The sequence below is a fragment of the Saccharopolyspora hordei genome, from assembly GCF_013410345.1.
Classification (GTDB): domain Bacteria; phylum Actinomycetota; class Actinomycetes; order Mycobacteriales; family Pseudonocardiaceae; genus Saccharopolyspora; species Saccharopolyspora hordei.
Genome location: NZ_JACCFJ010000001.1, coordinates 4945001 through 5002671 on the forward strand (window position 1 = coordinate 4945001; position 57671 = coordinate 5002671).

At 74.0% G+C, this 57671-nt stretch carries 49 protein-coding genes and 1 other RNA gene (2 of these 50 running past the window's edge); 19 read left to right on the plus strand and 31 right to left on the minus strand.

Annotated elements, in window-relative coordinates; all coding sequences use genetic code 11:
- From HNR68_RS22655 to HNR68_RS22670, 4 genes are all read right to left on the minus strand, one after another.
- Positions 1 to 3485 carry the 5' portion of an FkbM family methyltransferase gene (locus tag HNR68_RS22655; RefSeq protein ID WP_179723762.1) on the minus strand. It extends 181 nt beyond the left edge of the window, so only the first 3485 of its 3666 coding nucleotides appear in the window; its start codon is at positions 3483 to 3485; its stop codon lies off the left edge, out of view.
- Positions 3486 to 3618: 133 nt separating this feature from the next.
- The gene (gene glnA / locus HNR68_RS22660; protein ID WP_179723763.1) at positions 3619 to 4962 is read right to left on the minus strand and encodes a type I glutamate--ammonia ligase; all 1344 of its coding nucleotides are present in this window, start codon (positions 4960 to 4962) and stop codon (positions 3619 to 3621) included.
- 56 nt (positions 4963 to 5018) lie between these two features.
- Positions 5019 to 6629 (minus strand): SLC13 family permease, encoded by a 1611-nt coding sequence (locus tag HNR68_RS22665; protein ID WP_179723764.1) that lies wholly within the window; start codon positions 6627 to 6629, stop codon positions 5019 to 5021.
- Positions 6630 to 6758: 129 nt separating this feature from the next.
- Positions 6759 to 8342 (minus strand): alpha/beta fold hydrolase, encoded by a 1584-nt coding sequence (locus HNR68_RS22670; protein ID WP_179723765.1) that lies wholly within the window; start codon positions 8340 to 8342, stop codon positions 6759 to 6761.
- 83 nt (positions 8343 to 8425) lie between these two features.
- Between HNR68_RS22670 and HNR68_RS22675 the strand changes: the two genes are divergently transcribed.
- From HNR68_RS22675 to panB, 5 genes are all read left to right on the plus strand, one after another.
- Positions 8426 to 10177 (plus strand): NAD+ synthase, encoded by a 1752-nt coding sequence (locus HNR68_RS22675; RefSeq protein WP_179723766.1) that lies wholly within the window; start codon positions 8426 to 8428, stop codon positions 10175 to 10177.
- A gap of 218 nt (positions 10178 to 10395) precedes the next feature.
- A complete protein-coding gene (locus HNR68_RS22680) occupies positions 10396 to 13386 on the plus strand; it encodes an SNF2-related protein (RefSeq protein WP_179723767.1) in 2991 nt (996 codons plus the stop codon).
- Positions 13379 to 14203, plus strand: a complete 825-nt coding sequence (locus HNR68_RS22685; RefSeq protein WP_179723768.1) for an SWIM zinc finger family protein — start codon at positions 13379 to 13381, stop codon at positions 14201 to 14203. The genes HNR68_RS22680 and HNR68_RS22685 overlap by 8 nt, the downstream gene beginning before the upstream one ends.
- A 338-nt stretch (positions 14204 to 14541) precedes the next feature.
- Positions 14542 to 15345, plus strand: coding sequence for a transporter substrate-binding domain-containing protein (locus HNR68_RS22690; protein ID WP_179723769.1), 804 nt, complete (start codon positions 14542 to 14544; stop codon positions 15343 to 15345).
- A 157-nt stretch (positions 15346 to 15502) separates the two neighbouring features.
- Positions 15503 to 16357, plus strand: coding sequence for a 3-methyl-2-oxobutanoate hydroxymethyltransferase (gene panB, locus HNR68_RS22695; protein ID WP_179723770.1), 855 nt, complete (start codon positions 15503 to 15505; stop codon positions 16355 to 16357).
- 176 nt (positions 16358 to 16533) lie between these two features.
- Here panB and HNR68_RS22700 read toward each other — a convergent pair whose 3' ends face one another.
- Entirely contained in the window at positions 16534 to 17097 is a 564-nt protein-coding gene (locus HNR68_RS22700) for a trypsin-like peptidase domain-containing protein (RefSeq protein WP_179723771.1), read from the minus strand.
- Positions 17098 to 17151: 54 nt separating this feature from the next.
- Positions 17152 to 18129: a glutathione S-transferase family protein gene (locus HNR68_RS22705; RefSeq protein ID WP_179723772.1), complete on the minus strand. Its 978-nt coding sequence runs from the start codon at positions 18127 to 18129 to the stop codon at positions 17152 to 17154.
- Positions 18130 to 18248: 119 nt separating this feature from the next.
- Here HNR68_RS22705 and HNR68_RS22710 point away from each other — a divergent pair, with 119 nt between their 5' ends.
- On the plus strand, positions 18249 to 18995 hold the full coding sequence (locus HNR68_RS22710; RefSeq protein WP_179723773.1) for an SDR family NAD(P)-dependent oxidoreductase: 747 nt from the start codon (positions 18249 to 18251) through the stop codon (positions 18993 to 18995).
- A 102-nt stretch (positions 18996 to 19097) separates the two neighbouring features.
- On the opposite strand, the gene HNR68_RS22715 is transcribed toward HNR68_RS22710, so the two are convergent.
- From HNR68_RS22715 to cobC, 16 genes are all read right to left on the minus strand, one after another.
- Positions 19098 to 19484, minus strand: coding sequence for a DUF4326 domain-containing protein (locus tag HNR68_RS22715; RefSeq protein WP_179723774.1), 387 nt, complete (start codon positions 19482 to 19484; stop codon positions 19098 to 19100).
- 75 nt (positions 19485 to 19559) lie between these two features.
- A complete protein-coding gene (gene npdG, locus HNR68_RS22720) occupies positions 19560 to 20225 on the minus strand; it encodes an NADPH-dependent F420 reductase (RefSeq protein WP_179723775.1) in 666 nt (221 codons plus the stop codon).
- 78 nt (positions 20226 to 20303) lie between these two features.
- On the minus strand, positions 20304 to 21737 hold the full coding sequence (locus HNR68_RS22725; RefSeq protein WP_179723776.1) for an RNB domain-containing ribonuclease: 1434 nt from the start codon (positions 21735 to 21737) through the stop codon (positions 20304 to 20306).
- A 5-nt stretch (positions 21738 to 21742) separates the two neighbouring features.
- A complete protein-coding gene (locus HNR68_RS22730; RefSeq protein WP_179723777.1) occupies positions 21743 to 21931 on the minus strand; it encodes a hypothetical protein in 189 nt (62 codons plus the stop codon).
- A 91-nt stretch (positions 21932 to 22022) separates the two neighbouring features.
- A complete protein-coding gene (locus HNR68_RS22735) occupies positions 22023 to 22481 on the minus strand; it encodes a hypothetical protein (RefSeq protein ID WP_179723778.1) in 459 nt (152 codons plus the stop codon).
- Positions 22482 to 22595: 114 nt separating this feature from the next.
- On the minus strand, positions 22596 to 23609 hold the full coding sequence (locus HNR68_RS22740; protein WP_179723779.1) for a C40 family peptidase: 1014 nt from the start codon (positions 23607 to 23609) through the stop codon (positions 22596 to 22598).
- 1 nt (position 23610) lies between these two features.
- Entirely contained in the window at positions 23611 to 24189 is a 579-nt protein-coding gene (locus HNR68_RS22745) for a hypothetical protein (RefSeq protein ID WP_179723780.1), read from the minus strand.
- A 72-nt stretch (positions 24190 to 24261) separates the two neighbouring features.
- Positions 24262 to 26166 (minus strand): hypothetical protein, encoded by a 1905-nt coding sequence (locus HNR68_RS22750; protein ID WP_343050337.1) that lies wholly within the window; start codon positions 26164 to 26166, stop codon positions 24262 to 24264.
- Complete coding sequence (locus tag HNR68_RS22755) at positions 26163 to 29042, minus strand: ATP-binding protein (RefSeq protein WP_179723781.1); 2880 nt, start codon at positions 29040 to 29042, stop codon at positions 26163 to 26165. Before HNR68_RS22755 ends, HNR68_RS22750 begins: the two co-directional genes overlap by 4 nt.
- Positions 29017 to 29565, minus strand: coding sequence for a hypothetical protein (locus HNR68_RS22760; protein WP_179723782.1), 549 nt, complete (start codon positions 29563 to 29565; stop codon positions 29017 to 29019). The genes HNR68_RS22755 and HNR68_RS22760 overlap by 26 nt, the downstream gene beginning before the upstream one ends.
- A gap of 4 nt (positions 29566 to 29569) precedes the next feature.
- Entirely contained in the window at positions 29570 to 29860 is a 291-nt protein-coding gene (locus HNR68_RS22765) for a hypothetical protein (RefSeq protein WP_179723783.1), read from the minus strand.
- Between the two features lie 701 nt (positions 29861 to 30561).
- Positions 30562 to 30956, minus strand: an RNA gene (rnpB, locus tag HNR68_RS22770) — RNase P RNA component class A.
- A gap of 279 nt (positions 30957 to 31235) precedes the next feature.
- Entirely contained in the window at positions 31236 to 32396 is a 1161-nt protein-coding gene (locus tag HNR68_RS22775) for a bifunctional RNase H/acid phosphatase (protein ID WP_179723784.1), read from the minus strand.
- Entirely contained in the window at positions 32393 to 33124 is a 732-nt protein-coding gene (locus HNR68_RS22780; RefSeq protein ID WP_179723785.1) for a CT398-like coiled coil hairpin domain-containing protein, read from the minus strand. The genes HNR68_RS22775 and HNR68_RS22780 overlap by 4 nt, the downstream gene beginning before the upstream one ends.
- On the minus strand, positions 33121 to 33978 hold the full coding sequence (locus tag HNR68_RS22785) for a Nif3-like dinuclear metal center hexameric protein (RefSeq protein ID WP_179723786.1): 858 nt from the start codon (positions 33976 to 33978) through the stop codon (positions 33121 to 33123). The genes HNR68_RS22780 and HNR68_RS22785 overlap by 4 nt, the downstream gene beginning before the upstream one ends.
- Before the next feature lie 4 nt (positions 33979 to 33982).
- Positions 33983 to 35032 carry an Rv2231c family histidinol phosphate aminotransferase CobC gene (cobC, locus tag HNR68_RS22790; RefSeq protein WP_179723787.1) on the minus strand — a complete coding sequence of 350 codons (1050 nt, stop codon included), beginning with the start codon at positions 35030 to 35032 and terminating at the stop codon, positions 33983 to 33985.
- A 125-nt stretch (positions 35033 to 35157) separates the two neighbouring features.
- On the opposite strand from cobC, the gene HNR68_RS22795 reads away from it, so the two are divergent.
- The 6 genes from HNR68_RS22795 to HNR68_RS22820 all read left to right on the plus strand — a co-directional run bounded on the left by HNR68_RS22795 (position 35158) and on the right by HNR68_RS22820 (position 38807).
- Positions 35158 to 35616, plus strand: coding sequence for an arsenate reductase/protein-tyrosine-phosphatase family protein (locus tag HNR68_RS22795; RefSeq protein WP_179723788.1), 459 nt, complete (start codon positions 35158 to 35160; stop codon positions 35614 to 35616).
- Positions 35613 to 36497, plus strand: a complete 885-nt coding sequence (locus tag HNR68_RS22800) for a fructosamine kinase family protein (protein ID WP_179723789.1) — start codon at positions 35613 to 35615, stop codon at positions 36495 to 36497. The genes HNR68_RS22795 and HNR68_RS22800 overlap by 4 nt, the downstream gene beginning before the upstream one ends.
- 307 nt (positions 36498 to 36804) lie before the next feature.
- On the plus strand, positions 36805 to 37008 hold the full coding sequence (locus HNR68_RS22805) for a cold-shock protein (RefSeq protein ID WP_179723790.1): 204 nt from the start codon (positions 36805 to 36807) through the stop codon (positions 37006 to 37008).
- 254 nt (positions 37009 to 37262) lie between these two features.
- Positions 37263 to 37439, plus strand: coding sequence for a hypothetical protein (locus HNR68_RS22810; protein WP_179723791.1), 177 nt, complete (start codon positions 37263 to 37265; stop codon positions 37437 to 37439).
- A 40-nt stretch (positions 37440 to 37479) separates the two neighbouring features.
- A complete protein-coding gene (locus HNR68_RS22815) occupies positions 37480 to 37731 on the plus strand; it encodes a hypothetical protein (protein WP_179723792.1) in 252 nt (83 codons plus the stop codon).
- 113 nt (positions 37732 to 37844) lie between these two features.
- The gene (locus tag HNR68_RS22820) at positions 37845 to 38807 is read left to right on the plus strand and encodes an SURF1 family cytochrome oxidase biogenesis protein (RefSeq protein ID WP_179723793.1); all 963 of its coding nucleotides are present in this window, start codon (positions 37845 to 37847) and stop codon (positions 38805 to 38807) included.
- A 74-nt stretch (positions 38808 to 38881) separates the two neighbouring features.
- Here the strand turns inward: HNR68_RS22820 and HNR68_RS22825 are convergent, their stop codons facing one another.
- Entirely contained in the window at positions 38882 to 39823 is a 942-nt protein-coding gene (locus HNR68_RS22825; RefSeq protein WP_179723794.1) for a cobalamin biosynthesis protein, read from the minus strand.
- Positions 39824 to 40031: 208 nt separating this feature from the next.
- Here HNR68_RS22825 and HNR68_RS22830 point away from each other — a divergent pair, with 208 nt between their 5' ends.
- The 4 genes from HNR68_RS22830 to HNR68_RS22845 all read left to right on the plus strand — a co-directional run bounded on the left by HNR68_RS22830 (position 40032) and on the right by HNR68_RS22845 (position 48315).
- Positions 40032 to 41603 (plus strand): TIGR02677 family protein, encoded by a 1572-nt coding sequence (locus HNR68_RS22830; RefSeq protein ID WP_425502924.1) that lies wholly within the window; start codon positions 40032 to 40034, stop codon positions 41601 to 41603.
- A complete protein-coding gene (locus HNR68_RS22835) occupies positions 41600 to 42814 on the plus strand; it encodes a TIGR02678 family protein (protein ID WP_179723796.1) in 1215 nt (404 codons plus the stop codon). Before HNR68_RS22830 ends, HNR68_RS22835 begins: the two co-directional genes overlap by 4 nt.
- Positions 42811 to 46908, plus strand: a complete 4098-nt coding sequence (locus HNR68_RS22840) for a TIGR02680 family protein (protein WP_179723797.1) — start codon at positions 42811 to 42813, stop codon at positions 46906 to 46908. The genes HNR68_RS22835 and HNR68_RS22840 overlap by 4 nt, the downstream gene beginning before the upstream one ends.
- A gap of 153 nt (positions 46909 to 47061) precedes the next feature.
- Entirely contained in the window at positions 47062 to 48315 is a 1254-nt protein-coding gene (locus HNR68_RS22845; RefSeq protein ID WP_179723798.1) for a TIGR02679 family protein, read from the plus strand.
- Here HNR68_RS22845 and HNR68_RS22850 read toward each other — a convergent pair.
- Complete coding sequence (locus HNR68_RS22850) at positions 48312 to 48797, minus strand: GNAT family N-acetyltransferase (protein ID WP_343050339.1); 486 nt, start codon at positions 48795 to 48797, stop codon at positions 48312 to 48314. The two genes, HNR68_RS22845 and HNR68_RS22850, sit on opposite strands and share 4 nt — an antisense overlap.
- An 85-nt stretch (positions 48798 to 48882) precedes the next feature.
- Here HNR68_RS22850 and HNR68_RS22855 point away from each other — a divergent pair, with 85 nt between their 5' ends.
- Positions 48883 to 49443, plus strand: coding sequence for a VOC family protein (locus HNR68_RS22855; RefSeq protein ID WP_179723800.1), 561 nt, complete (start codon positions 48883 to 48885; stop codon positions 49441 to 49443).
- Positions 49444 to 49450: 7 nt separating this feature from the next.
- Here the strand turns inward: HNR68_RS22855 and HNR68_RS22860 are convergent, their stop codons facing one another.
- Positions 49451 to 50506 carry a saccharopine dehydrogenase family protein gene (locus HNR68_RS22860; RefSeq protein ID WP_179723801.1) on the minus strand — a complete coding sequence of 352 codons (1056 nt, stop codon included), beginning with the start codon at positions 50504 to 50506 and terminating at the stop codon, positions 49451 to 49453.
- A gap of 320 nt (positions 50507 to 50826) precedes the next feature.
- On the opposite strand from HNR68_RS22860, the gene HNR68_RS22865 reads away from it, so the two are divergent.
- The gene (locus HNR68_RS22865; protein ID WP_179723802.1) at positions 50827 to 51279 is read left to right on the plus strand and encodes a hypothetical protein; all 453 of its coding nucleotides are present in this window, start codon (positions 50827 to 50829) and stop codon (positions 51277 to 51279) included.
- A 54-nt stretch (positions 51280 to 51333) separates the two neighbouring features.
- Here the strand turns inward: HNR68_RS22865 and HNR68_RS22870 are convergent, their stop codons facing one another.
- The 6 genes from HNR68_RS22870 to HNR68_RS22895 form a co-directional block, all read right to left on the minus strand.
- Complete coding sequence (locus tag HNR68_RS22870) at positions 51334 to 51912, minus strand: TMEM165/GDT1 family protein (protein WP_179723803.1); 579 nt, start codon at positions 51910 to 51912, stop codon at positions 51334 to 51336.
- Between the two features lie 816 nt (positions 51913 to 52728).
- Complete coding sequence (locus tag HNR68_RS22875) at positions 52729 to 53493, minus strand: putative hydro-lyase (RefSeq protein ID WP_179725392.1); 765 nt, start codon at positions 53491 to 53493, stop codon at positions 52729 to 52731.
- 62 nt (positions 53494 to 53555) lie between these two features.
- On the minus strand, positions 53556 to 54410 hold the full coding sequence (locus HNR68_RS22880) for a 5-oxoprolinase subunit C family protein (RefSeq protein WP_179723804.1): 855 nt from the start codon (positions 54408 to 54410) through the stop codon (positions 53556 to 53558).
- Positions 54407 to 55018 (minus strand): 5-oxoprolinase subunit PxpB, encoded by a 612-nt coding sequence (gene pxpB / locus HNR68_RS22885; protein ID WP_179723805.1) that lies wholly within the window; start codon positions 55016 to 55018, stop codon positions 54407 to 54409. Before pxpB ends, HNR68_RS22880 begins: the two co-directional genes overlap by 4 nt.
- Complete coding sequence (locus HNR68_RS22890; protein ID WP_179723806.1) at positions 55018 to 55779, minus strand: LamB/YcsF family protein; 762 nt, start codon at positions 55777 to 55779, stop codon at positions 55018 to 55020. Before HNR68_RS22890 ends, pxpB begins: the two co-directional genes overlap by 1 nt.
- A gap of 7 nt (positions 55780 to 55786) precedes the next feature.
- Positions 55787 to 57007: an NRAMP family divalent metal transporter gene (locus HNR68_RS22895; RefSeq protein WP_179723807.1), complete on the minus strand. Its 1221-nt coding sequence runs from the start codon at positions 57005 to 57007 to the stop codon at positions 55787 to 55789.
- A gap of 170 nt (positions 57008 to 57177) precedes the next feature.
- Here HNR68_RS22895 and HNR68_RS22900 point away from each other — a divergent pair, with 170 nt between their 5' ends.
- Positions 57178 to 57671 carry the 5' portion of an FCD domain-containing protein gene (locus tag HNR68_RS22900; protein WP_179723808.1) on the plus strand. It continues 205 nt past the right edge of the window, so 494 of the gene's 699 nt are visible here — the first part of the coding sequence; the start codon lies at positions 57178 to 57180; its stop codon lies off the right edge, out of view.

The window sequence follows — 57671 nt, forward strand, 5'->3', positions numbered from 1 at the left end:
GCCGGTGTGAAAGAGCACACGATCGAAGGACGGTCGCGACGGAGCAGCCGGACGAGACCCCCGAGGACCCGGTGCACCTGCGCGCCGACGTCGACGTGCACCACGGACAGCTTCAGGTCCTGCAGGGCCGCGTGGCCCTCCAGCTCCTTGTCCAGGCGGATGCCGCGCACGGACGCTTCCTCGCCGTCGGCCGCCGGCGCCACCGACACACCGCCCGTCGGGGAGGCCTCCGAGGTCATGTCGCACGGGCTGTCCCACGCCGCGCCGCGCAGCAGGACCAGGCGGTGCGCCCAGGCGGCGGGGACGTTCACCCCGACGTTGTGCTCCAGCAGCTCGGCGCTGCGCGGGCACGGCTCCACCGCGACGACCGCCCCGCTGTTGCCGAGACGGCTGAGCACCCGCACCGCCTGGTAGCCGACGTAGGCCCCGATGTCGAGGAAGATCCCGTCCGGCTCCAGCAGGGAGTCGATCAGTGCGGAGGTGTCGGCGTCCCAGGTGGGGTTCGACGACAGCCACGGGAGCATGAAGCTGTCGTCGGCCGGCAGGCGGAGCAGGCCCGCGTCGCAGAGCACCGGTGTCGTGGTGCCGTCCCCGGCCCCGGTGTTGCGCTCGTGCTCGCGCAGCAAGATCCGCTGCAGCACGTCGGTCCGCTGCAGGGCGTTCACCGCGTCGGTGGAGGCCGCGCGCACGGCGGCCTCGACGTCCGGGTCGGTGGCACGGCGCTGCTCCAGCGCGTCCATCCGGTCGAGCATGCGCTCGACCGCGCTGGTCAGGCTGTCCAGGCGCTCCGCGAGGGCGTCCACCCGGCGGTCGACGTCGCGACCCTCCAGCTCGCGGAGGCGGCGGTGCTGCTCCGCCAGGTCGGCGCGGGCCCGGACCACGCCGTCCTCGGTGCCCACGAGCTGGGCGCTGAGCTGCTCCTGGCGCTGGGCGAGCTGGACGAGCTCGGCGCGCACCTGCTCGGCGTCGCCGTCGCCGTCCGCCTCGTACTGGCGGCGCAGCAGCTCGGACGCGGTCTGCTCGACACCGTCGACCAGCGAGCGCAGGACGTCGCGGATGTGCTCGTCGTAGTGGCTGAGCGCCTTGAGCACCGCCTTGCGCAGGGCCGGGGCCATCGCGTTGCGGCCGCCCACCCCGGTGTCCGGGGCGCGGTGCAGCGCGTGGCGGGCCACCAGGAGGGGACGCAGCGGGTCGTCGTACTGGCCGTGGCCACCGGTCGACCACTTCGTCCGCCAGGTGCGGTAGGCGTGCTCGACCCGCTCGCGCAGCCGCGCACCGGCGCGGGTCGCGGTGTGCGTGGCGAGCAGGTGCTCCCGCGCCGCGGCGCCGAACGCGGCTGTCGCCGAGACGTCGTCTGCCGCCTGGCGCAGCAGCTCCGCCGCGGCGTCGACGTCGGGTTCCCCCGGGCCCTGGCAGAGCACGAGGCGGGCTCCGTCGGCGCCGAAGACCTCGGCCACGGCGCCGTGGTCGGCGGCGATCACCGGGACACCGCGCGCGGCGACCTCGAGCAGCCGCACGACGTGGGCGTCGGTCGCGCCGCCGCGGTGCAGCGAGACGAAGCAGTCGGACGCCGACACCAGGGCGTCGAGGTCGGGCTCGTGCTCGATGAGCTGGACGCGCGGGTCGGCCGCGGTGGCCAGGCGGAGCCGCTCGGCCGCTTCCGGGAACTCCTCCGCGCCGGTCACGTCGACCAGCAGGCGGACGTCGTCGCGCTCCGGGAACGCGACGCGGAAGGCGCTGACCACGCCCAGCGCGTTGTCCGCGCGCTCCGCGGAGTGGTCGGCGCAGGTCGCGACGACGAACTCGTCGGAGAGCCCGAGCCGGGCGCGGGCGCCCTTGCGCGTCGGCAGGTCCACCGGTTCCCGCTCGGGGGCGGGCAGCGTGATCACCCGCGTCGTCGCTCCGGCGCGCCGGGCCGCCGCCCGGCTGCTCTCGGAGAGCACCCAGGTCTCGGCGGCGTCGTCGGAGCCGGCCGAGCCCGCGCGCACGTCGATCACGTACCGGCCGGCCGGCACCGCCAGGCCGGGGGCGCAGCGCAGGACGACCGGGTAGTAGGCGGTGTCCGCGGACGGCAGGCCCGACGCGCGGACCGCCTCCCGCACCAGGTCGGCGAGCGGGCCGTCCCCCAGCACCGCGACCCCGAGCTGGTCCACCAGGGCCGCCTGGTGGTCGACCCGGCGGTGCACCGCCTCGGCCGGGACGCGGCCGCTGGCCACCCCGACGCCGACGCACCACTCGTGGAACGCCTCGGCGTCGGCGCCGAACGGGTCCGGGTAGTCGCGGCGCAGCACCGGGTCGTCCGCCCACACCGCCGCGGTCCAGCGGGAACCGCCCGCGGCGCGCTGCTGGTCGTCGGCCGGGGCGCAGGCCCACTCCTGGAACTCCGGCAGCGCGTCCGGCTCGAACGGGCTCGGCGGAGCGGTGCCGTCCAGCCACGCGGCGAGGTACTCGCGGCGCAGGGCCTCCGGGATCACCGCGCCGTCGGGCAGCGCGGCGAACGGGTACGGCTCCTCGCGGGTGTACCCGGCCTCCACCAGCGCGTTCCGGTAGTTCGCGCACAGCCCGGCGAGCGTCTGGTGCTCGGACAGCAGGACGCGCGGCCGGTCGGCGTAGGTCGTGGACAGCAGCCACGGCCGCTGCGGCTGGAAGCCGTCGAAGTGCACGCTGCGCAGCGCGACACCGTCGACCGTGTACCGACCGTCGCTGGTGACGGCGAGCTCGCGCTGGGCCGCGTTCCACACCGACAGCCCCACGCCGGGGTCGCGGATGACCTCGTGGTCGACCAGCGCGGGCGCGTCGTCGAGCACCGGGGTGGTCATCGTCGGGTCGCTGCGCAGCTGCTCCGCCCAGGTCTCGAGCAGCTGCTCGGCGCCGGGGCGGACCGCGAAGACGCTCGGGTCGAAGGTGCCCGACTCGGCCAGGTCCGCCGGGCTCGGGCGCAGGCCGTCCACGGCCAGCGGGCGCAGCACGCGCGGCACCAGCGCGACCGGGCGTTCCGGGCCCAGGCCGGCGAGCAGGTCGTCGAAGCGGCCGAAGACCTGCACCGTCGGTTCGAAGTACACCGTGGTGTGCTCGGTCTTCAGCAGGTGCTGCAGGAAGAGCGGGCGCAGCACGTTGCGCAGCTGCTCGGCGGTGCACCCGGCGGCCAGCCGGGCGAACTCCTGCAGGTCGATGCCGATGTCGGCGACCGAGAGCGCGTCCGGCTCCACCGCCCGCCCCGGCTGGTCCACCACCAGCAGCGCGAACCGCGCGTCCGGGTGGTGGCGGCGGAAGGTGTCCCGCAGGACCCGGGCGGCCGGGAGCTGGTCCGGGCAGGCCACGGTGCACCCGAGCAGCGTGCCCACCACCGGTTCGTCCGGCGACTCCGTCGGCCACTCCGGCTCGAACAGCTCCGCCGACTGCTCCAGGACACCGGACTGCAGGGAGGACTCCGCCTCGGGGGTCTCGGCGCTGACCGACTCGTGCTTCGCCTGCGATTCAGTCACGGCCGCAACCTATCGCTACCGGAGCACCACGACGAAGCCCAACCCCACCCGCCAACGACGCACCGGGAGCACCCCGTGCGCTCCACGCCGCAGACCGCTGCCCACCGGGGCGTCCCGGCAGGCAGCGGCGGTGTCAGAGCATCGGCAGGAGCGTGCGCAGCTCGTAGGGCGTGACGCGGCTGCGGTAGGCGTTCCACTCGTCCCGCTTGTTGCGCAGGAAGAAGTCGAAGACGTGCTCGCCGAGGGTCTCGGCGACCAGCTCCGAGGACTCCATCTCGCTCAGCGCCTCGTTGAGGTTCTGCGGCAGGTTGGCGTAGCCGGCGGCCCTGCGCTCCCGCTCGGTCAGGCTCCACACGTCGTCCTCGGTGGCCGGGGGCAGCTCGTAGCCCTTGTCGACCCCGCGCAGGCCCGCGGCGAGGATCACCGAGTAGGCCAGGTACGGGTTGCAGGCCGAGTCCAGGCTGCGCACCTCGACCCGGCGGGAGGAGGCCTTGCCGGGCGAGTACATCGGCACCCGGACCAGGGCCGAGCGGTTCGCGTGGCCCCAGCACACCGCCGTCGGGGCCTCGCCGCCGACGACCAGCCGCTTGTAGGAGTTGACCCACTGGTTGGTCACGGCGCTGATCTCGCGGGCGTGGTGCAGGATGCCGGCCACGAACGCGCGGCCGATGTCGGAGAGCTCGTAGGGGTTCTCCGGGTGGTAGAAGGCGTTCTGGTCGCCCTCGAAGAGGCTGAAGTGGGTGTGCATGCCGGAGCCGGGCTGCTCGCTGAACGGCTTCGGCATGAAGGAGGCGCGCACGCCCTGGGTGAGCGCGACCTCCTTGACCACGTAGCGGAAGGTCATCACGTTGTCGGCCATGGTCAGCGCGTCCGCGTAGCGCAGGTCGATCTCCTGCTGGCCGGGCGCGCCCTCGTGGTGGCTGAACTCCACCGAGATGCCCATGGCCTCCAGCGTCTCGATGGCGTTGCGCCGGAAGTGCGGGGCGGTGTCGTGGCTGGACTGGTCGAAGTAGCCGCCGGAGTCGGCCGCCACCGGCTCGGAGCCGTCGTCCGGCAGGTTCTTGAGCAGGAAGAACTCGATCTCCGGGTGGACGTAGCAGGTGAAGCCCGATTCGGTGGCGCGGGCGAGGGTCCGGCGCAGCACGTGGCGCGGGTCCGACCAGCACGGGGAACCGTCGGGCATGTGGATGTCGCAGAACATCCGGGCCGAGTAGTGCTCGCCGTCGGGGGTCTCCCAGGGCAGCACCTGGAAGGTGGCGGGGTCCGGCTTGGCGACCATGTCCGACTCGTAGACCCGGGCGAAGCCCTCGATGGCCGAGCCGTCGAACCCGATGCCCTCGGCGAAGGCGCCTTCCAGCTCGGCCGGCGAGATCGCCACCGACTTGAGCATGCCGAGGACGTCGGTGAACCACAGCCGCACGAAGCGGATGTCACGTTCCTCCAAGGTGCGGAGCACGAACTCCTGCTGGCGGTTCATGCACGCAGCCTAAGTTCTCCCCGCCCGGATCGCGTAACTGGTCCATGAACGTCGGGTCACCCGAACCCGACGAGCGCGATCATCGGGGGCAGCACGAGCGCGATCAGCACCGCGCCGGCGACGTCGAACACCGCGCCGGAGCGGATCATCTTGGTGATCGGCACCGCGCCCGAGCCGTAGACCACCGCGTTCTGCGGGGTGGACACCGGCAGCATGAACCCGAACGAGGCCGCGAAGGTGGCGGCCAGGGCGGGCACGAACGGGTTGACGCCGGCCGCGACGGCGATCGGGATCACGATGGGCACCACCACGGCCGCGGAGGCGGTGTTCGAGGTGGTCTCGGAGATGAGCACCGCCAGCGCGATGGCGAAGACGGTGATCGCGATGACGCTGGAGAAGCCCAGCGCGTTGGCCGCGCCCTGGCCGATGGTCTGGGCGAGCTCGGTGTCGGCGAGCAGCGAGCCGAAGATGATGCCGGTGCCGAACAGCACCACGGTGCCCCAGTCGATGCGGCTGGCCTCGGTCCAGGTGAGCGTGAAGCGCCGCTTGGACCAGTCGGTGGGCAGCAGGAACAGCAGCGACGCCCCGAGCACCGCCACGATGCCCTCGTCCAGCCGGTCGCTGACCAGGTCGTAGGCAGTCGAGTCGTTGCCGACCACCAGCGCCACCACGCCCGGCGTCACCCACAGCACGACGGTGGTGGTGAAGGCGATGAGCGTGTTCTTCTCGGCCCGCGAGAACGTGCCGAGCTTGGCGCGCTCGCCGGCGACGTACTCCTCGACGCCGGTCAGCCGGTTGATCTCCGGCCGGTTGAGCAGCAGCATGACCCCGGCCAGCACGAGGAACATGAGCACGCAGACCGGGGCGGCCATGGCCATCCACTGCAGGAACGAGACGCGCTGGCCGGTGGCCTCCTCGATCAGCCCGCGGCCGATGAGGTTGGGCGGCGAGCCGATCGGGGTGAGCAGGCCGCCGACGCTGGCGCCGTAGGCGAGCATGAGCATCAGCGCCACGCCGACGCGCAGCCGCAGCGGGTCGAACGGGGCGCCCTCGGGCAGCTCCGCGCGGACCAGCTCGGCGATGACCGCCAGGATGCCGACGGCGGTGGGCAGCAGCATCGCCACGGTCGCGGTGTTGGACACCACCGAGGACAGCAGGCAGGTGACCACGCCGAAGGCGATGATCACCCGCGCGGCGCTGCGGCCCACGCCCGGCAGGGACAGGATCGTGAAGGCGAAGCGCCTGGCCAGGCCGTGGCGCAGCATCGCCTGGGCGAGGATGAACGCCCCGATGAAGGTGAACACGGTGGAGGACCCGAACGGGGCCAGCACGTCGTCGGGCGGCATCACGCCGAGGACCACCACCGCGCCGACGCCGAGGAGCCCGCCGACCGGGATCGGCACCGGCTCGCAGACCCACAGCACGATGACGCCGAGGAGCACCGCGGCGAGCCGGTGCTGGGCCGTTTCGAGCTGGGTGGGCAGCAGCAGGACGAGGACGGTCAGCGCCGGGGCCAGGAACAACCCGGTGGTGCGGCGGATCCGCTCGAACCGCTCCTCCGCTGGGGAGAGGACCTGCTCGCCCAGTCCCCGGTAGGTGCTGCCGGACAGCAGCACCGACGTCACGCTCTGCTCGTCGCTCTCGCGCCCACCGTCCGCTCTGTCCATCCTCGAACCATAGGCGCACTGTGACGCAGTTCACCACCGGCCGCTCGGCTGCCCCGGTGCTCGACTGCGGCGCCACTCGGTGCGAAACGGCCGGGGAGGCGCCCGAGCGGGCACGTCCCCGGCGCGAGGTCACTTCGCCGCGCAGCGGGCCCCGTCCGCGGGCAGGGCCAGGTCGACCAGGTACCTCGTGCCCACGTCGTCGACGCAGGTGACGCCCTGGAGGAACACCGTGTGCTGGGTGCCCTCGTAGGTCAGCAGGTGCGCGTGCAGGGCCTCGGCCAGCTTGACACCCGCCTCGTAGGGCGTCGCCGGGTCGCCCGTCGTCGAGATCACCAGCACCGGCGGCAGGTGGTCGACGTTCGGTTCGGTCGGGTCGCCGGTGACCGGGACCGGCCAGAACGCGCACATGTCGCGCGCCGCGCTCGGCGGGTTGCCGTCGTCGAGGAACGGCGCCGCCTCGCGGTAGCGGCGGTCGGCCTCCCGGCGCTGCTCCGGGTCCATGACGCGCTGGTCGTCCACGCAGTGCACGGCGTCGAACGCGTCGTTGGTGTTGGCGTAGCGCCCGTTCTGGTCGCGGTTGAAGTAGCTGTCCGCGAGCGCCAGCAGGGTCCGTCCGCTGCCCTGGCGCAGCTCGGCGAGCCCGCTGTCCAGCTGCTCCCAGAGGCTCGGCGCGTACAGCGCCTGGATGGCCCCCATGGTGGCGTCCGTGTAGGACAGCTGGCGGCCGTCCCCGGCGCGCGCCGGGTGCTCCACCAGCGGGCGGGTGATCTGCTGGAACTGCGCCACCGCGGCCTTCGGGTCGTGGCCGAGCGAGCACTGCTGGCGGGCCGCGCACCAGGCCGCGAAGTCGTCGAAGGCGCGCTGGAAGCCCGCGCCCTGCGCGACCAGCTGGTCGACGGCGGACTGGCCCGGCTCGATCGCGCCGTCGAGCACCATGGCCCGCACGTTGCCGGAGAACTGCTCGGCGTACTCCGCACCGATCCGGGTGCCGTAGGAGTAGCCGAGGAAGGTGAGCTTCTCGTCGCCGAGCGCCGAGCGGAGCACGTCCATGTCCTTGGCGACCTCCCGGGTGCCGACGTTGGCCAGCAGCTCGGGGTTGGTGCGCTCGGCGCACTTGCGCGCGTAGTCGCGCTCCTCCTGCTCGGTCTCGGCGACCCCGCGCGGCGAGGTGTCCGCGTCGGAGTCCAGCCGCCGGGCGTCGCGCTCCTGGTCGGTCAGGCAGCGCACCGGCGGCTCGGAGGCGCCGACGCCGCGCGGGTCGAAGCCGATGATGTCGAACCGCGCGCCCAGCTCGGAGTTCCGCAGCGACCCGGCCAGGCTCGCCACGGTGCTCATCCCGGACGCCCCCGGGCCGCCGGGGTTGAGCTGCAGTGACCCGATCTTCTGCGCCGGGTCGGCGGCCGGGCTGCGGAGCACGCCGAGCGTGATCACCTCGCCCTGCGGGTCCGCGTAGTCCAGCGGGACCTCCAGGCGCGCGCACTCGAGGCCGGGGTCGGCGAAGGACGCCCGGTCGCTCTCGGTCTGGGCGTACGGCGCGCACGGCCCCCAGTCCAGCGGTTGCCCGTAGTACCGCTCCAAGCCCGGTGGGACGGGTCCGACGGGGCCCTTCTGCTCGGTGTGCGGCTGCAGCGGCGGAGGCCCCTGCTCCGGCGCGCTGCACGCGGCGGCACCCAGCACTGCGAACGCGGAAAGCACGGTCAGTAGGCGGTTCACCACAGGATGGTGACATGCGTCGGCGGGTGTGACTCGTCCTGGGCGGGAGGACACCGCCCGGTCGGGTGCGGGAAGATGGGCGCATGCCCCAGTTGCGCATCGCACTCGCCCAGGTCAACGCATGCGTCGGTGACGTCGCCGGGAACAGCTCCATGGTCGTGGAGTGGACCCGCCGCGCGGTGCAGGAGGGCGCCCACCTGGTCGCCTTCCCCGAGATGGTGCTGTCCGGTTACCCGGTCGAGGACCTCGCGCTGCGCCGGTCCTTCGCCGCGGCCAACCTCGCCGAGGTCGAGCGGCTGGCCCGCCGGTTGCTGGACGAGGGGTGCGGTGACGCGCTGGTGGTCGTCGGGCACCTCGGCCGCGACGACCAGGGGCCGCGCAACTCGGCGTCGCTGCTCCACGGCGGCGAGGTCGTGGCGACCTACCACAAGCACCACCTGCCGAACTACGGCGTGTTCGACGAGGCCCGCTACTTCGCGCCCGGTTTCGACCTGCCGATCGTGCGGTTCCACGGGCTCGACGTCGGCGTGGTGATCTGCGAGGACATCTGGCAGAACGGCGGGCCGGTGGCCGCGCTGGGCGAGGTCGGCGTCGACCTGGTGGTGTGCCTCAACGGCTCGCCGTACGAGCGGGCCAAGGACGACCTGCGCACCCCGCTGGTCGTGCGGCGGGCCGCGGAGGCCGGTGCCCCGCTGGCCTACGTGAACCTGGTCGGTGCGCAGGACGAGCTGGTCTTCGACGGCGACTCGATGATCGCCGCGGCGGACGGCGAGATCCTCACGCGCGCGCCGCAGTTCTCCGAGCACCTGGTGCTGCAGGACCTCGACCTGACCGCCGGCGGGTACACCTCGACGACGGTGTCCAGCGACAGCGAGCCCGGCCCGATGCGGCTGCCCGCCTTCGACGTGCAGCGGATCGTCGTGCAGCCCGACCCGCTGCCGCCGTACGAGCCGCTGCCGCCCGCTCCCCCGGCCGAGCCGCTGGACGACGAGGCCGAGGTGTGGGGCGCGCTGGTCACCGGGCTGCGGGACTACGTGCACAAGAACGGCTTCCGCTCGGTGACCTTCGGGTTCTCCGGTGGCATCGACTCGGCCGTCGTCGCGGCGCTGGCGGTCGACGCGCTCGGCGCGGACGCGGTGCACGGGGTCTCGATGCCGTCGCACTACTCCTCGGAGCACTCGCGGTCCGACGCCGCCGAGCTGGCGAAGCGCCTCGGCTGCCACTTCGAGGTCCAGCCGATCGCCGACATGGTCGACGTGTACGTGCGGCAGCTGGGCCTGACCGGGCTGGCCGAGGAGAACGTGCAGGCCCGCGCCCGCGGCGTGCTGCTCATGGCGCTGTCCAACCAGCGCGGGCACCTGGTGCTGGCGACCGGGAACAAGACCGAGCTGGCGGTGGGCTACTCGACCATCTACGGCGACGCGGTGGGCGCCTTCGCGCCGATCAAGGACGTGCCGAAGACGCTGGTGTGGAAGCTGGCGAAGTGGCGCAACGCGGACGCCGAGAAGCGCGGCGAGGTGCCGCCGATCCCGGAGAACTCGATCACCAAGCCGCCGTCGGCGGAGCTGCGGCCGGGCCAGGTGGACCAGGACTCGCTGCCCGAGTACGACGTGCTCGACGTGGTGCTGGACGGCTACGTGGAGGGCGACAAGGGCTACGCGGACCTGATCTCCGACGGCTTCGACGCCGAGCTGGTGGAGCGGGTGCTGCAGATGGTGGACCGCGCCGAGTACAAGCGGCGGCAGTACCCGCCGGGGACGAAGATCACGTTCAAGGCGTTCGGCCGGGACCGGCGGCTGCCGCTGACCAACCGCTGGCGCGAAGTCGCGCCGTGACCCCGCGGCCCCGCCCCGGCGCCCGGTGTGCGCGGTGCCGCCGCGACTCCAGTGGGAGTCGGGCCCTGGTCCCCGTTGTGGTCGCGGACCGTCGGCACGACGCCGCCGGACACGCCGACGGTGTGCCGGGTGGACCGGGACCTCGAGGGGAGTGGGGCGGCTGATCCCCACCGGGATCGCGCCCGTCGGCGCGGGGTCGATCGAAGGAGGGACGTCGGGTGTGGGCCGTGCACGCGTTGTGCACCGGGGACGGGCGTCTGGTGCTGTGGGCGGAGGACTCCGAGCTCCCGGCACGGGTCCCCGGGCGCGCGCCGCGCGGTCCGCTGGCGCACCCCTTCGCCGTCGCCGGTGAGGCGCTGCGCGACGGCCTGGGCGCGGAGCGGTCCGAGGTCGTCGCCACCCACGTCCAGCTGCCGTCCTACGCCTCCGCACCGGTCCCGTCCCCGGAACTGGTCCGGGACCCGCTGACCGCCGGTCCCACGCCGCGCGGGAAGCTCCGGCTGCGCGAGTGGGTGGTCCCCGCCGTGTCCTGCCACCCGGCCGAGGTGGCCGAGCTGCTCGACGAGGGCGGGCCCGGCTGCCGGTTCGGGGCGTCGGCGCGCTTCCTGCGCGGCCTCACCGAGTGGGCCGAGCAGCTGGTGTCGCGCGGGCGGGTGCTGCCCGCGCTGGTCGACGCCGACGGGGAGCCGACCGCGCGGTGGCGACCGGTGCTCTCCAGCACCGACTCGGCGCACTTCGTGGCACTGCGCGACGCGATGCCCCCGGCGTTCCGCTGCGCACGCGGCGACGCACCGGCCGAGGTGCTGCGCACCGCGGTGGAGGCGCTGGTCGACGGCCTCGTGCGCGGCCGGGTCGCGGACCTGGAGCCGGCCCACGGCCGGACCGCGGCGGCGGCGTGGCTGAGGGCGCTGACCGGGGACCCGCGGGTCGACGGCGCGGCGGGACGGCTCCGCGGGCTCGCGCGGGAGCTGGACGCCTGGCGGGCCAGCGGCGGCCAGGACAAGCCGGTGCGCACCTGCTTCCGGTTGCACGCACCCGAGGACGACGACGAGGACTGGTGCCTGGAGTTCCTGCTGCAGGCCGCGGACGACCCGAGCGTGCTGGTGCCGGCCAGCGAGGTGTGGCGCGCGCACGGCGGTGTCCTGCAGCGCTGGGTCGACGAGCCGGAGGAGCTGCTGCTGGCCGACCTCGGCGCGGCCAGCCGGATCGTCCCCGCGCTGGACGCGGCGCTGCGCGTGCCGCACCCGAGCGAGCTGCTGCTCGACGTCGACGGCGCCCACGAGTTCCTCACGCACGCGGCACTGCTGGACCAGGCGGGGTTCGGCGTGCTGCTGCCGTCCTGGTGGGGACGCCCCGAGCAGCTCGGGCTGAAGCTGACCGCGACCAGCACCGGGACCACGGGCGCGGTGACCAAGGAGTCCGGCGTCGGCCTGGCCGACCTGGTCGACTACCGCTGGGACCTGGCGCTGGGCACCGAGCAGCTGACCGAGGCGGAGCTGGAGGAGCTGGCCGCCGCGAAGGTCCCGCTGGTGCGGCTGCGCGGCCGGTGGGTGCGGCTCGACCGCGAGCGGCTCGCGGCCGGGCTGGCGTTCCTGGAGCGCTCCGGCAGCGGGCAGATGACCGCCGGCGACGTGCTGCTGCAGGCCGGACTGCCCGCCGAGGACGAGCAGCGGCCGATGCCGGTGGTGGAGGTCGACGCGCGGGGCTGGGTCGGCGACCTGCTGTCCGGCCAGCTCGAACAGCGCCTGGAACCGGTGGAGCCGCCCGCGGGGTTCACCGCGACGTTGCGGCCCTACCAGCAGCGCGGCCTGGCCTGGCTGGCGTTCCTGGACCGGCTCGGGCTGGGCGCCTGCCTCGCCGACGACATGGGCCTGGGCAAGACCGTGCAACTGCTGGCGCTGGAGGTGCTGGCGCGCGAGCGCGGTCCGCGCGGACCGACGCTGCTGGTGTGCCCGATGTCGGTGGTGGGCAACTGGCAGCGGGAGGCGGCCCGGTTCGCCCCGTCGCTGGCGGTGCACGTCCACCACGGCTCCGACCGGCTCACCGGCGAGGCCCTGCGGGAGGAGGTCGGCCGGTACGACCTGGTGATCACCACCTACCCGCTGGCCGCGCGGGACGCGGACGCGCTGCGCGAGGTCCGCTGGGACCGGGTGGTGCTCGACGAGGCGCAGAACGTCAAGAACAGCCGCTCCCGGCAGGCCCAGGCGGTGCGCGGGCTGTCCGCGCGGCAGCGGATCGCGCTGACCGGCACGCCGGTGGAGAACCGGCTGGCCGAGCTGTGGTCCATCCTGGACTTCGCCAACCCCGGGATGCTCGGTCCGCTGAGCACGTTCCGGGCGCGGTTCGCGGTGCCGATCGAGCGCGACGGCGACACCGAGGCGGCCGGGCGGCTGCGCCGCGTCACCGGCCCCTTCGTGCTGCGGCGGGTGAAGACCGATCCGGCGATCATCGACGACCTGCCGGACAAGGTCGAGATGAAGCAGCTGTGCAACCTCACCGCCGAGCAGGCCTCGCTGTACCAGGCGGTGGTGGACGACATGCTGGCGCGCATCGACGACAGCGAGGGCGTGGAGCGGCGCGGCCTGGTGCTGGCGACCATGTCGAAGCTCAAGCAGGTGTGCAACCACCCGGCGCAGCTGCTCGGCGACGGCTCCCCGCTGCCCGGCCGGTCCGGCAAGGTGGCGCGGCTGGAGGAGATCCTCGAGTCGGTGCTGGCCGAGGGCGACAAGGCGCTGTGCTTCACGCAGTTCGCGGGCTTCGCCGGGATGCTCGTGCCGCACCTGGCGGCCCGGTTCGACACCGAGGTGCTGCTGCTGCACGGCGGGACGCCGAAGCGGGAGCGCGACGAGCTGGTCCGCCGGTTCCAGGAGGCCGACGGCCCGGCGGTCTTCCTGCTCTCGCTCAAGGCCGGCGGGACCGGGTTGACGCTCACCGCCGCCAACCACGTCATCCACCTCGACCGGTGGTGGAACCCGGCGGTCGAGGACCAGGCCACCGACCGGGCGTTCCGCATCGGGCAGCGCCGGGACGTGCAGGTCCGCAAGCTGACCTGCATCGGCACCCTGGAGGAGAAGGTCGACCGGTTGATGGCGGACAAGAAGGCCCTGGCGCGGCTGGTGGTCGGGTCCGGCGAGAACTGGCTGACCGAGCTGTCCACCAGCCAGCTGCGCGAACTGGTGTCGCTGGAAGCGGAGGCCGTCGGTGAGTGAGCAGCGCGGGTTCTCCCGCTTCGGCAAGCCGATCCGCGTCGAGGGTGGGCTGAAGGCGCGCAGCACGCGCGGCGAGATCGCGCAGACCTGGTGGTCGCGCCGGTTCATCGAGGTGCTGGAGTCGTTCGGCATGGGCGGCCGGCTGCAGCGCGGCAAGAACTATGCGCGCTCCGGCCAGGTGCTGAACCTGACGCTGTCGACCAGCGTGGTCGTGGGACTGGTGCAGGGTTCCCGGCCGGAGCCGTACCGGGCGCGCATCGGTGTCAAGGCGCTCTCGGCGGAGCAGTGGGACCAGGTCGAGCGAGCGCTGGCCGGGCAAGCGCTGTACGCGGCGAAGCTGCTGGCCGGGGAGATGCCGGAGGACGTCGAGCAGATCTTCGCCGGACTGGGCCTGGAGCTGTTCCCGACGACCATGCGCGAGCTGACCATGGACTGCTCGTGCCCGGACTGGGAGATCCCGTGCAAGCACCTGGCCGCGACCTGCTACCTGCTGGCGGAGACCTTCGACGCCGACCCGTTCCAGATCCTCGCCTGGCGCGGCCGGTCCCGCGACGAGCTGCTGGACCGCTTGCGGGAGCTCCGCGGCACGGCGAGCGGCCCGGCCCCGGCGGACCCCGAGGACGCCGCGCCGCTGTCGGAGCACCTGGACACCTTCTGGACGGCACCCGAGCCCCCGGCCCCGCCGGCGGTCCCGGACGCCACGGCGCCGGACGCGCTGCTCGACGAGCTCGACCCGCTGCCGGTGGCGGTCGACGGTGAACCGGTGGTGGAGCTGCTGCGGCCCGCCTACCGCGCGATGACCCGACGACCCCTGTGATCGGCGCCACGGCGGGGCGGCGCCCTCACCGGTGCGGCACGACGCTCGCGCGGTGCGCACACGGGAGGGCGACCCACCCGCTCCTCGGTCCGATCGGCGCAGGTCAGAGCAGTGCCGACCGGACCGCAGGAGGGAGGTACCCCCAGCAACCCCCTTCCTGCGGTCCCACGCGCTCCCTGCTCTTGAGACGCTTCCGCGCGCGATCGGTTGCATCCTCCTTTTCACCGTTTTTCCCATCTTGATCACCCCCCGGTGATCACGTCCGGAACCGCTCCGCACTGGCCTTTCGCGCGCCGACGGGTTATGCATGTGCGGCGAAGATCGGAAAGGCGGGCGTCATGCGGTGGAAGCAGGTCGGCATCGGGATGGTCGTGGCCGGGGTCGTCGCGGCGAGCGCGTCGTGCACCTCGGCACCGGAGGCCCCGGAACCCCCGGCCGCCGCGAACCGGCTGGACGAGGTCGTGCAGCGCGGGGAACTGCGGGTGTGCAGCACCGGGGACTACCGGCCCTTCACCTACCGCGACCAGGCCGGCGAGTGGAGCGGCATCGACGTCGACATGGCGCGCGACCTGGCCGGCCGGCTCGGGGTGGAGGCCACCTTCGTGCCCACCACCTGGAAGACGCTGGTCGACGACTTCCGCGCCCGGTGCGACATCGCCGTCGGCGGGGTGTCGGTGACGCTGGAGCGCGCCCGGGAGGCGTTCTTCAGCGACGCCTACGTGGTGGACGGCAAGACGCCGATCACCCGCTGCGAGAACGCCGCCCGGTTCCAGACGCTGGAGCAGATCGACCAGCCCGGCGTCCGGGTCGTGGTGAACCCCGGCGGCACCAACGAGGAGTTCGCCCGGTCGCACCTCCAGCGGGCCACCATCGTCGACCACCCGGACAACAACACGATCTTCCAGGAGATCGTCGACGGCCGGGCCGACCTGATGATGACCGACGCCACCGAGACCCGGTGGCAGGCCAAGCAGCACCCCGAGCTGTGCTCGGTGCACCCGGACCAGCCGTTCACCTCCAGCGAGAAGGCCTACCTGCTGCCGCAGGGCGACGTGGTGTTCCAGCAGTACGTCGACCACTGGCTCGACCTCGCGATGCACGACGGCACCTACGCGCGCATCTCCGAGCCCTGGATCGGCTGACCGGACGGCGCGGTTCGTCCTGGCGGCGGGCCGGGGTGTGACGTTGCTCCGCGAGGTCTCGGCGGAGCCTGCAGGACCGTGCGACGCTGCTGGGTGCAACCATCCGCGACGACCCGGGGACCTGCCGAGCAGGCCTCGAGGGAACAGGACGGTCATGATGAGTGCTGCCCAGAACCAGGGCGAGACAGCCGCCCCGTACGGCTCCACCCCGACCCGGCGGCGGGTCCGCGTCCACCACCTCCAGCAGATGAAGGAGCGCGGCGAACCCTGGCCGATGCTCACCTCCTACGACATGTACACCGCGCGGATCTTCGACCAGGCCGGGATCCCGGTGCTGCTGGTCGGCGACTCGGCGGCCAACAACGTCTACGGCTACGAGTCCTCGCTGCCGGTGACCGTGGACGAGATGCTGCCGCTGGTCCGCGCCGTGACCCGCTCCGCCGAGCACGCGCTGGTGGTCGCCGACCTGCCGTTCGGCTCCTACCAGGCCTCGCCGGAGCAGGCGCTGGCCACCGCGACGCGGTTCATGAAGGAAGGCCGCGCGCACGCGGTCAAGCTCGAGGGCGGGCGGCGCTACGCCCCGCAGATCGAGGCGCTGGTCTCGGCCGGCATCCCGGTGATGGGCCACGTCGGCTTCACCCCGCAGAGCGAGCACGGCCTCGGCGGCTACCGGGTGCAGGGCCGCGGGGACGCGGCCGAGGAGCTGCTGGCCGACGCGCGGGCGGTGCAGGAGGCCGGCGCGTTCGCCGTGGTGCTGGAGATGGTGACGGCGGACGCGGCCAAGCGGGTCACCGCTGAGCTGCGCATCCCGACGGTCGGCATCGGCGCGGGCCCGGACTGCGACGCGCAGGTGCTGGTGTGGACGGACATGTCGGGCATGAACACCGGCCGCACCGCGCGGTTCGTCAAGCGGTACGCCGACGTGGGCGGTGTGCTCGCCGACGCGGCCACCCGCTTCGCCGAGGACGTGCGCAGCCGGTCCTTCCCCGCCGCGGAGCACTCCTTCAGCTGAGGGTGCGGGCGCGGGAGCCGGGCTCCCGCGCCCCCAGCCGCAGGCGAACCGGGCCCACGGTTCCTCGGTCGTCCGGCGCACCGCCTCGAGCTGGTCCAGGACCTCGTCCAGCCGCCCGGGATCGGCGATGGACGCCAGCACACCCCGGTAGAAGGCGTTGCGCATCGTCGCGGGCATCAGGTCGGAGGCGTCGAAGCACCGCGTGCCGTCCCCGCGGCGGATCTGGTCGACGATCCTCTCGTCGACCCCGCTGCCCGGGCGGGCGGCGTAGGCCCCCGGGCCCAGGTCGTCGATCGAGCAGACCCCGCTGCCCGGCTGCTCGACCCACACTCGCTGCCCCGCGCCGCCCGGAAGTCCAGGAACTGCCGCGCGGGCACGGAGTCCTCGAGCAGCACCGCCAAGTCCCCGGAGACGATCGACGGCCCGCCCGGTTCCGCGAACGGGACGAAGCCGACGTCCGGAGCGGACCAGGACGGGGGCAGCGGCTCGACCAGCCGCAGCAGCGCGACGTCCCGCGACCCGTCCTCGACGGAGCCGACGGGCTCGGTCGGCTTCGCGCGGTGCTCGCCCGGCTCGCCGAAGGGGAACACCACGCGCACCTCGTCGCGCTCGCCGACGACGTGCGCGCAGCTCACCACGAACTCGCCACCGAGCAGGACGCCCATCCCCAGCGGTCCGCGGTCGTCGAAGACCCGCAGGTGCGACCGCGCAAGCCCCGTCGAGCCCCCTTGGTCGAGCACAGCCCGACGGTACGGCAGCCGGTCGCCGGAGCGACCGGGATCACGCGCCGACCACTAGGCAGGCGGCGTGCCGTCGCCGAAGGGCTTGCCGCCCAAGGCTTCTCGGCCGTGCGGAGTGCGCCAACCGGACGAGTCCGGGCCGACCGGGACGATGCGCGTCGGGTTGATCTGGTCGTGCGTGGCGTAGTAGTGCCGCTTGATGTGGTCGAAGTCGACCGTGTCGCCGAAACCCGGCGTCTGGTAGAGGTCTCGCGCGTAGGCCCACAGCACCGGCATCTCGGTCAGCTTGTGCCGGTTGCACTTGAAGTGCCCGTGGTAGACCGCGTCGAAGCGGACCAGCGTGGTGAACAGCCGGACGTCGGCCTCGGTGATCGTGTCGCCGACGAGGTAGCGCTGGTTCGCCAACCGCTCGGACAGCCAGTCCAGGCGGGCGAAGAGCCGCTCGAAGGCCTCCTCGTAGGCCTGCTGCGAGGTGGCGAAGCCGCAGCGGTAGACGCCGTTGTTGACGTCGGCGTACACCAGCTCGTTGATCTCGTCGATCTCCGCGCGCAGGTGCTCGGGGTACAGCTGCGGGGCACCTTCGCGGTGGTGGGCGGCCCACTCCGTGGACAGGTCGAGGGTGATCTGCGGGTAGTCGTTGGTGACGACCTTGCGCTCGGCGACGTCCAGGATCGCCGGGACCGTGTACCGGCCGGAGAACTCCGGGTCGCTGGCGAGGTACGCCTCGGAGAGGAAGGAGATCCCGGTGACCGGGTCGCGGCCGTCCGGGTCGAGGGTGAACCGCCAGCCCCGCTCGTCGCGGACCGGGTCCACCACGCCCAGCGACAGCACGTCCTCCAGGCCCAGCAGCCGCCGCACGATGACCGACCGGTGGGCCCACGGGCAGGCCAGGCTGACCACCAGCCGGTACCGCCCCGGTTCCACCGGCCAGCCCGACGCCCCGTCGGCGGTGATCCGGTCGGTGAACCGGTTCGCCTGCCGCACCCACTCGCCCCGCCTCGACGTCTCCGCCTGGAACTGCGCCTCAGCCATGTCGCCACCCTAGGCCCAGGACCGCTCGCGCGGTCCGGGATCCCGCCGCGTCCCACCGAGTGGACGCCGCGACCACGCGGGGGTTCGCGCCGCGCATCCGGCGGCTTAGGGTGCGCGGCATGGACCTGGAGCTCTCCGGACGTTGCTTCATCGTCACCGGCGCCAGCAAAGGCCTCGGCTTCGCCACCGCCCGCGCGCTGGTCGACGAGGGAGCGCACGTCGTCGTCTCGTCCTCCTCGGAGGACAACACCGCCGCTGCCGTCGCCGAGCTCGGCGAGCGGGCCCGCGGGCTCGCCGCCGACCTCACCGACCCCGCCACGCCCCGCCGGCTGATCGCGTTCGCGCGGGAGCAGTTCGGGCGGCTCGACGGGCTGTTCGTCAGCCACGGCGGGCCGCCCGCCGGGATGCCGAGCGGGCTGGACGACGAGACGCTGCGCCGCGGGCTGGAGATCGCGACCATCGCGCCCGTCCGCATCGCCCGCGAGGTCGCCGCGGAGCTCGGTGACGGCGGCTCCGTCGTCGTGCTGACCTCGACCTCGGGCGCGGAGCCGCTCACCGGGCTGGCCAGCTCGAACGTCGCGCGCCCCGCCACGCAGGGCTTCGTCAAGGACCTGGCGAACGAGGTGGGTCCGCGGGGCGTGCGGGTCAACGCCCTGCTGCCCGGCCGCTTCGACACCGAGCGGGCCCGCGAGATCGCGGCGGCCGACCCGGGCGCGCAGGAGGCCGCCGAGCAGGCGGCCGCGCTGCGCCGCTCCGGCGACCCGGCCGAGCTCGCGGCGGTCGCGGCGTTCCTGCTCTCGCCCAAGGCGTCCTACGTCACCGGAGCCGCCTGGACCGTCGACGGCGGCCGCCGCGCCGAGATGTGACGCTGACGAAGAGTGACCTTCTCGAAGTGATGGGCACCTCCCGCCAACCCGGTCGGTGGGAGGTGCCCGGCACGCTTCACCTGATCAAGTGCAACGCCTCGCTCAGCCCGCACGCCTGGCGAGGACGTCGGCGTGGCAGGGCTTCGGGGCGCACCAGCAGCCCAGCGCCCGGCCGGACAGTTCGCCCTCGCGGAGCTTGCGCAGCAGCGCGGGCTGCTCGTCGAGCCACTGCTCGTAGTGCCGCACCATCGCCTCGCGGTCGACCTTGGCCTCCTTGAGGAACGGGCTGGCGAACTCCGACTCCGGCCAGGAGTGCCGCGGCCCGGCGTGCCCGACGTAGGTCAGCAGGCCCTTCTCCTGCAACCACGGCACCAGGTGCTTGTGCGGGCCGCCCTTGCGGACGTTGACCACGACCGTGTGGCCGTCGAGCACGGCGTCGGCCAGCTCCCGCTCGTCGTCGCTCCAGCAGCTCGCTTCGTCCGGCAGCACCGGCACCACCTCCGCAGCCCAGGGTGCCGCCGCGTCACCCGCCCGACAACGCCGGCTCACCCGGAGGGTGCGAGCTCAGACGTCGGTGATGCGCAGGCCCGCGTGGGCCTTGTACCGGCGGTTGATCGCGATGAGGTTCGCGGTGAACGCCTCCACCTGGTGGGCGTTGCGCAGGCGGCCGCCGTAGACACCGCGCACCCCGGGGATCGTGTCGGCCAGCGCGCGCACCACGTCGGTGGCCTCGCGGTCGTCGCCGAGCACCAGGACGTCCAGGTCCACGTGGCTGACGCTCAGGTCGGCCAGCGTCACCGCCGAGACGTGGTGGAACGCCGCGGTGACCCGCGAGTCCGGCAGCAGCTGCTCGGCCTGCTGCGCCGCGCTGCCCTCCGGCACCGGCAGCGCGAACGGGCCCTTCTTGTCGAAGCCCAGCGGGTTCACGCAGTCCACCACGATCTTGCCGGCCAGCTGCGGGGCCAGCGCCTGGAGCGTCTCCGCGTGGCCCTCCCACGGCAGCGCCGCGATCACGATGTCGGCGGCCGCCGCGCAGCCCGCGTTGTCCTGGCCGGTGACGTCCCCACCCGCCACCTCGACGATCTCCTTCGCCGCCTGCTGGGCGCGTTCGGCGCTGCGCGAGCCGATGACGACCTGGAGACCGGCCTGCGCCCACCGGATCGCCAACCCGCGGCCTTGCGCCCCGGTCCCGCCCAGGACCCCGATCGTCATCTCCCGCACGTCCGCCACCACTGGCCCCTTCCGTCGTCGTCGACCCCTCTGGGTCCACGATCGACCGCCGCGGCGGAATCCGCCACGGGGTGTGCGTCAAGCCACTTCGAAGACCACCTCGCGGCGGCCCGGGTCGGCCACCACCAACCGCACCCGCACCTGCTGGCCCTCGCCGAGCCCGTCCCCGGTGCACCGGGCGATGACCGGCGGGGCGGCCACGAAGACCTCCCCGGCCACGCCGTTGGCCGCGCGCAGCACGGTGGCCGGGAACTCCTCGCCCACCCGGGACACCAGCGACCACGCCTGCGCCTGGGCGATGCAGGCCCGCTCGACCTGGCCCGCGACGCGGTCGGAGCTGCCCATGGCCGAGGGCAGCTCCGCGAGCGAGTCGAGCACCCACCCGGGCACCTGCCGGTCCCGCGCCACCGCCAGGCAGACCTCCGTGCTGTAGCGGTCCACCAGACGCCGCAGCGGGGCCGTGACGTGCGCGTACGAGGCGCCGATGCCGGCGTGCTCGGCCTTCTCCGGGGCACCGTCGCCGAAGACGGTGTACCCGGCGCCGCGCAGCAGCCGGGTCGCCGCGACGTGCACCGCGAGCGCTTCCGGCCGGACCGGGTCCAGCCCCGCCAACGCCACCGCGGGCGGGAGGTCGACCGGCCACTCCACGCCGAGCCGGGCCGCCGAGCGGCGCAGACCGGCGACCGTCTCCGGCTCCGGGTCCGGCACCGTGCGCAGCACCCCGATGCCCGCGGACAGCATCATCTCCGCCGCGCACATGCCGGTGAGCAGCGAGACCTCCGCGTTCCACTCCTCCACCACCAGCCGCGGCCGCAGCACCAGGCGCCAGCCGCCCGTCCCGTCGGACTCCACCTGCTGCTCGGGCAGGCCGAGCTCGATCGCGCCGCGCCGCACCGCCTGCTCGCGGCGCAGCCGGCCGACGTCGGGCAGCAGCGCGATGGACGGGTGCGGGACGCCCAGTTCGAGCGCCCGCTGCACGCCCTCGTAGTCCAGCTGCGCCACCGACCGGACCAGCGCGCGGCGGAGGTCGACGCGCTCCGGCAGCCCGTCCGGGTCCAGGTCGATGGTCCACAGCACGGCCGGGCGGACCTGGCCCGGCAGCAGGCTCGCGGCGTCCTCGGACAACCGCGTCGGGTGCAGCGGGACGTTGCCGTCCGGGAGGTAGAGGGTCTGGCCGCGGCGCCGGGCCTCCCCGTCGAGCGCCCCGCCGGGAGGCACGAACGCCGCCACGTCGGCGATGGCGTAGTGGATCCGGTAGCCGCGGCGGCGCCGGCGGACCAGCACCGCCTGGTCCAGGTCCTTGGCACCCGGTGGGTCGACGGTGACCAGCGGCAGGTCGGTGGCGTCCACCCGGGGCCCGGTGCGGACGGGCTGCGCCACGGTCTGCTCGACCTCGGCCAGGGCGGCCGACGGGTAGTCCGCGGGCAAGCCCAGCTCGTCGCGGATCGCCGAGAAGTCCTGCGCGGCAGCGGTGACCCCGATGCCACCCGGTGGACCCTCCGGCGCCGCCACGAGGCTCAGTCCTCGCCGTCTTTCCAGCGCCGGTCGGCCTCGTCGGCCGCCTTCGTGCGCTCCTGGGCTATCTCCAGCGCACGGGCTGCGGTCTCCTGGTCCGGGTACGGCCCGAGGCGCTCAGCGGCCCGGCAGCCGGCCTTGGGCTCGACCTGCCGGTGCGTCAGACAGAAGTACCACCGTCCGCGGGGCATGCTTCGAGCCTCGCACGAGAGCGCGCACCTGTCACGCGTCGGGCACCGACTCGACCGGGATGTCCGAACGCCCCACCGCCCTCGACGGCGGTCACCACGCCGGCGGGGGCGGCGCGGCCGGGGTCGGGTGCGGACCGTCCGGGCCCTGCCGCGGGATCGGGTCCAGGCACGACACCAGCACCTGGTGGGACTCCGGGTGCTCGACCCGGCGCCCGTCGCGCATCCGGTACTCCAGCTCGCCGTCGTCGCCGACCTCCACGGTGCACCCGACCTCGGCCAGCTGGTCGTCGTCGAGGTCCACCAACCGCTCGTGACGGGACGGCACGACCCGGTAGACCGGCCACTCCAGGTGCCCGAACGCCTGGTGGAACTCGGCGAGCAGGTGGCTCATCTGCTGCTGCCACGGCAACGGCATGGCCTCGGCCAACGACCGCGGCAGCACCGCGTAGCCGGCGCTCACCCCCGGGCGCGGCTGGGAGAGGTAGTCGCCCAGCGGCGTGCTCGACGCGGGCGGACCGGACGGCCGCGGGATCGGGTCTGGCGTGAACATCGTGCACCCTTTCCGAGCAGTCGCGCGGACGCGGGCGGGCGGCAGCCCGGCCCGCTCCCCGAGGTCTTCGGGGCCCACGCGCTCTCAACGTCAGCAGGCCGCCGCCATTCTTACCTAACCCTGGGCACCGGCGGCAGGAGTCGCGGCCTGCTGGGGCGGCGTGTCGGCGGCCGGGCGGACCACCGTGGGCAGCAGCTCACCGCCGTCCCACAGCTGTTCGACCTCGACCGCTTCGCCCGGCTGCGGCGCGTGCAGCACCTTCTGGTCCCCCAGGTACAGCGCCACGTGGTGGATGCCGTGCGGGTCCCGTCCGTGCCCCCAGAAGACGAGGTCACCGGGCTGCGCCTGGTTCAGCGGCACGTGCATGCCGCCCTGGAAGTACTGCGTCTGCGAGTACTTCGGGATCTCCACCCCGGCGGCCCGCCACGCCTGCTGGGTCAGGCCGGAGCAGTCGAAGGCGTTCGGCCCGGCCGCGCCCCACACGTACGGCTTGCCCAGCTGCGCCTGCGCGAACCGGATCGCCTGCTCGGCCAGCACGCCCGCGCTCGGCAGCTCCTCGCAGCCGCTGAAGCCCGCGACGTCGCCCTCCACGCTCACCAGGTGCGCGGCCATCGGCTCCCACCGGTGGTAGCGCAGCGGGAACGCCGAGCGCTCGACCTTCTGCGCGGCGGTGCCGGGACGCATCTCCTCCCAGCCGGGCACCTGGAGCAGCACGTCGTAGAACTTGTTGATCGCGTAGTCGACGTCGGTGATCTGCTGCGGGCTCCCCCAGCCCATGGAGGGCCGCATCTGGAAGACGCCCAGCGAGTCCCGGTCACCGTGCCGGACGTTGGCCAGGTTCGACTCGGTCTTGCCCGCCTGGATGGCGATCTGCCAGGCCCGCGGCGGCAGCCCGCGCTGCTGGCCGATCTCGATGATGCGCTTGACGATGCCGAGGGACTCGTCGGACAGCGTCGCGGCGTCGCGCGCGCCGCGCTCCGCGCCGTCGCCCCACGGCCCGAGGCCCGCGCTGCAGGCGGACCAGCCCGCGCGCCCGCCGCCCCCGGACAGCAGCGCGGTCACCGCGCCGACGCCGACCAGACCTGCGAAACCCGCGAGCACGACGAACGCCACCACGAGCTTGCGCATGTCAGCCCTCCTTGTCGTACTGCGCCACGCGCCAGCCGGCCTCGGTGCGGACCACGGTCACCTGGAGCACGCCGATGTCGGTGGGCAGGCGCACCACCATCGCGCCCTCGGTCGCGCTGATCGCGGTGGCCGCGCCGGTGATCACGTTGCCCGCGTTGGCCGGGTCCACCGAGGCCATCTCGGTGAGGAACTCGTCGGTGGTGACCGGACGGAGCTTCGCCAGCCACTGCTGCTGGTCCACGCCGACGGGGTGGTCCACCCACGCCTTGCCCCACTCCTCGACGACGGCCAGCCCGGCCGGGTCGGGGGCGGTCTGCGGCGGCGGCTCCGCGGGCACCGAGATCGTCGGCGGCGCCGGGGTGCGGGTCGGCACGACGGCGGAGTGCGCGGGCGGCTCGCTCGTGGTGGCCGGCTCGGCCAGGTCCTGGCGCGGCGGTGGTTCGGGCAGCAGGAAGCCGATCAGCGTCGCCACGCCGGCGAGCACGACCGCCGCCGCGGCCAGGTGCTTGGGCGACCGCAGCGGCCAGCCCCACAACCTGCGGTACACCGCGGCGCGTCCGCGGTGCGTCCGGATGGGCATCAGGCCCCTCCCTTCCGCCTGCCCTCGGCGCGACGCCGCGAGCCCTCACCCCGCGCCCGAACGATCATCCCCTCAGCCATCGGCCACTTCCAGACCTCGCGACGGGCGGTAGATCACGTAGACCGGGCGTCCGGCCACGACCTCCATCTCGGCGCGGCGCGGCCCCGTGGCCTCCGGCGGTCCGGGGACCGGCGAACCGGTGACGCGGGACGGGACCACCACCGGGTCCTCGTCGACGCCGTCCCACTTGGCGTCGGCCACCGGGTTGGTGTCCACGACCCGGCTCGTGCCGCGGGCCTCCGGCAGCGCGGTGATGCCGCCCGGTCGGCGCGGCTGCGTCCCGCCGGGCAGCGCGGCGGCCCCGCCGCCCACCGCGGGCACCTCGCGGTCCAACCGCGTCGCGGTGGCCGAGACCGATTGGTGCTGGGCCTCCGGGCGGCTGCGCCGCCGCTCCTGCGACGACTCGGCGAACTCCGCGTCGGGGTCCATGCCCCGCGCCCGCTCCCAGAAGCTGGTGGTGTCGTCGTCCTCCGGCCGGCCCCGCCGGAACCGGGAGAAGATCCCCTGCGGTGCGCGCGGCACCGCGCGGCCGACGGTGCCCACCGACAGCTCGACCATCTGCGTCATCCGGCGGAACGGCTTGGCCACCAGCAGGAACACCGCCGTGACCAGCGCGGCCAGCAGGATCTGCACCAGCGGGTCGAACCCGCGCGCCGGGTCGAAGATCCAGGTCAGGATCAGGGTGTGCAGCCCGGCCATGGCCGCGATCATCACCACGTTGAGCACCGCCGCGCCGGCGACCCGGCCGATGGTGCGCAGCACCTGGTGGTAGATCAGCGCGACCAGGCCGATCAGCGGCCCGGCCAGGATGAGCACCCGCAGCAGCACCTGCGCGAGCAGGATGGTGGCCTTGGCCAGCAGCTGGAACGTGGTGTAGGCGAGGGCCTGCACGCTGGCCAGCACCCCGGCGCCGACCCGGCTGCCGTCCACGCCCTGGAAGTGCCCGTAGGCGCTGGTGCCGCTGAGCCGAGCGGCGATGTCCTCGAACGCCTGCTTCTTCGGCTCCGCCGACCCGGCGTCGGCGCCGGCGGCCACCTCCTGCCGGGTCCACGCCTGGGCGCGCAGCAGGTCGCGGCCCATCTCCCGCGCCTGCTGCGAGTCGGGGTCACCGAACTCGCCGCGCAGCCAGTTGCGGTAGACGACCTGGTCGTGCAGCAGCGTCGGCAGCGCGTGCCGCTCGTCGACGCCCACCTCCTGCAGGAACCCGGCCTGCACCGCCGAGGTGCCGGTGATCAGCACGTCGTCGAGCGCGTGCGTGTACACCAGCGGGGTCAGGTAGGTCGCGGAGGCGAACCAGAGCCCGGCCAGCGCCCACATGCCGCGCTTGCCGATGGACGCCAGGTCACCGGTCCAGATGTAGCGGAACAGCACGATGGCCAGCACCAGCGCGACCAGCCCGAACCACGGGGTGAACACGCTGTCGTAGAGCGCGACCGTGCCGGTCGCCACCAGCTCGTCCAGCGGTTCGAGCAGGTTGCCGTTGAGCAGCGCGTAGTGCAGGCCGTTGGTGGCGCCGACGAGGTTCTTGGCGACGTTGAACAGCTCGTTGCCCACCCAGGTGTCGACCGTGGCGTTCGGGTTGGTCACGCCCTGCGGGCCGCAGCCCAGGTCGTAGGTGTGCCAGACCAGCCCGGCGTAGCCGACCTCGTGGTAGGCGCTGCCGGGATAGCCCCTGCTCAGCGACCCGGGGTCCAGCGCGCCGACCATGCCGGCGCCGGGCCGCTCCGGGTTCGGGGCCTCCTTGCAGCTGAACGGCTGGCCGAAGGCCGGGGCACCGACCAGCGCCTGGACGGCGAGGATCCCGGCGACCACCGCGAGGGCGCGGCGCTTGGCGCCGTCACGCCCCCGCCGGCGCCGCCGCAGCAGCACCGCACCGATCACCGCGGCCAGCGCGACCGCCAGCAGCGCGCCGGTCACCGGACATCGTCCCCACCCCGCTCGCCCGCACGGGTCGAGCGGTCGTCGTCATCGCCGTAGCCGATGCCGACCGATTCGAGCTCGAACTCGTCGAAGGTCTCGTCGAGGTCGTCGGGGTAGTCGTCCGTCGACCTCAGGGCGGGCACGGCGGAATCGGAGTTGGCCCCGTCGGCCGGTTGCAGCGCGCGCGGTTCCACCTCCTCCTCCCCGGCGGGGGTGGTGTCCAGCGCGTTGCGCAGGTGCTCCAGGTGCGGGCCGGAGAAGTCGATGCGGATCTTCTCCACGCCGCCCGCGCCGTCGCCGAAGATGAACTGGCGCGGCGAGCGGTCCCGCTCGGTGCTGCCGCGCGCCGGACCGGGCCGGCGGCCGAGGGCCGCGATGACCTGCTCGTACCCGGCGCCGACCGGCACCTTGAGCAGGCGCAGGGCGTCGGCCTGGGCCTGCTCGTCGTCGAGCCTGCCGATGAACACCGAGTCCAGCAGCGACACGAAGCCCTGGATGCGCAGGAAGTCGGCCGGGATCTGGCTGGACAGCAGCACCCGGACGTTCCACTTCCGGGAGTCGCGGGCGAACCGGTTCATCAGCACGCGCCCGGTCGGCACCTCGGAGAGGAAGAACGCCTCGTCGATCCACACGCCCTTGCGCTCGTTCTTGGGCCGCTCGTAGATGGACCGCTGGGTCAGCCAGGCGGCCAGGTTGAGCATCTCCACGCCGAGCGCTTCGGCGTCGGTCCAGTGCTCCCGGCCCACGCCGTCCTTGGGCAGCGCCAGGCCCGCCATGGTGAGCACGGTGAGCCGGTCCTCACGGCGCTCGGAGTACGGGTCGGCGTCGGCTTCCGGGATGAGCAGCGACATGCGTTCCCGGATCTCGTCCAGGAAGTCGGCGACCACGACGGCGTGCTCGTGGTGCTCGCTGGCGTCGCGGCGCAGCGCCTCGAAGACCATGCCCGGGTGCGCGTCGGGACGGCCGCCGACCGCGCGGACCGCGCGCAGCAGCACGATCCGGGTCTGCGGCAGGCGGGCCACCTCGTAGGGCAGCAACCCGGTCAGCACGTCCAGCACCAGGCGGCGGCGGGTGGCCGCGGCCAGCGCGCGCTCCCGGCGCCAGCTGCGCTCCGGGTCGTCCTCGTCGACGAAGTGCTCCAGCTCCGGCTCGGCGACCACCCGGTACGGGTTGAGGATGCCGGGCTGGGCGTTGAGCAGGTTGATCGGCCGGGCGTAGGGCTTGAGCTCGGGCAGCTCGCACAGCGCGGCCAGCGGGCCGGACGGGTCCAGCAGCGTCCAGTGCGCCCCCGACCGCAGCGTCTTGTAGACGGTGCCGCCGCCGAGGAACGACTTGCCACCGCCCAGGCCGGCGACGATGGCCGTCAGACCGGAGGCGTCCCGGACCTCCTGCGCCATCCACGGGTCCCAGGCCACCGGCCGCCGGGTGGCGGTGCAGGTCTCGCCGAGCAGGATGCCGCGCCGGTCGCCGACCTCCGCGGTGGCCTGCGGGACCGCCGAGGCTGCCCACACCACCGAACCGCGGCGCAGGTAGGCGCTGTTGGCCAGCGGCTCGCCGGGGATGAACTCGCGGGCCAGCGCGTACTGCGCCTCGGGGTGCTCGATGGCGATCTTGGGCTTGTACAGGTCGAGGATCTGCTGGGCCAGGCGCAGCGCGTCGCGCTCGGTGGGCCCGGAGACCGCCAGCCGCCACCAGGACTTGACCCGGGTGGCCAGCGCGGTGAACCCGGAGGTCATCTCGTCGTCGATCTCCAGCACCCGGGTGGCCTGGCGGGCCAGCGAGGTCGGCGGCTCCAGGCCGTGCTCCTCGGTGTAGTGCCGGACCTGCGAGCGGACCTTGTTCATCTGGCGCTGCAGCTCGCCGCTGACGTCCTCGGGGCGGCGCACGTAGATCCGCGCGGACCACTCCACCGGCGCGGGCATCCGGTCGGAGTGCTGCATCCACGGGTCGTCGATCTCGGGGATCTGCAGCCCGTGGGTCTGCCCGACGGTGAGCACCGCGACGTGCCGGACCACGCCCGCGTTCGACCCGGTGCGGCCGCGGACGGTCACCGTCGGCGCGTACGGGTCCTGGTGCATGTCGGAGGCGTCGGTGAACGACGCGAGGTCCTCGGGTTCCCACGGGGCGCCGGGCACCGCGGGCAGGTTGCGGGGCGCGGGCAGGCCCAGCGAGCACGAGCGGTGCATCAGCCAGGACATCTCCTCGGCCGTCACCGGGCGCCCGTCCAGCCCGGCCGAGCCGATGACCTGGTCCAGGTGCTCGATCTCGCTGTCCAGCGCGATGAGCTCGGCGTCCACCGCCTCCGGGAACACCTTGCGCAGCAGGGGCGCGGCCCGCTCGACGGCGCGGTCCACGACGTTGCGGGTCTGCACCTGGACGCCCAGGTAGACCTCCTTCTCCGCCATCGAGCGGCCCATCAGCTGCTGCTGCTCGCCGACCATGTAGTCGTCGAAGCTCAGCGCGCCGGGGACGTCCGGGAGCGGGTTGCGCGCGTTGTGCACGTGCGCCTCCGCCCACATCCGGATCGGGTAGGGCCGGTTGGTCACGCGCAGGTGCAGCCAGCGGCCCTGCAGCTCGGCGTACTGGCCGGCGATGGCGGCGATCAGGTCCTGGCGCTGCGAGTCCGAGCGGAACGACCAGCGCTGCGGGGACAGCCGGTACCAGGCGAAGACGTCCTGGCCGGTGCGCAGCAGGTGGCCGTCGATGGACCGCGCCGCGATGGACGGCGTGTAGGTCGGGATGGACTGCTCGTCACCCGGGGTCCGGCCTCGCTTGCGGGGCCTGCTCTTGGAACTGCGGACCTTGCCGTGCGAACCGCGGGGGGCCGGAGCCTGGTGCGTGTTGCGCTCACGGCCTCGCCGGCGACCGAACACCGCGAACCTCCTTGCTGCGCGCGCGCCTGCTGGGAACCGTGCTGCGGGCCGCCGGTTGCCTGGACCGGGCGGTCCGCTGCTGCTGCCGCTGTGGGTGGCCGCGGTGGGCCTGCTTCGTGGGGGGTGTGCCGCGCCGGGTGGTCTTCTGCTTCTGCTTCGGGCGCGGGCGTTCCGCGCGGACGCGGATCCGCGCCGCGCTGGCCGCTCCCCCGCGCCCGGAGGTCTTCTCCCGGGGCGCGGTGAGCTCGCGCAGCCACATCGTCATGACTGCGCCGAGCGGCCGCTCGTGCCCGATCTTCGCGCAGATGATGCGGGTGACGATGATCGTGATGACCACGGCCCACGCGGTGGAGAAGAAGCCGAAGCCGATGTTCATCCGGCGCTCGATCGCCAGGACGATCAGGAACACCACGATCCCGACGCCCCAGGCGACGTAGCGGGCTCGCCACGGGAAGGTCGCCTTCGGCGGTCCGAGCCAGACCGCGTCCACCCGGTAGATCTCGTCGTCGGTGCGTATTCGCACTGGATCAGCCCCCAGTGCTGAACAGGCCGGCGATGAACGTGCCGATGTCCACGCCGGCGTTGGTGACCGCCAGTCCGATGATCGCGAGCGCCACGACGACGCCACCGACGCGACGCATGACGCCGGCGTTGTCGCCCTTGCCGCCGCCCAGCCACAGCAGCAGGATCGCGACGGTCAGCAGCAGCAGCGGGAGCAGGTTGTCGAGGATCCAGCCACGAATGCCTTCTGTGCCCAGCTGCGTCTGCTGCGCCAGTACGTCCAGTTGCGCCAGTGTGTCCAGCGACGTGGCGATCATCTCTTTACCCCTGAATGCGCGGAGTGTCGTCGGGCCGGTACCTCAGCGCGCCGGCGGTGATCCGGCGCGCAGGTACGAGTAGAACATGACATGGTCACCAGAAGTAGTGGTTGCGAACTCGGGTGTGGCGGCGCTCGGTGGCGCCGACCGCCTGCCGTCACGCCGCGAATAGGCCGATCGGGTTCGCCACTTCCGGCGCACAGCCGGGGGGAACGCGCCTACCAGGCCGGTTTCCGCGTGGAATCTCGTGGCTGTTCACCCGCTTGCGAACCCCTTCGTGACGCACCGTGCACGACTCGGTCATCCAGTGGATTTCCGCACATCGCGTCATGATGCACCCGACCGGATCACGCGAACGTGGGCTCGCGGGAGCGGATCGGGCTGAGGTGATCTCGACGCGCTGTCTCAGCGTAGCGGCTCGTGCACAGCGACCGACGGGCAGGGCCACCGGCGGGCCGCAACCCGGAGTGCACAGTGGACGATCCACTCGACCGGGCCAGGCCCCGGGCTCCCCGGCCGCCGGGTGCGCGATCCCCGCAGCTCAGAGGCGTTGCGAGCCGCGGGGTTCCGGCGCTCGGCCGACCCGGCGACAGCGAGCCGCTCGCGGCCCCGCCGCGATCGTCGTGCCTGGTCAGCCACGGCGGGAGGCGCCTCGACGCGGCTGGAGGGGCGGTGGTCCGACGCCACCGCGAGGACGGGAGCGGATGAGTCGGCCTGTAAGCCGGATTCTGTTCCTGGGCGCCTTGCGGCGGTCCCATTCGGTGACCATCCATCTAGGCCGACCGTCGCCGGCCGGCTCGTGCAGCCTACCCGCGGACTCGGACGGGCCGCCCTCGAACGTCCGCGCAGACGCCTGGTCGGCGTCCTCTTGGCCTTGCTCCGGGTGGGGTTTACCGAGCCACCCCGGTCACCCGAGGTGCTGGTGGTCTCTTACACCACCCTTTCACCCTTACCCGGCGGGTGTCCGCCGGGCGGTCTGCTCTCTGTGGCACTGTCCCGCGGGTCGCCCCGGGTTGCCGTTAGCAACCACCCTGCCCTGTGGAGTCCGGACTTTCCTCGACGGGAGCAACCCCGCCGCGGTCACCCAGCCGGCTCATCCGCACCCTCGAGTCTAGAACGCCGCCGGGGCGCGACGGGTTCCGGCCCCAGGCTCCGACCGCCCGCAGGCCGGTCCGGCGCAGGCGCTCCCGAGCGGCGCGGTCGGCGCCGGGGCGGTCCAGTCCGAGCAGCCCGGCGCCGAGCGCCGGCGACGGCCGGGCACCAGCAGGTGAGGTGCTGGAGGCGTCGCCGAAGTGATGCGGGACGATCAGCGGCCACAGCGGTGCCGGTCCGCTCGGAGCGCGCGGGGCACGCCGCGCCGGGCGACCAGGTGCGGCTACTGCCAGTGGGAGATGTCGTTGACCAGGCGGACCGAGGAGTGGCCGTCCGGGTAGAACTCCACGATGGACAGCGAGGCCAGGTCCAGGTGGAGGCTGTAGAACATCTCCGGCCCCACGCCCAGGGCCAGCCGGAGCAGCGACTTGATCGGCGTCACGTGGCTGACCACGACGATCGTCCGGCCCGCGTAGCGCTCGAGGAGGTCGTCGCGGGCGACGGCGACCCGTCGGTAGACCTCGTCGAGGCTCTCCCCGCCCGGCGGCACGACGGTCGGGTCGCCGAGCCACCGGCGGTGCAGCTGCGGGTACCCCTCGGCCGCCTCCTGGAAGGTCAAGCCCTCCCACTCACCGAAGTCGGTCTCCAGCAACCCGTCGTGGAAGTGCAGCTCGCCGCCGGTCGCGTCGACGACCGCCTGCGCGGTCTGCCGGGTGCGCTGGAGCGGCGAGGCGATCACCGGGGCCGCGCCGGACGGCGTGACCACCCCGTCCATCGCCGCCAGCCGCTCGCCCGCCGCGCGGACCTGCCGCTCGCCCAGCTCGGTCAGCGCGACGTCGCCGCGCCCGGAGTAGCGCCGCTCGACCGACAGCGGGGTCTGGCCGTGCCGGAGCAGCAGCATCCGCGTGGGCGTGCCGACCGCGCCGCGCCACGCGCCCGCCCGGGTGCGCGCACCCGACTCGCGGTCGGCGGGCTCGGCCGGTGCGGGTTCAGCGAGCGTGCCGGGTCCGGCGGACTCGGCGGCCCCGCCCCCACTCGCCTGCCGGTCCATCGCCTCGTTGGCCAGCCGGTCGGCGTGCGCGTTCTCCGCGCGCGGCACCCAGCTGAAGCGCACCCGCTCGAACCCGGCCACCAGCTCGCGCGCCTCGGCGGCCAGCGGCTGCAGGTTCGCGTGCTTGACCTTCCAGCGGCCCGCCATCTGCTCGATGACCAGCTTGGAGTCCATCCGCACGTCGACCTCGACGGCGCCCAGCTCGGCGGCCGCCCGCAGCCCGGCGATCAACCCCTGGTACTCGGCGACGTTGTTGGTGGTCTCGCCCAGCCCGATCGAGCGCTCCGCCAGCACCGCACCGGAGGCGGCGTCGCGCACCACCGCGCCGCAGCCCGCGGGACCGGGGTTGCCGCGCGCCCCGCCGTCCGCCTCGACCAGGACGGCCGAGCTCACCGGTTCTCCCCGGTGCGCACCAGGATGGCGCCGCACTCCTCGCAGCGGACCACGTCGTCGGCGGCCGCGTCACGGACCTCGATCAGCGCGGTGCGGTCCAGCTCGATCCGGCACGCGCCGCACCGCGAGCCCTGCAGCAGCCCGGCGGCGATGCCGCCCTTGGCGCGGATGCGCTCGTACAGCGCGACGAGACCCTCCGGCAGCTCCGCGACGATCCGGTCCCGCTCGCCCTGGGTCCGGGTGTGCGCCACCTCCAGGTCGGCCAGGGCCTGGTCACGGCGCTCCTGCACCTCGGCCAGCCGCCGCTCGGCCTCGCTCAGCGCCTCGCGGGACTTGGTCACGTTCATCTCGAGCGCTTCGCGCTGCTCCATGACCTCGAGCTGCTCGTCCTCGAGGATGCCCTGGCGCCGCGCCAGCGTCTCCAGCTCGTGCTCCAGGTCCTCCAGCTGCTTGGCCGAGGCGCCCGAGGCCATCAGGTCGCGGTCCCGCTGCTCGCGCTTGCGCACCTGCTCGACCTCGTTCTCCAGGCGCTTGATCTCGCGCTCGATGTCGTTGAACGCGGTCTCGGCCACCACGAGCTCGTCGCGCTTGGCCCGCACCTCCCGCTCGGCCTCGCCGATCTGTTCCAGCTCGGGCAGCGACCGCCGCCGGTGCTGGACGCGGTTGAGCTCCGCGTCCGCCTCCGCGAGGTCGAGCAGCCGTCGTTGCACAGCGGGGTCGGCTTTCACGCCAGCGCCCTCCCAGGGTCGGATGCCGCACCGGCGTGGAGCGTCCACGGGTCGGTCCGGCGGGTGGAAACGAGGACTTCGACTGTATCCGGCAGCGCGGCGGCGACGATGTCCGCGGCCTGCTGGCACCACGGCCACTCGCTGGCCCAGTGGGCCACGTCCACCAGCGCGGGCACCTCGGTGCCCGGCACGTCGGCCCGCGCGACGTGCTCGCCGGCCGGGTGGTGCCGCAGGTCAGCGGTGACGTAGGCGTCGACGCCGGCCGCCGCGGCGGTGGCCAGGAACGAGTCGCCGGCGCCGCCGCACACCGCCACGGTGCGGATCGGGCGCTCCGGCTCGCCCGCGCCGCGCACGCCCCACGCCGTGGTGGGCAGGCTCTGCGCCACGCGCGCGACGAAGTCGCGGAACGGTTCGGCCTCGGGCAGCTCGCCGATGCGCCCCAACCCGGTGCTGGCGCCCTCGGCGTGCGGGGCCAGCGGGCGGTCCACGGTCAGGCCGAGCGCCCCGGCCAGTGCGTCCGACACTCCCGGCACGGCGCTGTCGGCGTTGGTGTGCGCGCAGTACAGGCCGATGCCGGAGCGGATCAACCGGTGCACGACACGGCCCTTGGGGTCGTCGGCGGGCACGCCGTGCACGCCGCGCAGCAGCAGCGGGTGGTGCGAGACCAGCAGCTGCGCCCCGAAGTCGACCGCTTCGTCCACTGTGGCCTCGACCGGGTCCACGCAGAACAGCACCCGCTGCACCAGCGCCTCCGGGTCGCCGCACACCAGGCCGACCGCGTCCCAGCTCTCCGCCAGGTCGGTCGGGTAGGCCGCCTCCAAGGCCTCGACCACATCCCGAATCCGAACCGCCACCGGTTCACCCCCGTCCCAGAACGTCACGAAAGGCCTTGACCAGCAAGGCGTTGTGCTCCGGGTCGCGCACCGCGACCCGGAGGTGGTCGGCGCCGAGGCCGGGGAAGGTGTCGCCGCGCCGCACGGCCACCCCCCGCTCCCGCAGCTCCGCCCGCACCCGCTCGCCCCCGTCGACCCGCAGCAGCAGGAACGGCGCCCGCGCGGGCAGCACGACCTCCACGCCCGGGAGCGCGGTCAGCTCGGCCACCAGCCCGTCCCGGTGCGCGGTGAACTCGGCCGCAGCCCGCTCCGACTCGGCCAGCGCGCCCGGCTCGCAGCAGGCGCGCACCGCCTCCAGCACCAGCGAGCCGATCGGCCAGTGCGGGCGGGTGCGGGCGAGCCGGGCCAGCAGCTCCGGCGTGCCCAGGGCGTACCCGGCGCGCAGTCCCGGCAGGCCCCACATCTTGGTGAGGCTGCGCAGCACCAGCAGCCCCGGGTCGCGGCGACCGGCCAGCGACTCCGGCTCGCCCGGCACGGTGTCGGCGAAGGCCTCGTCGACGACCACGACCCGGCCCGGCCGCAGCAGCCGCTCGACCTCCGCGGCCGGGTGCAGGACCGACGTGGGGTTGGTCGGGTTGCCCAGCACCACCAGGTCCGCCTGCTCCGGCACGGCCTCGGCGTCGAGCCGGTAGCCGTCGGCGGGGTCCAGCTGCACCCGGGTCACCGCCACCCCGGCGGTGCGCAGCGCCACCTCCGGTTCGGTGAACGACGGGTGCACCAGCGCGGCCAGCCGGGGACGCAGCGACGGCAGCAGCGAGAAGCCCTCGGCAGCGCCCGCGAGCAGCAGCACCTCGTCGGCGTCCCGGCCGTGGCGGGCGGCGGCGGCCGCGCGGGCGGCCGCGTCGTCGGCGGCCGACGGGTAGCGGCCGAGGTCGTCCAGCGCCGCGGCGAGGCGCTGGCGCAGCCAGGCCGGCGGGCGGTCCAGCCGGACGTTCACCGCGAAGTCGAGCAGCCCGCTCTCGGCATCCACGTCGCCGTGGTGGCGCAACGGGTCCTGGTCGTGCTCGCTGCTCATCGACGGGAAGTCTAACCAGGACAGGATCTGCGCCGTCGGGGCGAGCGCCCCCGGCGAGCACAGTGGTCACACCGCGGTGCCGCGCTCGGCGGCGCGCCGCCGAGCGGCACGTATCCTCGGCAGACGTGCACATCTCCTTCATCTGCTCCGGCAACATCTGCCGGTCCCCGATGGCCGCCCTGGTGTTCCGCGAACGGCTGCGGCGGGAGGGCCTCGACGGGCAGGTCGAGGTCTCCAGCGCGGGGACCGGACCGTGGCACGTCGGCGAACCGGCCGACCCGCGGACCGCGAAGGTGCTGGCCGACAACGGCTACCCCACCGAGCACGTCGCCGCGCAGATCGACGACCACCACCTGGGCGCGGACCTGCTGCTGGCGATGGACGCCGGGCACCTGCGCGCGGTCCGCCGCCTCGTCGACGACCCGTCGAAGGTGCGGTTGATGCGCTCCTTCGACCCCGGGGCCGAGGAGGGGGCCGAGGTGCCGGACCCGTACTACGGCGGTCCGCGCGGCTTCGACGACGTGCTGGCGATGGTCGAGGCCGCGATGCCCGGCCTGGTCGACTGGGTCCGCGAGCGGGTGTGACCGCGGTGCGCGAGGAAGCCCGCTCGGCAGTGGCGTCCCTCACCTCCCGCGAACCGGTGGAGGTGCGGCAGCTCGGCGGTGGCGACACCGCGGCGGCGTTCGCGGTCCGCCTCGACGACGGTGCCGTGGTGTTCGCCAAGACGGCGCCGCCGTCGATGCCCGGCGCGATCGAGGCCGAAGCCGCCTCCCTGGCCTGGCTGGCCGAGCCCGGCACCGTCGCCGTGCCCGCGGTGCTCGGGCACTCCGACCGCTGGCTGGTCACCGAGCACGTCGAGGCCGCCGTGCCCACGGCGGCCGCCGCCGAGGAGCTCGGCCGGGGCCTCGCGCGGCTGCACGCGGCCGGGGCTCCCGCCTTCGGCGCCGCACCGCCGGGCGGCCCGGCGGACGCCTGGATCGGCCTGGCCCCGATGCGCAACGAGACGGCGGCGGACTGGCCGACGTTCTACGCCGAGCACCGCGTCGAGCCCTACCTGCGGCGGGCGGTGGACTCCGGGGCGCTCAGCGCGGCGGACGGCGCCGTGGTCTCGCAGGTCTGCGCCGACCTCGACCGGCTCGCCGGGCCCGTCGAACCGCCCGCCCGCCTGCACGGTGACCTGTGGAGCGGCAACGTGCACTGGGGCGCGGACCGGGCCTGGCTCATCGACCCGGCGGCGCACGGCGGCCACCGCGAGACCGACCTGGCGATGCTCCACCTGTTCGGGTGCCCGCACCTGGACCGCATCGTGGCCGCCTACCAGGAGGTCCACCCGCTGGCGGACGGCTGGCGCGACCGCATCGCCCTCCACCAGCTGTTCCCGCTGCTGGTGCACGCGGTGCTCTTCGGCGGCGGCTACGGCGCCCAGGCCGCCCGCGCGGCCCGCGCCGCCCTGCGCGCGGGCTGAGAGCCGGGTCACTCGCGTGGTGCGCTGCGCGCTGTGCGCAGCGGGTTCCGGACGCCTGCGGGGCACGGGGAGATCGACCCGACCGTGCACCGACGGTCACCGGGTGGTCACGCTCGACGGCGACGTGTAGTGTCCCTGGTGGTCGTTGTTTCTGGGTTCGTGCCCATCGCACTCTCGCAGATCGTGAAGCGGGCGAGCTGCTGCCCGGCGTAGCTGGAGCAGGCCGTCGTCGTGAATTCCCGCGGCCCGGGACCACCGCGCAGTGCGGTCGTCCCGCACCATCCTCAGCTACCGAAATGGAGATCACATGACCCAGGGAACCGTGAAGTGGTTCAACTCCGAGAAGGGCTTCGGCTTCATCGCGCCTGACGGCGGTGGTCCGGACGTGTTCGTGCACTACTCGGCCATCGACAGCGGCGGGTTCCGCACCCTCGAGGAGAACCAGCAGGTGACCTACGACGTCACCCAGGGCCCGAAGGGCCTGCAGGCCGCTTCCGTCCGCACGGTCTGACCCCACAGCGCTGGGTGTCCCGGTCCCACCGGGGCACCCGCGTCCCCCTCTCGAGAACTCCCCAGGCAGCGAGACGTCCATCCCTCGCGCCAGCCTGGTCTCCGCGGTCGAGCCGGACACCGGTTCCCGCACTTGCGGTCCGCAGCGCGACGCTCCGCACCCGAACCCCGTCACACACACCGGAGGCCCATGCGCGTCATCGTCCACAGTGGATCAACGAGCTCGGTCGCTCGACCCCTCGAGGCGGTGACCGCGTGAACCAGCACTCCCGGCACATCGCGCGGACGTTGTCCGAAGACGCCTGGCAGATCACCGACGCGCAGGGCCAGCACACCGCCCGCGTCACCGGCACCGAAGAGGACGCCGTGGCGCACGCGCACGACCAGCTCGCCCACTACGGCGGGGGTGACGTGCACGTCAGCGACGACTAGTCCCCGTGCGACAGCACGACCACGTCCGGAAAGGACTCCCATGAACCACAAGCACAACCGCCCCAGCACCCACCGGCAGCGTCCCGCGCAGGGCCAGCCGCGTCCCGCGGTGACCAGCCAGCACGCCGGCCACTGGGCTGCCCACGCCGCGACGTCACCGGTGACGCCGGTCGCGTTCCAAGAACCCGCCCGCCGCAGGGCCGCCGAGCCGCAGCGGCCCCGGGCGGACCGCAGCGACGAGACCATGCACCGGCTGCGGACCCCGTTCACCCCGGAACCGCACCGGTCGTGACCCCCGCCCCGGCAGGCTTCCCGGGCGGACGGCCTGACCTGGCCTGACGCCCGCGCGCGGGCGCGGCCGGAGCCGAAAACCGCAGGTCAGCGTCGCTCGGTTACGGTAGGGGTGTGCGTCTGAAGTTCTTGCTGCGACCCGGTTGGCTCGGCTTGATCGCGCTGGTCGCGGTCTTCACCACGCTGTGCTTCACCCTGCTCGCGCCCTGGCAGTTCAGCCGCAACGACGAGACGCAGGCGCGCAACGACGCCATCGCCGCGTCCCTCAACGCCCCGCCGCGCCCGCTGGCCGAGGTGCTGCCCGCCGGGCGAGCACCGGACCAGCGCACCGAGTGGTCGAAGGTGCTGCTGCACGGCCGGTACCTGCCCGAGGGCGAGACGCTCGGCTGGCAGCGCACCGTGCTCGGCGAACCCGCGTTCGAGGTGCTCACCCCGTTCCGGCTGGACGACGGCTCGACAGTGCTGGTGAACCGCGGGTACGTCCGGCCCGTGGAGGGCGTCCGCGCGCCGGCCTACGACGCGCCCCCGGCCGGTGAGGTGACGGTCACCGCCCGGGTCCGCGCCGACGAGACCGACAGCAAGCACCGTCCGCTGTTCGAGCACGACGGGCACCGCTGGGCGTACGCGATCAACTCCGAGACCATCTCCCAGGGCACCGGCCTCGACCTGCGGCCCGGCTACTTCGCGCTCGTCGAGGGCCAGCCCGGCGAGCTCGGCGCGCTGCCGCTGCCCCGCCTGGAGTCCGGACCGTACTTCTCCTACGCGCTGCAGTGGATCGCCTTCGGCATCATGGCGATCATCGCGGTCGCGTACCTGATCTACACGGAACTGCGCCCCGGCGCCCGCCCGGCCTGGCGCCAAGGCGAGGCAGGGACCGCAGGCGGCACGGACGAGCCGGTCCGCCGCAAGAAGAAGATGTCGGTGGCCGAAGCCATCGCCGAAGAAGAGCGCCGCGAACGCGAGGAAGCCGAGCGCCGCGAGCGCGAAGAGGCAGAGCGTCGCGAGCGCGAAGAGGCAGAGCGTCGCGAGCGCGAAGCCGCGGGCACCTCGGACGCGGACTCCTCCCGCGGGGCCTGACCACGACGTCACCTCGACCCCGGACGGCAGGCCGCCCGCCGCGGGGTGTCAGCGAGGTCGGGACGATCTTCGTGTCAGCGGCGGCGGCCCCGGGTGAGGGCGAAGCCCGCGGCGAGCAGGCCGGTGATCGTGCCGATGACGCGGGAAAGCTCGACGCTGCGGGTCACGTCGCCCGCGTCCGCCGTGCGGCCCTCCCCGAGCACCGGACGCTGCTCCACGACGTGCCCGTACACCGTCCGGCCGCCCAGCCGGACCTGGAGCGCCCCGGCGAACGCCGACTCGATCTGCCCCGCGTTCGGGCTCGGGTGCGCCGAGGCGTCCCGCCGCCAGGTGCGCCACGCCCCCGTGGCGGAGCCGCCGACCACCGGGGCGCACGCCGAGGTCAGCACCGCCGCCAGCCGCGAGGGAAGCAGGTTGAGCAGGTCGTCCAGCCGCGCCGAGGCCCAGCCGAAGTTGCGGTAGCGGGGCGAGCGGTGCCCCACCATGGCGTCCAGCGTGTTCGCCGCGCGGTACGCGACCAGCCCCGGGATGCCGGCCACCGCGCCCCACACCAGCGGGGCGACGACGGCGTCGGAGGTGTTCTCCGCCACCGACTCGACCGTGGCGCGCGCCAATCCCTGGCCGTCGAGCACGGCGGAGTCGCGGCCGCACAGGTTGCGCAGGCGCTCGCGGGCCGCGTCGATCTCCCCCGCGTCGAGCAGGCGGGCCATCGCGGTGCCCTCGTCGGCCAGCGACGAACCGCCGAGCACGACCCAGGTCACCAGCCCGGTCGCGGCGGCCTCCAGCACCGGGCTGCGGCGCGACGCCCGCTGCGCGAGCACCCCGAGCCCGGCCGTGCCGCCGACCAGCACGCCGGTGTAGACCACCCCGGCCCACCGCCGGTCCCGGTGCAGCAGCCGCTCGGCGGCCTGCGCCACCCGACCGAACGCCGCGACGGGATGTCCGCGCTGCGGGTCCCCGAGGGCCGCGTCCGCGGCCACGCCGAGCAAGAGTCCGACCGCCCGTCCCGCGCTCACCGGTGCCGTTCCTCCCGATCGATCAGCCGGGGCCTCCCCCGCACGCGAACACGACCCCGAAACGCTACCCCCGGGGCCGGCGCGGCCGATCACCGCATGGCCAGGTGACCGGCCGTGTCCGGGCCACCGGATATCGTGGCGGACCGTGACGGCCCCGGACCACGAAGTGGATGTGCTGCGCGCGGGCGTCGCGGGAACCGCGGCGGACGTGCCCGCGCAGGCGCTCGACGAGACGCCCGAGGACGGGCAGCGCCTGCAGCTGTTCGCCTACCTCCAGGCGCCCGAGCACCGCACCTACCTGGCGATCATGCGGCTGTTCACCTCGACGCTGCTGGCCGACCTGTCCGCCGGCGAGGTGGCCGCGGCGCTGGCCGCCGCCGAGCGGGAGGGCCGGGTGGCGCCCGGCGAGTCCGATGTGGACACCGTCATCGACCGGCTCAAGCGGCTGGTCAAGTGGGGCAACCTCGTGGTGGGGCGGCGCGAGACGATCGCGTCGAGCATCGCCGAGTTCCAGCACGGCAGCGTGCGCTACCAGGTCAGCAAGCTCGCGGTCCGCGTGCAGCGGGACGTCGACGCGCTGCTGCGGGTGCCCGAGGGCGCGCGCGAGGTGTCCCGCGAGCTGCTGCCCGCCATCGACCGCGGCCTGGCCGCGATCCGCACCGCGCTGGCCGACGCGCTGGCCGCCGAGGCCCGCGACCCGGACGCGAAGCCCGCGCGGCAGGCCCGGGAGCGGCTCGCCGAGCAGGTCACCACCGTGTTCCTCCAGCACGCCGAGCTGGCCGCCACGGTCCGCGACTTCTACGCCTACCTCGGCCAGGTGGTCACCCGCCACCAGCTGGCGCCGGAGGAGATCTCCGGGTTCCGCAACCTGCTGGTCGAGTACATCCAGATGGTCGTGGAGGACGTGCTGCGCCACACCGAGACCATCGCCGCGTCGCTGGCGGGGCTGGCCGAGGCCCGGAGCGAGCTGCTGCGCCTGCTCGGCCCGGCCGACCAGCTGGGCACCGACGTGGAGCGGGCGCGCGGGCGCACCGCGGCCGACTGGCAGGAGCTCACCGACTGGTTCGTGGACTCGCCGGGCCGGCCCAGCCAGGTCGCCGCGCTGCGGGAGGCCACCGCGCGGGCCATCGGCTCGCTGCTGGCCAGCGTCAAGCGCGCCACCTCCGGGGGCGGGCTGGTGCCGGGTCGCCGCGGTGAGCTGCTGAAGCTGGCGAAGTGGTTCGACTCCGCCGACGAGGCCACCGCGCACCGGCTGCACTCGGCGGCGTTCGGCCTGCACTCGGCCCGCCACCTGCAGCCCGCGCCGGACCACGACACCGACAACGACCGGGTGCCCTGGCGCGACGGCCCGGTCCTCGACGTCACGGTCAGCGTGCGCAGCCGCGGCGACCGCGGCGCGCGGGGCAGGACCTCGCGGGTGCTGGACGACCCGATGACCGAGGAGACCCTGCTGGCCGAGGCGCGGGAGGCCGACCAGCGGCGCAGCGCGGCGGTCGCCGAGCTGGCCGCGGCCGGTCCGCGGCTGGGCGCGGAGCCGCTGTCCCCCGACGCGCTCGGCGTGCTGTGCGAGCTGCTCACCCTCGCGATGGCGCAGCGCGAAGGTCCCGACGAGCAGGGCACCGCGCTCGACCCGGTGCACCGGCTGCGCGTCACCGTGCGCCCCGCGGAAGGCCGGCACACCGAGATCGCCAGCGCCGCGGGCGTGCTGACGCTGCGCGACACGGTGCTGGAGCTCAGCGGTGACGGCGCGGTCCCGCAGGAGCAGGGGGCGGCCCGATGACCACGACCTTCGACGAGCTGCCGGACATCGACGCAGCGAACGTCGTCCGCTGCGCGCGGGTGCTGCTGCGCCGCCCGCTGCTGCACGCCGGCGGCCCGGACGGCGACCTGCTGCCGATGGTCTACCGGCAGCGCGCGGCGCTGCAGGAGCTGTTCTCCTCGCTGCTGGGCTACCGGCTGGTGGTGGAGCGGCGCTTCGCCCGGCTCCACAAGTCCGGCGTGGGCGAGGACCCCACCCGCGGTGCGCCGGCGCTCACCCCGCGCGGCTACGCCTACTTCGCGCTGACCCTGGCCGCGCTGACCGGCATCGGCCGCCAGGTGCTGCTGTCGCGCCTGGTCAGCGACGTCCGCGCGGCCGCGGTGGAGGCCGACGTCCCGGTGGTCGACGACCCGGTGGACCGGCGGGCGCTCACCGCGGCGCTGCGCGAGCTGGTGGCGCTGGGCGTGATCACCGAGACCGAGGGCTCGGTCACCGCCGAGTCGTCCGCCGAGGCGCTCATCACCATCGACACCGACCTGCTCGGGCAGCTCGTCTCCGGGCCGCTCGCCGAGGCCGAGACCCCCGAGCAGCTCATCGAGCTGGCCAGCGCGGCCGGTCCCCGCAACGTGGAGCAGGCGGTGCGGCGGCGGCTGGTCGAGGACCCGGTGGTGCTCTACAGCGACCTCCCGGAGGAGCAGGCGAGCTGGCTGCGCGAGCACGTGGTCCGCGAAGCGCGCCTGCTGGAGCGGTGCTTCGGGCTGGTCAGCGAGTGCCGCGCGGAGGGCGTGGTGGTCTGCGACCCGGAGGACTACCTGACCGACCTGGTGTTCCCCGGCCCCGGCACGGTGGCCCGGATCGCGCTGCTGGCGCTGCCCGAGCTGCTGTCCCGGTCGGAGCCGGACGACGCCGGCAAGCACCCGGTGACCTGGGCGGACCTCACCGACGTGTGCCAGGAGCTGCTCGACGCCCACCCGGCCGCCTGGTCCCGGCAGGCCACCGAGGACCGGCAGGAGCTGGTGCACTCGGTGGTGGCGATGCTGCGCCGGCTCGGCCTGCTGCAGGAGGCCGACGGGTGCTGGCTGCTCAGCCCGGCCGCGCACCGCTGGCTGCCGCAGCCCGACGCCACCCCGGCGCCCCACCGGGAGCCGGAGCCGCCCGCCCCCGAGCCGCCGGGGTGGTCGCTGTTCGACGAGATGACGGTGTTCGACGAGGAGCAGGGGGAACAGCGGTGAGCCGAGAGAGCACGGATCCCGCGGCGAACCGCTGGCGGCTGCACCGCGGCGGGATCGTCAACATCTGGCAGTACGCCGAGACGACCTTTGACCTCAGCGGCGGCCGGGCGATCTTCCAGGGCACCAACGGCTCCGGCAAGTCCCGCACCCTGGAGCTGCTGCTGCCGCTGTGCCTGGACGGCGACCTGCGGCAGCTGGGGTCCAAGGGCTTCGACACGGTCAGCATCCGGCGGCTGATGCTCGACGAGTACCCGGGCGGGCCGAACCGCATCGGCTACGCGTGGATCGAGCTGCGCCGCGAGACGCCCGACGGCGGCGAGGAGTTCCTGACCTGCGGGATCGGGGTGAAGGCGTCCAAGACCTCGCAGGCGGTCAGCGACTCGTGGCGCTTCATCACCACCCGCCGGGTGGGCATCAACCTGCACCTGGTGGGCGCGGACCGGGTGCCGCTGGGCTCGGCGCAGCTGCGCGACCTGCTCGGCGCCGACTGCGTGCTGGACGACCAGGCGTTCCGCGCCAAGGTCGCGGCCACCGTCTACGGGGTGCCCGCCGCCCGCTACGGCGACCTGCTGCACCTGCAGCGCACGCTGCGCAACCCCGACGTGGGGCTGAAGGTGCTGGAGGGGCAGCTGGAGCAGATCCTCTCCGACGCGCTGCCGCCGCTGGACCCCGGTCTGGTCGAGCGGCTGGCCACCTCGTTCGACGACCTGGAGTCGATCCGGGAGAACATCGTCCGGCTGACCGGCGCGGACAAGGCCCTCTCCGCGTTCCTGTCGACCTACTCCGGTTACGCGTTCGGGGCGCTGCGCGACCGGGCCGAGGCGATGCGCACCGCCCAGCAGAAGCTGCGCGCGCTGCGCGACGAACTGTCCACCCTGGAGCGCCAGGTCGCGGGCAAGCAGCAGGACCGCCAGGCGGCGGAGCGGACGATCGCCGAGCTGGAGCAGCGCGAGGCCGAGCTGGAGTCCAGCATCGACGCGCTGCGCTCCCACCCCGCCTACTCGGAGCTGCAGAACCTGCGCGACCGCGAGCAGCTGGTGGACAGCGCCCGCGGCGCGGCGGTCGCCGCGCTGGACACCGCGGCCAAGCACCGCGCGCAGGAGCACCGCTCGGCGGAGTCGGTCGTGGGCGTGCTGCGGCGGTTGTCCGGTGACGCCGAAGCGGCCGTCCAGGCAGCGGCGCGGGCGGCGCAGCAGCTGTCCACCGCGGGCCTGGACGGGTCGTTGGTGCCCAAGCCGCCGGCGATCCCGGCCGCGGAGCTGCGCGCCGAGCACGCCGAGGTCCGCACCTCGCCGGAACCCGACGCCGTGCCGGAGGCGCTGCAGCGCGCGGTCGCGCCGCAGCTGGACGCCGAAGCCCTGGTGGCGGAGTTCCGCGCCGTGGTGGCGGGGTCGCAGCACCTCGCCGCCACCGCCCGGCAGCGCGCGGCGCTCACGCTGGCGCTGCACCAGCAGGCCGTGGAGCTGGACGCCGAGCAGGACCGGGTCGCCGAGCTGCACAAGCTGGCCCGGCAGGCGCAGCTGACCGCGACCGAGGCGGCGGGCCGGCGCAACCAGGCCCAGCAGGAGCTCTCCGACGCGGCCGCGGTCTGGGTGGAGCGGGTGCAGAAGTGGGCGGCCGAGTGGCCGTCCGATGTGGACGACCCGGCGCCGGAGCCGCCCACCGCCGAGGAGCTCGTCGAGGACCGCGCCGCCACCCGGCAGGCCCGCGAGCGGGCGCGCCGCTGGGCGCGTCCGCACCTGCACGAGGCACGCCGGCGGGTGTCGGCCGTCGAGCAGGAGATCGAGGAGCTGCGCGCGGAGTCCCGCACCCGCGAGCACGAGCTGGCCGAGCTCCGCGCCGGTCACGAGCAGACCCCGGCCCGGCCGGGCTGGGCCGACGCCGAGCGGGACCCCGAGACGGGCCGCGCCTTCTACGAGCTGGTCGACTTCCAGCCGTCGGTGCGCGACGAGGACCGGGCGGGCCTGGAAGCGGCGCTGCAGTCCAGCGGCCTGCTCACCGCGTGGGTCACCGCCGACGGCGCGGTGCCCGAGCTGGGCGACCTGGTCGCCGCGCCCACCGAACCGGCGGCGGGCGGCACGCTCGCCGACCTGCTCACCCCCGCCGCCGTGGCCGACTGCCCGGTGCCACCGGAGCGGGTCGCCGCGCTGCTGTCCGCGGTGTCCACCGACGGCCGCACGGGGCTGTCGGTGTCCGCCGACGGTTCCTGGCGCGCCGGGGTGCTGTCCGGTGCGTGGCGCAAGGACGCCGCGGAGTACGTCGGGGCGGGCGCCCGCGAAGCGGCCCGCGCCCGGCGCATCGCGGAGCTCGAGGAGGAGCTGGCGCGGTTGCGCGACGAGGTCGGCGCGGCCGAGCGCCGGCACCGCGAGGCCGCCGAGCACGCCGCGGAGCTGGAGCAGCACCTGGAGTCCTACCCGGACGACGGCGACCTGCTCACCGCGCACGCGAAGCTGACCACCGCGATCGAGGCCGCCGCGGACAGCGAGCAGAAGGCGGCGCAGCTGCGCGAGCAGCACGCCGGCGCCGACCAGCGCTGGCAGGCGGCGCACGCCGAGCTGGTGCGCGCGGCCGGCGAGGCGGACCTGCCCGCCGACACCCGGGCGCTCGACGCGGCGCACCGGGCGGCCGTCGACGCCCGCAGCGGGATCGAGGCGCTGCGCGAGGCGATCGAGTCCCGCTGCCTGCCGACGCTGGCGGACCTGCAGGGGATCTCACTGCACCACGACGTCGCCGTCGCCGACCGGATGGAGGCCGAGGCGCAGGCGGAGCGGCGCTGCGCGGCCTACGCGGAGCAGGCCCGCGGGCTGGAGGAGCTCACCTCCGCCGTCGGCGGGGAGGCGCAGCAGATCTCCGACAAGGTGAGCGCGCTGGAACGCGAGCGCGCCGAGCTGCGGCAGCAGCTGCCGCAGGCGCGGGAGCGGGTCAGCTCGCTGCGCGAGGCCGGGGCGCGGCTGGAGACCCAGCTGGAGAACAAGCGGGCGCAGCTGGCGGGCCGCGAGCAGGACGCGGCGTCGGCGACCGAGGCCTTCCAGCAGGCGCTGCGCATCCCCGGCCTGTGGTCGGCGGCCGAGGTCGCCGAGGAGCAGCCCACGGACCTCGACGAGGCAGCCGCGCTGCTGTCCGGGGCCGAGCGGCGCGGGTCGTCGGAGGCCACCGTGCTCAACCGGCTCCAGACCCTGCAGCACTCGCTGAGCGGCAGCTACGACATCACCGCCGCCGACCAGCACGGCCTGCTCACGGTGACCGTCACCGGCGAGGAGGGGCCGCAGCCGGTGGCCGAGGCGGCGCGCCGGGTCGGCGAGCGGCTCGCCGAGCAGCGCGGCTACCTCAACGAGCGCTACCAGTCGATCTTCGCCGACTACCTGATCCGCGACCTGGCGGAGCGCCTGCGCGGGCAGATGTCCATCGCCCAGGACCTCTGTGAGCGGATGAACGAGGTGCTCGACGGGGCCCGCTCCAGCCAGGGCGTGCACGTCCAGCTGGACTGGCAGCCGTCGGCGGCGCTGGGCGACGACATCAAACAGGCCATCGAGCTGGTGCGCACCCCGTTCGCGAACCGCAGCGACGACCAGGACGCCGTGCTGCGCAAGGTGTTCACCGACCTCATCGAGGCCGAGCGGGACAGCACCTCGGGCGGCTACGCGGAGATCCTGGCGCGGGCGCTGGACTACCGCTCCTGGTTCGCGTTCACCGTGCGGGTGCGCGACACCGGCCCCGACGGCAAGCCGCGGGTGCGGCGGTTGCGGCAGCTGTCCTCCGGCGAGACGCGCCTGATCTCCTACGTGACGCTGTTCGCGGCCGCGGCGGCGTTCTACGACGCGGTCAGCGTGTCCTCGGACGGCCGGGGCCCGCTGCGCCTGGTGCTGCTGGACGAGGCGTTCGAGCGGCTGGACGACCCGACGATCGCGCGCATGCTGGGGCTGCTGGTCGACCTGGACATGGACTGGCTGATCACCTGGCCCAGCGGGTGGGGTGTCTCGCCGAAGATCCCGAAGATGCACATCTACGACGTGCTCCGGCCCCGCAGCGGCCACGGCATCGCGTGCACGCACACGACCTGGACGGGCACCGACCTCCACCGCGCGGACACCTAGCCCCGACGGGCGGCGACCCGCCGGTCGGAACGGTGGGTGGTCGCCTCGTGGGGACCGCGCCCCCGACGGAGGTCGGGGCGTGTGGTTCCCACCGGAGTCGCGTTCGGTGTGGCGAGCCGGGAGGTGGTCCCGGGACGAGCAGGGAGGTTCTTGGTGGGTGCAGCGGACGACGTGCGCGCCGTGTGGGGCGTCGAGGCCCTGCGGGGGTTGTGGGAGAAGGCGCGGGAGGCGCTGGAGTCCCCCTCTCCCCCGGCCACGTTCCGGCTGGAGCTGCCCGACGACGAGGCCCGGCGGCTCGTCGGTGAGGTCTACGGGCGTCCGATGTGGGGCCAGGGCACCCGGATCAGCGTGTCCAAGTTGGACTCCGCGGTCCGCGCCAGCCGGTTCGGCATGGGCCTGGAGGAAGTCCTGGAGGTCCTGCACGGGCGGCCGGTCGTCCGGCGCGAGCCGGACTCACGGGACGAGCGGCGGGAGCGGACGGTGGAGACGCTGCGCGCGGCGCTGGCCGAGCACGGGCTCGCGGACGCGGAGTGGGCCGAGCCGTGGGCCCGGTGGGTCCACCAGTACGGGCGGATCGCCGCGGACGAACTGCCCGCCCTCGCGCGGCGCGCTGCCGGGGTCCTGGCCTCGCTCAGCCTGGACCGCACGCCCGAGACGTGGACCTCGCGGGGCGAGCTGGCCGCGCGGGTCGGGAGCGCGCACGAGCTCGACAACGGCACCGCGCTGAGCCGCGTCGTGCTCAAGGCCGCGGCGCTGGCGCACGGCGTGGAACCGCCTGGCACCGAGCGGGAACGGCGGGCGCTGTGGGAGCGCTGCGGCGTCACGCTCGACGCGGTCTCGGCGACCGTGCTCTGCTGGTCCTTGCCGCTGGTCGGTTCCGACGAGTGGTCGCGCGGCGTCCGGCAGCGCTCCGCGCTCGGGCTCCCGGTGCACCTGACCCACCTCGACCTGCGCACCGCCCCGGACCGGCTCGTCGAGCCCGGCACCGCCGTCGCGGTGTGCGAGAACCCGCGGGTGCTGGAGTCCGCCGCGGAGGAGCGCGTCGAGCACCCCGTGGTGTGCTTGTCCGGCCGCCCGACCACGGTCGCGCTGACCCTGCTCGACCGGCTGGCCGCCGACGGCGCCACGCTGCACCACCACGGGGACTTCGACTGGGCCGGTGTCGGCATCACCCGGTCGCTCTGGGAGCACCACGGCGTCCGGCCGTGGCGGATGTCGGCCGGGGACTACCGCGAGGCCCTCGACCGCGCGGCCGCGGCCCGCACCGACCTGCCGAACCTCGTCGGCACCCCGGGCGCGACCCCGTGGGACCCGGCGCTGGCTGAGCTGATGTCCACCGCGGCCCGCGCCGTCGAGGAGGAGCACGTGCTGCCGACCCTCCTCGCCGACCTCCGGGCCGGGCTCTAGAGCAGCTGGTACATGACGTGCAGGCCGACGTGACCGTGCACCGGGTGGTGGAAGGCCTGCGGGAGCGTGGCGACGATCTCCATGCCCAGCGACTGCCACAGCGCCACCGCCCGGGTGTTGGTCTCCACGACCGCGTTGAACTGCATGGCCCGGAACCCGTCGGCCTTCGCCCGGTCGAGCACGTGACGTCCCAGCGCGCGCCCGACACCGCGCCCGGCGTGCGCCGGGTCGACCATGAAGCTCGCGGTCGCCACGTGCGCGGCGGGGCCCTCGTGGTTCGGCCCGGACACCGCGGTGCCGAGCACCGCACCACCGTCCACCGCCACCACCGTGCGGCCCGGTGGTTCCGGGAACCACCGCTGCCGCGCCCGCTCCTCGGTGATGTCGCGGTCCCAGGAGAACGTCTCCCCGGCGGCCACGATCTCCCGCATGAACGGCCAGATCGCCGGCCAGTCCTCGCGCACCGCGTCTCGGATCTCCACGACACCCAGCGTGGCGCACCCCGGCCGCGGGACGCCAGCCCTTTTCCACCGCTCCCGGGGGAGGGATCTGCGGTAGCTTCCGGCCATGGCATCGCTCGTGGTGGAGTTCTCGGCGCAGGACCCGCAGCGGCTCGCCCGCTGGTGGGCCGACGTGCTCGGCTGGGAGCTCGACGCCGGGGCCGGCACCACGGTGCACCCCGTCGGCCCGGGCGTGGAGCTGCGCTTCGTGCCGGGTGGGACGGCCGGCGAGGGCCAGAACGACGTCCACCTGGACCTGCGCAGCGAGTCGCACGACGGCCAGAACCGGCTCGTGGAGCGGCTGTTCAACGCCGGTGCCCGCTTCGCCGACGTCGGCCAGGGCGACGAGGTGCCCTGGGTGGTGATGGCCGACGTCGAGGGCAACGAGCTGTGCGTGCTGGAACCGCGCAAGGTCTACGAGCGCACCGGCCCGGTCGCCGCGGTCGTGGTCCACACCCCCGACCCGCGCGCCGCGGCCCGCAGCTGGGCCGAGAGAACCGGCATGGACCTCGTCAGCGACCGCGCCGAGTTCGCCGCCCTGTGCCCCGTCTCGGGCGAGGGACCGCACCTGGAGTTCCTGGTGTCGACGTCGGTCGCCGCGGGGAGGGTCCGCGTCCTGGCGAGGTGACCGCCGGTCAGCGGCGCGCGGGCTCGATGACGCGGACCCCGTGCAGCCGGCGGACGAAGTCGGCGCCGAACGCCGTGGACGGCGTGTGCGCGCCGGGTTCCGGCGGACCGGACTGCAGGACGTGGACCGCGCGCAGCACCGCGTCGGCGGTCAGCTCGTAGGTGTCCGGGCCGATCAGCGCCGCCGAGACGCTGCGCCCGGCGTCGTCGGTGGCCTCCGCGTACACCTCGACCCAGCTGCGCGAGCGGGTGGCCTTCCCCGGTCCGCGGACCACGAGGCCGATCGCCGCCTGTCCCAGCCGCTGCACCACGCGCGTGCGCATGAGCGCCTGGGACAGCCCGAGCGACCGCTGCCCCGCCCGGTCCAGTCCGGGCAGGTGGGCGAACGTCGTGATGTTGGGGATCCCGGTGCTGCGGTACGCCGTGCTCACGTCGCCCCAGGGCAGCGAGGTCACCCGGCGGGGGCCGGAGGGGAACGGCACCTCCCGCCGCCGCCATGCGAGCGGCACGGTCCGGACTTCGCCGTCGATGCGGGCGCGACCACCGATCGCCGCACCTTCCAGCGCGCTCTTCACCGTGCCGCCGCTGATCCCGCCGCTGGCCTGGAAGGCCAGGTCCAGGTGGGTCGCGGTGGGCAGCTCAGCGGCGACCATCGCGGCCAGGCAGTCGGTGGGCACCACGTCGAAGCCGGCACCGGGCAGCAGCACCGAGCCGGCGCTGCGGGCCTGCTCGTGGCGGGCGAACACCGCCTCGAACACGTCGATCTCGCCGGTGATGTCCAGGTAGTGCGCGCCGGCGCGCAGGCAGCCCTCGACCATCGGTGCCGAGGTCGCGGAGAACGGTCCGGCGCAGTGCGCGACCACGTCGATGCCCCGCAGGCCCGCGTCGACCGCCGCGGGGTCGGCGAGGTCGAAGGTCCGGTGGGGCAGTCCGCGCGGGGTGGCGACCGCGGCGACCTTCGCCGGGTCGCGGCCGGCGAGCACCGGGCGTTCACCGCGGTCGATCGCCAGGTCCGCGACCAGGCGACCGGTGTAGCCGTTGGCGCCGTAGATCATCCAGGTCATCGCGATCCTCTCCGGGTTTGCACGGACACCTCGCCAACGAACACCGCCTGACGGGGTCACGGGTTGCCGGGAGTTCCGTCCATCACCCTCGTGGGTCTCCCGCGACGGCGGCATCCCGGGCGGGTTCCTGTCCTCGCCCCCGGAACGGCGGGACTCCGGGAGTTCCGCTCGTCACCCCTCCCCACTGACCCGTTCTCCACCCACGTTCACGTTCACTGCGGGCGCCGAACCTGAAAGGCGACGACATGCCGAGAGAAAACGCTCAGCCGGGTGAAAGAACTGCGGGCTTCTCGAACTCGAATTGACAGCGATCACACCGGGTGATCGACTCCGAACCGCCCCTCGACGGGCACCATTCCCTGAACGGAAAAGAGGCACCGGAAATGCGACGTCACCCACTCCTGTTCAGCATTGCGGCCGCTCTCACCGCGCTCGTCGTCTCGCCCGCAACCCCGGCGACCGCCGTCGCCCCCGAACGGGCCCCGGCGTGCACGCTCTTCGCCGAACAACCGACGCGCGAGGGGAACACGCTCGTCGCCCACGGCGGACGCACCGGCTGCGCGAACACGGCGACCGTCGACGTCCGCATCGTCGTCCCCCAGAAGGACGCGGCCCCCAAGGTGCTCGGCCAGCTGACCCAGAGCGGCACCGAGATCGACCTGACCGCGAAGGCCCCGTGCACCACCGGCGGCACCGTGCAGGCCCACACCGAGACGGTCAGCTCCACCGGGGCCCTCTACCGCTCCGCCCCCATCACCTTCGAGAACTGCTGAGGAACCCGGCCGGTCCGCGGTCACGGGCGACCGCGGACCGGCCGCGCGAGGGCGTCAGGCCAGGGCGAGCGCGGCGTCGACGACGAGCCAGGCGCCGAAGGCCGCGAAGAGGGCCGCCGCCCCGTAGCGGACCAGCCGCTCCGGCACGTGCTTGCCGAGCAGCAGCCCGACCCCGATGGCCAGCGCGTCGGCCGCCACCATGCCGACCGTCGACCCGATCCACGTGCCGAGCCAGTCGTGGTGGGTGGCGAGGGTGACCGTGGCCAGCATCGTCTTGTCGCCGAGCTCGGCGAGGAAGAACGCGACGGTGACCACCAGCACCGCGGACCCGGCGCGCTGGGAGGCCTTGCGCTTCTCCTCCTCCGTCAGGCGGTCACCGCGCAGCGTCCACGCGGCGAACCCGAGGAAGGCCACACCCGCGACGATCGCGACCCACTCGGTCGGCAGCAGTTCGCCCATGCCGAAGCCGAGCGCCACCGACACGGCGTGCACCACGGTGGTGGCGAGCGTGATGCCCACCAGCACCTGCCACGCCCGGTACCGCGTCGCGAACGTCATGGCCATCAATTGGGACTTGTCCCCCAGTTCGGCCATGAAGATCGCCACGGAACTCAGCGCAATGCTGCCCAGCACGACGAATCAGCACCTCTCCGATCACGGCCAGGACGAAGGCGTCGGCGACTTCGGCCCGGCATGCACCGCCGGTTCCGAAGGTCTCGCCCACCTCGATCCCGAGGCTCCGCGACCGGGTGCACGGGGAAACGAGCACCAGCATGTCGACCGCGGTGTTGCGGACTACTCCCCTTCTCCGGCCGGGAACACTACTCGCTGCCCGAGAGATGTCAAAGAGCCGCGTTCCCCGAACATCACCATTCGCGAATGCCGGAATCGCGTTTTCGGCGTGCCGCAAGAATGGCGTTCGCCGCACCGGTGCGGACGATCCCGGATCGCGAACCGCCGCGATTCGGGTCCCAGCACGATCTGGTGTCACCTGCTCCGACGACGCGCGCACCGCCGAGCTCCCCGGCCCGCCGACGCGCCGGGCGCGGGTGGCCACCGTCCCCGCGGCGGCTCACCGCCGACCTCGACCCTCGGGAGCGCGGCGGACGCGGACGACCGGACCTCGTGTCCCACATCACACCGCCGCGTCCACCACCTGGAACGACGCCGGGGCTGCGGGGCGGACCGGATCGAGTGAGGGACGGCTCACAAGAGATCCCGGAACACCCGCCCACCCCCACTCGTTGGACGAGGTGGTCGATGCGCCTGTGTCCCCCGGGCCTCAACCACTGCCTTCGCGGAACACCGTTCGGCTGGAGCCGCGTCGCGCCTTTCGCCGCAGAGGCGACCAGCGCATCGACCCCCCAGCGAAGCGAGGACCCCCGCCCTTTCTCCTCGGGCGGGGGTCCTCACCGCTCCTGGTACCGGCCACTGTGGACGGTCGAGCTGCTACGGGACCAGGTGGTCGCTGTCGCGGGCGTCGGTGATGGCCATGTGGCCCGGTGCGTGGCCGATGGCGAACGGCGGTGCGGACTGCATCACCGCCGCCTGCGGGGTCACCCCGCACGCCCAGAACACCGGGACCTCACCGGGCCGCACCTCCACCGGGTCGCCGAAGTCCGGCCGGTCGAGGTCGGCGATCCCCAGCGCTCCCGGTTCGCCGACGTGCACCGGGGCACCGTGCACCGACGGGTAGCGCGAGGTGACGCGCACCGCGGCGGGCACGAGCTCGGCGGGGATCGGCCGCATCGACACCACCAGCGGCCCGGACAGCCGTCCGGCCGGGCGGCACGCGCGGTTCGTGCGGTACATCGGCACGTTGCTGCCCGCCTCGATGTGGCGCACCGGGACGCCGGCCTCCAGCAGCGCGGCCTCGAAGGTGAAGCTGCACCCGACCAGGAACGCCACCAGGTCGTCCCGCCACAGGTCGGTGACCTCGGTCCGCTCCTCCACCAGTTCCCCGTCCCGGTAGACGGTGTAGGCGGGCAGGTCGGTGCGCAGGTCGCCGGCGAAGATCGCGGCGCTGGTCTCGCCCGGCTCGGTCACGTCGAGCACCGGGCAGGACCGCGGGTTGCGCTGGGCGAAGAGCAGGAAGTCGTAGGCGAACTCGCGCGGCAGGGCGATGAGGTTGGCCTGGGTCCACCCCGCGCTGTAGCCGGAGGTGGGCACGCGCAGCCCGGCGCGGAACGCCGCGCGCGCCTGCTCCGGGGACATCTCGTGCGGTTCTGCCATCGTGAGACCCTCCGTTCGGGTGTGCTGGGACGGGACGCGCCGCTTCACGACCGGAAGCGGATCCGCTGCCCCGGGCGGGCCTGGGCCGCCTTGTCCAGGTCGGCGGCGACCACCACGGCGATCACCGGGTAACCGCCGGTCACCGGGTGGTCGGCGAGGAACAGCGTCGGCCGCGCCGACGGCGGCACCTGCAACGCCCCGGCGACCATGCCCTCGCTGGGCAGCTCGTCGTGCCGGCAGCGCTCCAGCAGCGGGCCGGACAACCGCATGCCGACCCGGTTGCTGTCCGCGGTCACCTCGTAGCAGCTGCTGACCAACGTGGACAGCGCGTCCTCGGTGAACCAGTCGTGGCGCGGCCCGAACACCACGCGCAGCGTGATCTCGCCGTCCGGGCACGCCGGCACCGGCGCCACGTCGACCTGCGGGAACCGCCTCGGCGGCGGGCCCACCGGGAGCGTCATCCCCGGCGCCAGCGGTTCCGGCCCCAGCCCGGCCAGCACGTCGGTGGCCCGCGACCCCAGCACGGGTTCGACCGCGATGCCGCCACGCACCGCCAGGTAGCTGCGCAGGCCCCGGTCGGGCACGCCGAGTTCCACGACCGCACCCGCGGGGATCCGCAGCACCGAGTTCGGCGCCGCGCCACGACCGTCCACAGTGATCGGACACGGCGCGCCGGTCAGCGCAGCGGTGAGGTCCCGCGTGGCGCGCACGACGAGACCGCCGAAGGTGACCTCGATCGCGGCCGCGCCCTCGTCGTTGCCCACCAACCGGTTGGCCAACCGGAACGCGCCGCTGTCGGCCGCGCCGGAGCGCCCGACGCCGATCCCGGCGAGCCCCGGGCGGCCCAGGTCCTGCACCGTCGCGAGCGGCCCGGTGGCGAGCACCTCCACGCAGCTCATCGGACCTCCTGGAAACGCACTCGCACGCCGGGGCGCAGCAGCGCCGGCGGATCGCGGTCCACCCGCCACACCTCGAGGTCGGTGCGCCCGATCAGCTGCCAGCCGCCGGGCGACTCACGCGGGTAGATGCCGCTGAAGGCTCCGGCCAGGCCGACCGACCCCGGCGGCACCTTGGTCCGCGACTCGGACCGTCGCGGCACCACCAGTTCCGGCGGGCCGCCGGCGAGGTAGCCGAAACCCGGTGCGAAACCGCCGAACGCGACCGTCCACTCCGCACTGGTGTGCCGGTCCACCACCTCGCGCTCGGTGAGCCCGGTCAGCGCGGCCACCTCCGCGAGGTCGGCTCCGTCGTAGACCACCGGCACCTCCACCAGCGCGCCGTCGCCGCCGACGCTGCGCCGCGGTTCCACCGCGCGCACCGCGGCCTCGATCGCGGCGACGTCGGCGCGCCGCGGGTCCAGCTGCAGCAACAGCGTCCGCGCGGCGGGGACCAGGTCCACCACGCCCTCGGGCGGGGCGTCGGAGAGCGCGGCGTGCAGCGCCTGCACGGCGTCGAGGTCGTCGAGTTCGACGAGCAGACCGGAGTCAGCGCAGCGCAGGAACCGCATCACAGCCCTCGCGCGGCGAACGGCTGGAGCTGGACGCCGCTGGCGACCAACCGGTCCCGCACCGCCTCGGCGATGGCCACCGCGCCGGGGCTGTCGCCGTGCACGCAGATCGAGTCGGCCGCCACGCGGATCTGCGACCCGTCGACCGCCTCGATCGGCTCCCCGGCCGCCAGCCGCAGGCAGCGCTCCGCGATCACCTCGGGGTCGTGCAGCACCGCTCCGGGCTCGCGCCGCGACACCAGCGTGCCCTCCGGGGTGTAGGCGCGGTCGGCGAAGGCCTCGCGGAACACCCGCAGGCCCGCGCGCTCGGCCTGCTCCAGCCACTGCGACCCCGGCAGGCCGAGCACCGCCAGCGACGGGTCGTAGGTGCGCACCGCCTCGACCACGGCGGCGGCCTGGTCGGCGTGGTGCACGATCGCGTTGTAGAGCGCGCCGTGCGGCTTGACGTAGGCGACTTCGGTCCCGGCGATGCGGGCGAACCCGGCCAGCGCGGCGATCTGGTAGATCACGTCGTTGGCCAGCTCGCGGGGCGGCACGTCGATGAACCGGCGCCCGAACCCGGCGAGGTCGCGGTAGCCGACCTGCGCCCCGACCACCACGCCCTGCTTGGCGGCCTGCTCGACCGCCTCGCGGATCACCGTGGCGTCCCCGGCGTGGTAGCCGCAGGCGACGTTGGCGCTGGTCACGATCCGCAGCAGTGCTTCGTCGTCGCTGAGCTCCCAGCGTCCGAAGCCTTCCGCCAGGTCCGAGTTGAGGTCCATGCCCACCTCACTTCCACAGCGCGGCGATGCCGCCGAGCGAGTTGACTCCCAGGTACACGGTCAGCAGCCAGGCGGCCACACCCACGATCAACAGCCACCGCGGGTAGCGGTATCCCCCGAGCAGGTCGCGCCGCCGGGCGGCGACGAACATCAGCACGCCGAACCCGACCGGCAGCAGCAGCCCGTTGAGCGAGCCGGCCAGCACCAGCAGCGTCGTCGGGGCCTGGTCGAGCAGCAGGAACACCGCCGCGGACAGCGCCACGAAGGCCACCACGAGCCAGGTGCGGGCGCGCGCCAGCTTCGGCGAGAAGGTCACCAGGAACGACACCGAGGTGTAGGCGGCGCCGACGACCGAGGTGATGCTGGCCGCCCACAGGATCATGCCGAACAGCCGCACGCCGACCTCGCCGGCAGCGTGCTCGAACGCCTCGGCGGTCGGGTTGGCCGAGGTCAGCGCCACGCCCCCGGCCACCACGCCGAGCACCGCGAGGAACAGCACCAACCGCATCACGCCGGTCACCAGCAGCGAGACCACCGAGCTGCGGCTGACGTCGACGACCTGCTCCGGGCCGGTCACCCCGGCGTCGACCAGGCGGTGCGCCCCGGCGTAGGTGATGTAGCCGCCGACCGTGCCGCCGATGAGGGTGGTGATGGACAGGAAGTCGACCTCGCTGGGCCACACCGACTGCACCAGCGCCTCGCCGACGGGCGGCGCGGAGGAGAACGCGACGAACGCGGTCAGCAGGATCATCACCACGCCGAGGACCACGACGATGCGGTCCATGGCCACCCCGGCCTTCTTGCTCAGGAAGATGCCGATGGCGATGACCGCGGACAGCGCGCCGCCGATCTTGGCGTCGAGGCCGACCAGCGCGTCCAGGCCGAGCGAGGTGCCGGAGACGTTGCCGACGTTGAACACCAGCCCGCCGAAGACGACCAGCGCGGCCAGCACGTAGCCGAGGCCGGGCACCACCTTGTTGCCCAGGTCCTGCGCCCGCATGCCGGAGACGCCGATGACGCGCCAGACGTTCAGCTGCACGGCGATGTCGACCAGGATCGACACCAGGATCGCGAAGGCGAAGGCGGCGCCGAGCTGGACGGTGAACTCGGTGGTCTGGGTGATGAACCCGGGCCCGATCGCGCTGGTGGCCATCAGGAACACCGCGCCGAGCAGCGTGCTCCGTCTGGCGGCCGAGGGCCCCTTCTCAGCAGTGGTCGTCTCAGCCATGGCTCTCCGATCAGCTGCGCACCGACCGCGGGCCGGTGGGGGAACGTCCGTGTGCACCGCCCGTGCGGCGGTTCGGGCCAAGATAGAGAATTGTTGAACAATCCTGCAATACCTCGTGTGGAACTTTCTCGTTACACTGGTGATCGACTGCGAGAGCGTTGGGAGCTGGAGTGACCGCGGACCCGTGGGCGGACCTGCTGGCGGCCGACCGGGCGCTGCTCGACCGCACGAGCACGGCTGAGCGGGTCGCCGACCTGCTGCGGCAGCGGGTCATCGACGGCGCGCTCGCCCCGGGCACCCGGCTGTCCGAGGAGAGCGCCGGCCGCGCGCTGGCCGTGTCGCGCAACACGCTGCGTGAAGCGTTCCGGCTGCTGGTGCACGAGCGCCTGCTGGTGCACGAGTTCCACCGCGGGGTGTTCGTGCGGGTGCTCAGCGACGAGGACGTCATCGACCTCTACCGCATCCGCCGCCTGCTGGAGATCAGCGCGGTGCGCCGGTCCGCCGGGGCGCCCGCGGAGCTGGTGGCCGCGGTGGACCAGGCGGTCACCGAGGGTGAGCGCGCGGCCCGGGACGAGCGCTGGTGGGACGTGGGCACCGCGAACATGCGCTTCCACGAGGCGCTGGCGGCGCTGGCCCAGAGCCCCCGGGTGAACGAGACGATGCG

Excerpts from the sequence above, each read along its gene's own strand:
- HNR68_RS22835 (WP_179723796.1), top strand. The coding sequence starts at position 41,600 with ATGACCACGACCTTCGACGAGCTGCCGGACATCGACGCAGCGAACGTC.
- HNR68_RS22805 (WP_179723790.1), top strand. The coding sequence starts at position 36,805 with ATGACCCAGGGAACCGTGAAGTGGTTCAACTCCGAGAAGGGCTTCGGC.
- cobC (WP_179723787.1), bottom strand. The coding sequence starts at position 35,032 with ATGAGCAGCGAGCACGACCAGGACCCGTTGCGCCACCACGGCGACGTG.
- HNR68_RS22740 (WP_179723779.1), bottom strand. The coding sequence starts at position 23,609 with ATGCGCAAGCTCGTGGTGGCGTTCGTCGTGCTCGCGGGTTTCGCAGGT.
- HNR68_RS22710 (WP_179723773.1), top strand. The coding sequence starts at position 18,249 with ATGGACCTGGAGCTCTCCGGACGTTGCTTCATCGTCACCGGCGCCAGC.
- HNR68_RS22875 (WP_179725392.1), bottom strand. The coding sequence starts at position 53,493 with ATGTCCCCGGAGCAGGCGCGCGCGGCGTTCCGCGCCGGGCTGCGCGTG.
- HNR68_RS22860 (WP_179723801.1), bottom strand. The coding sequence starts at position 50,506 with ATGACCTGGATGATCTACGGCGCCAACGGCTACACCGGTCGCCTGGTC.
- HNR68_RS22765 (WP_179723783.1), bottom strand. The coding sequence starts at position 29,860 with ATGATCGCCACGTCGCTGGACACACTGGCGCAACTGGACGTACTGGCG.
- panB (WP_179723770.1), top strand. The coding sequence starts at position 15,503 with ATGAGTGCTGCCCAGAACCAGGGCGAGACAGCCGCCCCGTACGGCTCC.
- HNR68_RS22895 (WP_179723807.1), bottom strand. The coding sequence starts at position 57,007 with ATGGCTGAGACGACCACTGCTGAGAAGGGGCCCTCGGCCGCCAGACGG.
- glnA (WP_179723763.1), bottom strand. The coding sequence starts at position 4,962 with ATGAACCGCCAGCAGGAGTTCGTGCTCCGCACCTTGGAGGAACGTGAC.
- HNR68_RS22745 (WP_179723780.1), bottom strand. The coding sequence starts at position 24,189 with ATGCCCATCCGGACGCACCGCGGACGCGCCGCGGTGTACCGCAGGTTG.
- HNR68_RS22675 (WP_179723766.1), top strand. The coding sequence starts at position 8,426 with ATGCCCCAGTTGCGCATCGCACTCGCCCAGGTCAACGCATGCGTCGGT.
- HNR68_RS22880 (WP_179723804.1), bottom strand. The coding sequence starts at position 54,410 with ATGAGCTGCGTGGAGGTGCTCGCCACCGGGCCGCTCGCGACGGTGCAG.
- HNR68_RS22665 (WP_179723764.1), bottom strand. The coding sequence starts at position 6,629 with ATGGACAGAGCGGACGGTGGGCGCGAGAGCGACGAGCAGAGCGTGACG.
- HNR68_RS22890 (WP_179723806.1), bottom strand. The coding sequence starts at position 55,779 with ATGGACCTCAACTCGGACCTGGCGGAAGGCTTCGGACGCTGGGAGCTC.
- HNR68_RS22815 (WP_179723792.1), top strand. The coding sequence starts at position 37,480 with ATGAACCACAAGCACAACCGCCCCAGCACCCACCGGCAGCGTCCCGCG.
- HNR68_RS22855 (WP_179723800.1), top strand. The coding sequence starts at position 48,883 with ATGGCATCGCTCGTGGTGGAGTTCTCGGCGCAGGACCCGCAGCGGCTC.
- HNR68_RS22735 (WP_179723778.1), bottom strand. The coding sequence starts at position 22,481 with ATGTTCACGCCAGACCCGATCCCGCGGCCGTCCGGTCCGCCCGCGTCG.
- HNR68_RS22705 (WP_179723772.1), bottom strand. The coding sequence starts at position 18,129 with ATGGCTGAGGCGCAGTTCCAGGCGGAGACGTCGAGGCGGGGCGAGTGG.
- pxpB (WP_179723805.1), bottom strand. The coding sequence starts at position 55,018 with ATGCGGTTCCTGCGCTGCGCTGACTCCGGTCTGCTCGTCGAACTCGAC.
- HNR68_RS22690 (WP_179723769.1), top strand. The coding sequence starts at position 14,542 with ATGCGGTGGAAGCAGGTCGGCATCGGGATGGTCGTGGCCGGGGTCGTC.
- HNR68_RS22730 (WP_179723777.1), bottom strand. The coding sequence starts at position 21,931 with ATGCCCCGCGGACGGTGGTACTTCTGTCTGACGCACCGGCAGGTCGAG.